Origin of the sequence: Nocardioides renjunii, from assembly GCF_034661175.1 — a bacterium.
In the GTDB taxonomy this organism is placed as follows: Bacteria; Actinomycetota; Actinomycetes; order Propionibacteriales; family Nocardioidaceae; genus Nocardioides; species Nocardioides renjunii.
Genome location: NZ_CP141058.1, coordinates 4,224,366 through 4,280,171 on the forward strand (window position 1 = coordinate 4,224,366; position 55,806 = coordinate 4,280,171).

The window sequence follows — 55,806 nt, forward strand, 5'->3', positions numbered from 1 at the left end:
GGGCGTCGTGGGTCCGCTCATCGAGGTTCCCGTGCTCGTCGCCCTCGTCTACGTCAGCCTTGCCCTGCGCGACCGCTTCCCCCACCCCGACACCGACCCCGTCCCGTCCGTCCAGGAGAGCGCCCGATGACCACGCCCACCGTCCTGTTCGTCTGCGTCCACAACGCCGGCCGCTCCCAGATGGCCGCCGGCTGGTTGCGCCACCTCGCCGGGGACCGGGTGGAGGTCCTCTCGGCGGGCTCGGCCCCGGCCGCGTCGATCAACCCCGTGGCGGTCGAGGCGATGGCCGAGGTCGGCATCGACATCGCCGGCCAGCAGCCCAAGGTGCTCACCCCCGAGGCGGTGCAGACCTCCGACGTGGTGGTCACGATGGGGTGCGGCGACGCCTGCCCCTTCTACCCCGGCACGCGCTACGAGGACTGGGCTCTCGACGACCCGGCCGGACAGGGCATCGAGGCCGTCCGACCGATCCGCGACGAGGTGCGGCGGCGTGTCGAGGAGCTCGTGGCGTCCCTCGCCTGAAGCTCAGGCGCTGGCGCGGCGCACGAGGGTCGGCGGGATGATCAGCCGCATCGGGTGGCTGGTGCCGACGTGGTCGACCCGCTCGAGCAGCAGCCGCGTCGCGCGCTCGGCCATCTCGACGACCGGTTGCCGCACCGTCGTCAGCGACGGGGACGTGCGCTCGGCGACCCCGAGGTCGTCGTAGCCGACGACCGCGATGTCGTCCGGCACCCGGCGGCCCAGCTCGGCCAGCACCCGCAGCGCGCCCGCGGCCATCAGGTCGGAGGCGACCACGAGGCCGTCGAGGTCGGGGAAGCGCTCCATCAGCTCCCGGGCGGCGAACACGCCGCTCTCCTCGGTGAAGTCGCCGTGGGCGACGGCGTCGACCGGCAGGCCGGCGGCCGTCATGGCCTGGCGCCACCCGGCGAGGCGGTCGGCGGCGGCGGTCATGTCGGAGGGACCCGCGATGGTGCCGATCCGCGTGCACCCGCGGCCGATCAGCACCTCGGTCGCCTCGCGCTCGCCGGCGGTGTTGTCGACGTCGACGTAGGCCACCTGGTCGCCGCCCGTCCACGGCCTCCCGCCGAAGACGCAGGGCAGGCCGATATCGGCGAGGTGCTCGGCGAGCCGGTCCTCGCGGTGGTGGGAGACGACGAGCGCGCCGTCGACGTGGCGGTTGGTGAGGTAGCGAAGCGTCCTGGCCGTCGAGGCGCCCGGACGGGCGAGCAGCAGCACCAGCTGGATGTCGCGCTCGCCGAGCACCCGGGTGACCCCGCGCAGGGTGCCGGCGAAGAACGGGTCGCTGAAGACGCGGTCGTCGGGCTCGGGCACCATCACCGCGATCGAGTCCGTGCGCCGGGTGACCAGGCTGCGGGCCGCCGGGTTGGGGACGTAGCCGAGCGTGCGCACCGCCGTGTCGACCGCGGACTGCGCCCGGGCACTGACCCGCTCGCCTCCGTTGATCGCCCGCGAGGCCGTGGCGCGCGAGACGCCGGCGACGCGCGCCACCTCGTCGAGCGTGGGCGAACCCTGGCCCGACGAGGTGCGCGGCGTGGTCACCCGCGCCACGCTAGCCGCCCAGCGACTCGGTCGCGGGCAGCATGCCGGTCCGCGAGAGCTCGGCGTACCAGTGGGCGCTCGACTTGGGGGTGCGCAGCTGCGTGTCGTAGTCGACGTGGACCAGGCCGAACCGCTTGGCGTAGCCGAAGGCCCACTCGAAGTTGTCGCAGAACGACCACTGGAAGAAGCCGCGGACGTCGACGCCCTCGTCCACGGCCAGGTGCACCGCGCGGAGGTAGGAGTCGAGGAACGCGATCCGGTCGGGGTCGTGGACCGCGCCGTGCTCGTCGGGGACGTCCGCGAAGGCGGCGCCGGTCTCGGTGAGGTAGATCGGCAGGCGCGGGTAGTCGTCGTGGAGGCGGCGCAGCAGGCGGTGGAGGCCCTCGGGCTGGATCTCCCAGCCCATGTCGGTGACCGGAAGCCCCCGGCTCGGGAAGGTCACGTGCTCGGAGCCGACGAACGGCGACACCGCGACCCGGTCGGGTCCGTCCGCGCCGACGCCGACGACGTCGGTGCGCAGGTGCCCCGAGACCTCGTTGCCGTGGTAGTAGTTCACGCCCAGCACGTCGATCGGCGCGGAGGTGATGGCCAGGTCGCCGTCGCGCACGACGTCGTACCAGGGCTTGCGCTGCCACGTCAGGTGGGAGGTGTCCTCGAGCAGGTCGGCGGGGTAGGAGCCGCGGAAGACCGGGTCGAGGAACAGCCGGTTGTGCAGCGCGTCGATGCGGCGGGCCGCGTCGACGTCCACCGGGTCGTCGGGGTCGCTCGGGTCCGGCACGGTGAGGTTGAGGCTGAGGCCGAGGCGGTCGGCGCCGCGGCTGCGCAGCTCGGTGGTGACCAGGCCGTGGCCCAGCAGCAGGTGGTGCGCCGCGACCAGCCCGGCCGCCCCCTCCTGCCGGCCCGGGGCGTGGTGGCCCGCGGTGTAGCCCAGCAGCGAGGAGCAGAACGGCTCGTTGAGCGTCGTCCACGTTGGCACGCGGTCGCCGAGCACGTCGTGCACGGCCAGCGCGTAGTCGACGAAGCGGTGGGCGGTGTCGCGGTTGGTCCACCCGCCCGCGTCCTCGAGTGCCTGCGGCAGGTCCCAGTGGTAGAGCGTCAGCCAGGGGGCGATGCCGTGGCGCAGGAGCTCGTCGACGAGCCGGTCGTAGAAGGCCAGTCCGGCCGGGTTGACCGGTCCCGCGTCCGGTCGCACGCGCGGCCAGCTCACGGAGAACCGGTAGGACGTGGCGCCGAGGTCGGCGAGCAGGGCCACGTCGGAGGGCATGCGGTGGTAGTGCTCGCACGCGACGTCGCCGGTGTCCCCTCCCATCACGGCGCCGGGGACGCGGGAGAAGGTGTCCCAGATGGAGGGCGTGCGTCCGTCCTCGGCGACGGCCCCCTCGATCTGGTAGGACGCGGTGGCCATGCCCCAGGTGAAGTCCGCCGGGAAGCGGACCTCCCCGGTGCTCACCGCGTCGTCGAGGGGCTTGCTCTGGACGGTCATCCCTTGACTGCTCCTTGCATGATGCCGGCGACCAGCTGGCGGCCGGTGAGGACGAACAGGATCAGCAGCGGCACGGTGGCCAACGTGGCTCCGGTGAGGACCAGGCTGTAGTCCTTGAAGAAGCCGCTCTGCAGCTGGTTGAGCGCGACCTGGACGGTGGGGTTGTCCGCCGGCAGGGCGATGAAGGGCCAGAAGAAGTCGGTCCAGGTGGCCATGAACGTGAAGAGCCACAGGATGGCCGCGGCCGGCCGGGCCGCCGGGCCCACGACGTGCCACACGACCCGGATCTGTGAGCACCCGTCCATCCGCGCGGCCTCGATGAGCTCGTCGGGCACGGCGTCGACGAGGTACTGGCGCATGAAGAACACCCCGAACGCCGTCACGAGCGTGGGCACGATGATTGACCACGTGGTGCCGGTCCAGCCGAGCTCGGACATCAGGATGAAGAGGGGTACGACGCCGAGCTGGGTGGGGACGGCCATGGTGGCCACCACCCCGGCCAGCAGCAGGGACCGGCCGCGGAACCGCAGCTTGGCGAAGGCGTAGCCGGCCAGGGTGCCGAAGATGACGGTCGAGGTGGCGCAGACCGAGGCGACCAGCACGCTGTTGCCGACGGCCTTCCAGAACGGGACGGTGTCGATGACCCGGCTCGCGTTGTCGAGGAAGTGGCCGCCGGGCAGCAGCGGGGGCACGCCCTGGGCGGCCACCTGCGCGGTGTGGGAGCCGAGCAGGAAGGACCAGTAGAACGGGGCCGCGGAGCCGATGACGAAGGCCGCGAGCAGGCCGTAGACGAGGAAGCCGGGACGTCTGGTCACTTGTCCGCCCCCAGGCTCCCGATGCGCTTGATGAGGACGAGGTTGACCAGGGCGATCAGGAGGATGAGCACGAAGAGCATCCAGGCGGTCGCCGAGGCGCGGCCGAGGTCGCGCAGCTGCCAGCCGAAGTCGTAGACCAGCATCGTGATCGTGCCGAACTGGCGGTCGCTGCCGCCGTTGCGCGCGGTCGTCTCGTCGAAGAGCCGCGGCTCGGCGAAGATCTGCAGGCCGCCGATCGTGGAGGTGATGATGACGAAGATCATCGTGGGGCGGATCATCGGCAGCGTGATGGAGAGGAACTGCCGCACGCGGCTGGCGCCGTCGAGCGAGGCCGACTCGTAGAGGTCGCGCGGCACCGCCTGCATCGCGGCGAGGAAGATCAGGGCGTTGAAGCCGGTCCAGCGCCAGTTGACCATCGTGGCGATGGCCACGTGGCTGGCGAACCGGTCGGTGTGCCAGGAGATGGGGCCGATCCCCACGGTGCCGAGCAGCTCGTTGAGCAGGCCGTAGCGGTCACCGAAGACGCTGCCGAAGATGATCGCCACCGCGACCGGGGAGACCACGAACGGGAGCAGGATGCTCATCCGCCACCAGGTCCGACCGCGCAGCTGGTTGTCGAGCAGGCCGGCGAGGACCACCGCGATGATGACCTGCGGTACGGACGAGAGCACGAAGATGCTCAGGGTGTTGACGACCTGCTTGGAGAAGTAGGGGTTGGCCCAGACGTCGCGGTAGTTCTGGAGTCCGACGAAGTCGCCCTGGCCACCCAGCAGGCTCCAGTCGTGGACGGACACGTAGGCGGTGTAGGCCAGCGGGAACGCCCCCACGATCGCGAACACGATGAAGAACGGGGAGATGTAGAGGTAGGGCGCGGAGCGCACGTCCCACGCCGCGCGGCGCTCGCGCCACGAGCGCCGGACGACCGGCTCCGTCCCGCCGGGCCGACCCGCCCGGGGCGGGGAGGTGGTGGCCTCCCCGCCCCGGGACCCGGTGGGGTCGAGTGTCTGCTGGGACAAGGGACTCAGCCCAGCGCTGCCACGTCGGCCTGGAACTGCTCCCACGACTCGTCGGGCTCCTGGGCGCCCTCGTCGACGCGGAGGACCGCCGCCTGGAACGCCGTCAGGATGTCGGAGTACTTCGGACCCTTGTAGGGCTGGACGGTGATGGCCTCCGCCCGGTTGGCGTAGATCTTGCCGATCTCGGCGTCGTTGAAGTACGGGTTGACCGCGTCGGTGATCTCAGGCGCGTCCTGGGCCTCGACCTGGCTCGGGAAGGGGCCCTTGGCGGCGAACGCCTTGGCCTGCTGCTCCGGCGCGGAGAGCCAGGCGGCGATCTCCTTGGCCTTCTCGATGTTGTCGCCCTGCGCCGGGACGGTCAGGTAGGACCCGCCCCAGTTGCCGCCGCCGCCGGGGAAGACGTCGGCGATGTCCCAGCCCTCGACGCCCTCGGCGTTGCCCTCGATGATGCCGAGCATCCAGCCGGGGCAGAAGGTCGTGGCGAAGCCGTCGTTCTGGAACGAGGCGGTCCAGTCGTCGCCCCACTGCGCGAGCTGCGTCGACAGGGTGTCGGAGTGGCCCGTGACGTCGTCCCAGACCTTCTTGAGGTCGGGGTTGTCGGTCTGGATGGTGTTGTCGTCGGCCTCGAACGGGTTCTCGACCTGGTTGAGCATCGCCTGGCCGAGGGCCCCGGAGGAGTCGTACCACGCGGTGTCGGGCACCTTCTCGACGAACTCCTCGCCCAGGGCGAAGTAGTCCTCCCAGGTGCCCATCAGCTTGGCCACCTCCTCGCGGTCGGTGGGCAGGCCGGCCTTCTCGAAGAGGTCGGCGCGGTAGCACACGCCCTCGGGGCCGACGTCGGTGCCGTAGCCGATCATCTGGCCCTCGGAGTTGGTGCCCTTCTCGGCGACGAAGTCGAGCCAGCGGCCCTCCAACTCCGGGTCGGTGAGGTCGGCGAAGGCGTCGCTCTCGGCCAGCACGGCGGCGATCGCGTCGCCCTCGATGGCCTCGATGTCGGAGAGTCCCGATCCGGCGGCGAGCTTGGTGTAGAGGTTGGCCTTGGCGTCGTCCCAGGTGCCGACCTTCACCTGCTCCAGGACGACCTCGTCCTGCATCTCGTTGTACTCCTCGATGAGGCCCTCGTAGCCGAACTCGTTGAACGTCGCGACGGTGATCTTGGTCTTGCCGTCCGACGTGGTCGCGTCGTCGTCGCTGCCGCCGCACGCAGCCAACGTCGACGCGAGGGTCAGCGCCAACAGCGCGCTGGTGGCGAGCCGAGCTCGCCGGTTCCTGGATGTCTGCACCACTGCACTCCTGCCGTCCTGCGGATCGCCGGGGCGAGGTGCCCGGCCGGGAAGGTGGACGGGAGCGGGTGTGTGAGAGCGCTTCCACTTTCGTCCGAGCGCCACTATGGCGTGCGTCACACGGCAGTGTCAACGGGGCGCTGGCAAGTCGTGACCCAATCGTGAGAGCGCTTCCATGATCGTGCGCATTCTAGTCCTCGTTGCGCGTGCATCCACGGCGCCCCGAGGGTCGTGGCGACCGCCCGCAAGACCGGTCAGGACCAGCGCAGCACGCCGTCGTCGAGCCGCGCGCTGCGCAGGGCGACGGCGTCGCGGACGTAGCTCTGCTTGAGCGTCCACGGCGCGACCGTGCCCTGGCGGGGCAGCGTGTGCACCACCCGCTGGACGTAGCCGGCGTCGAAGTCCATGAGCGGCACCTCACCGACCGACTCGTCGCGCACCGGCACCACCGAGCGCGTGCCGGTGGTCCGCATCCGCCGCAGCACCCGGACGACGTACTCGGCGACGAGGTCGGCCTTGAGCGTCCACGACGCGTTGGTGTAGCCGATGGTGAAGGCGAAGTTGGGCACGCCCGAGAGCATCATGGCGCGGTAGGCCATGGTCTCGTGCGGCTTGACGGTCTCGCCGTCCACGCTGAGCTCGGCGCCGCCGAAGACCTGCAGGTTAAGCCCGGTGGCGGTGACCACGACGTCGGCCTCGAGGTGCTCGCCCGAGACCAGCCGGATCCCGGTCTCGGTGAACGCCTCGATGCGGTCGGTCACCACCGATGCGGTGCCCTCGGAGATCGCGGTGAACAGGTCGCCGTCCGGCACCAGGCACATGCGCTGGTCCCAGGGGTCGTACGTCGGGCGGAAGTGGGTGTCGACGGCGTAGCCCGGCGGGAGCAGGGCGACGTTGGCCTTGCGAACCACGCTCCGCACGAGGTCGGGGCGCTGCCGGCTGAGCCGGTAGAGCGCCGACTGCACCACGATGTTCTTCCAGCGCGTGACGGAGTAGGACGCCCGCTCACCGACCAGCGAGGTGAGGCGCCGCTTCACGGCGTCCCTGGCGGGGACGGAGAGGACGTAGGTCGGTGAGCGCTGCAGCATGGTGACGTGGGCGGCGCCGCTCGCGGCGAGCGCCGGGACGAGGGTGACGGCCGTCGCTCCGGAGCCGATCACCACGACCCGCTTGCCGGTGTGGTCGAGGTCGTCGGGCCAGTGCTGGGGGTGCACCAGCCGGCCGCGGAAGCGCTCCTGTCCCTCGAAGCGCGGCGAGTAGCCCTGGTCGTAGTCGTAGTAGCCGCTGCACGCCCAGAGGAAGTCGGCCGTGAGCGTGCGGGTGATGCCGTCGACCTCCACGGTGACGGTCCAGCGGGCCGTGCCCGAGTCCCACGCGGCGCGCGTGACGCGGTGCCCGTAGCGGATGTGGCGGTCGACGCCGAACTCGCGGGCGGTGTCGCGGACGTAGTCGAGGATGGACGCCCCGTCGGCGAGCGCGGTGTCGCCGCGCCACGGGCGGAACCGGTAGCCGAGCGTGTGCATGTCGGAGTCCGACCGCACGCCGGGGTAGCGGAACAGGTCCCAGGTGCCGCCGCTGGTCTCGCGGCGCTCCAGCACGGCGTACGACGTCCCCGGCAGGTCTTTGGCGAGGTGGGCCGCGGCGCCGATGCCCGACAGGCCCGCCCCGATGACCAGCACGTCCACGTGCTCAGCGGTGCTCACACCTCCGAGCGTAGGCGATCGGACCCGCGAATCGTAACTGGGAGTTACACGCTGGCGTGGAGCTCGACGAAGCGGGCCAGCAGCCGCACCGGCTCGGTCACCAGCGCCTCCCGCGCCGCGGACTTGAGGAGCTCCTGCTCGTGCGGCTCGTAGTAGCCGTGGGCGCTGTAGGCGTCGATCCGGTCGCAGATGGCGACGGCGTCGAGCTCGGGGTGGAACTGGGTCGCGTAGACGTTGCGGCCGATCCGGAAGGCGTGCACGGGACACGTGGCGGTGCCGGCCAGGAGCACCGCCCCCTCCGGCAGGCGCGCGACCGCCTCCTTGTGGCCGAGGTAGGCGGTGAACTCCGCGGGCAGCCCGCCGAAGAGGTCGTCCTGCCGGCCGGCCTCGGTCAGCCGCACCGGCAGCGCCCCGATCGGCTCGCCCCACCTCCGGTCGACGAGACCGCCGCGCAGCCCGCCGAGCACCCCGATCCCGTAGCAGGCGCCGAGGAAGGGGAAGTCCGCCGCGACCACCCGCTCGGCGAGGTCGCGCAGGTCGGCCTCGGCCTGCCGCTGCGCCGGCGTCTTGAGGTCGTCGGGGTCGGACACGTTGAACGGCCCGCCGCCGAGGACGATGCCGGACCAGTCGTCGAGGTCGACCTCCCCGAGCGGCCCCTGCTCGAGCCGGACCCGCACGAGCTCGTCGGCGCGCAGGCCGCACCCGGCCAGCACGGCGTCGTACTCCTGCTGGGCGACGTCGTCCTCGGCGCGGGTGCCGAGGAAGAGGAAGGGCTTCAGGGCGAGTCCGTGCCCCTCACGCCTGGACGGCGGCGCCGCCGGCGATCAGCGCGTCGACGTCGCGGACCCCCCACGCGGCGAGCGCCTCGCGGGTGTGCTCGCCCGGTCGCGGCGGGGGTGCGCCGAGGCTCGCGGGGGTGCGGGAGAAGCGCGGCGCGGGGGCCGGCTGGGTGACGCCTCCCGGGGCGACGAAGGTGCCGCGCGCGGCGAGGTGCGGGTGGTCGGGCGCCTCGGCGAGAGGTACGACGGGTGCGACGCACGCGTCCGTGCCGTCGAAGACCTCGGCCCACTCGGCCTGCGTCCGCTCCCGGAAGCGCCGGGTCAGGGCGCCGCGGATCGTGGCGTGGTTGGCCGGGTCGTCGCGGTCCGGCAGCTCCACGCCGATGCGGGCGACCAGGTCCGCCCAGAACTGCGGCTCAAGCGCGCCGACGCTGACGTGCCGGCCGTCGGCGGTCTCGTAGACGTCGTACCAGGGCGTGCCGCCGTCGAGCAGCCCCGAGCGCCGCCGGCCGGTGTCGAGGCCGATCGCGGCGAAGGTGGAGGCGATGGCGTTGAGGTGCGCGGTGCCGTCGACGATCGCCGCGTCGACGACCTGGCCGCGGCCGCTGGTGCGCGCCTCGAGCAGCGCGGCGAGGACGCCGACGACGAGGTAGGTCGACCCGCCGCCGAAGTCGCCGAGCAGGTTGCCGGGGAAGTGCGGGCGGTCCCGGTCCTGGCCCAGCCCGTGGAGGGCGCCGGTGACGGCGACGTAGTTGAGGTCATGGCCGGCGGCCCGGCTCCACGGCCCGTCCTGGCCCCAGCCGGTCATCCGGCCGTAGACCAGTCGTGGGTTGCGCGCGTGGCACTCGGCGGGCCCGAGGCCGATGCGCTCGATCGCGCCGGGGCGCAGGCCCTCGACCAGCACGTCGGCGTGCTCGACCAGGTCGAGGACGGCCGCGACCGCCTCGGGGCGCTTGAGGTCCAGCGCGACGCTGGGCCTGCCGCGGTTGAGGAGGTCCTTGTCCCCCATCGCGAACATGCCGCCGCCGGGGCGGTCGACGCGGACCACGTCGGCGCCGAGGTCGGCCAGGAGCATGCACGCGTGCGGGCCGGGGCCGATCCCGGCGATCTCGACCACCCGCACGCCCCGTAGCGGACCGGTGCCCTGACCCAGCTCGTACGTCATGCGGCTGATCATGACACCGGGACTGTCGTCGGAGGACCGGGGTTTCACGGGGCGGTGGGGGGGAAGAACGCATCCATGGACCAGGTCAACCTGACGCACGCGGCGTTCTCGGAAGCCATCCGCGACGTCCAGGACGCTGCGGCGCGGCTGCACCGTGACCGCGACCGGATCGACGACCGCGTGTCGGGCTACCTCGGCAGCGGTTGGACCGGGATCGCTGCGGACTCCTTCGTCGAGGCGTGGGCGGAGTGGAAGTCCGGCGCGACCGACGTGCTCGAGGGCCTCGTCGTGATGGGCGAGCTGCTCGACGCCACCCAGAAGGACTTCATCCAGCAGGACGACGCCTCCGAGCAGGCCATGAACCAGGTTGCGGCCCGCATCGTCGATCGGCTGGGCTGAGCGATGACCGATGCCTTCGCCGTCGACCCCGACGAGCTCGACGCCGTGGTGGCCGACATCGCTCGCACCGAGCAGGCGCTGGAGACGTTGACCAACGACATCGAGCGGCAGATCGCCAAGCTGCACGAGACCTGGGAAGGGCTCGCGGCCGTCGCGCAGCGCGAGGCCCAGCAGGAGTGGGAGCAGGGGCTGCTGACCATGCGGCAGGCTCTCGCGGACCTGCGGGTCGCAGCGGCGCAGGCGAGCCGCAACTACGCCGAGGCCGCCGACACCAACCGCTCGATGTGGGAGGAGCTCGGATGAGGATCGACGTCGACTCGGGCGGCTACGACTCCGCGGCCGACGCGCTCGTGGGCGGCAACACCGTCCTGGCGAGCGGCTACACCTCGCTCACCGGCAAGCTCGGCGGCTACTCCGCGATGGCCGGCGACGACACCACGTCGGAGGACTTCGTCCGCACCTACGACTCCGCGGCCGCCGACACTGTCGCCGCGTTCGCCGAGCTGACCACCGCCTACGGCAACCTCGCCGTGCTCAGCAGCGCCAGCGGCGCCAACCACCGCGACGCCAACCGGAGCTCGGTCTACGCCCGCAACGCCCCCGCCGGCGACGAGCCCCCGGAGCCGCAGCCCGAGACCGTGTCGACGTACACCCCGCCCAGCTCGCTCGGCGGGGACAACGCCGACATGCCGGAGTTCTGGAACCTCATCGTCGACCACCTCCAGGGCTACGCCTGGCCCAGCGCCGACACCGGAAAGCTGCGCGAGGCGGCGTCGGCCTGGCGCGACGCCGCCGGCGTCATCGACCGGGCGCCGTCCTACGCCACCGTTGCCTCGACGCAGCTGGGCGCACAGCGCTCCCCCGAGGTCCCCTACGCCAAGGCGGCGCTGCGCGACGTCAGCACCCAGGCCGGCGACCTGGCCGACCAGTGCCGCGAGCTCGCGACCGCCTGCGACGACTATGCCGAGCAGGTCGACCAGACGCGCCAGACGATCAAGGACCTCGTCCGCGACCTCGCCATCGAGATCGGCGCGACCGCTGTCGTGAGCGGCGTGCTCAGCGTCGTGACGTTCGGCGGCGCCGCAGCCGTGGGCGCCGGTGTCGCGACGGCGCGGGCCATCTCGTGCGCGCGAAAGATCATCAGTGTCCTCGCCGCGTTGAAGGCATTCCGGGTCGTGGCCGTGATGGCCCGCACGCTGCCGAAGATCCGCGGGATCCGCACCGCGCTGAAGAAGTTCCAGAACATCCGGGCCGTGCGGCGTGCCGCGAAGAAGATCGACAAGCAGCTGTGGTCGCCGGGCAAGTGGAAGTCCAACCCCAAGAACGCCTACAAGCACTTCCAGAAGCACAAGGACGAGTTCCCCGGCGTCAACAACGCCAAGGAGTACGTCGATGCGGCGAAGAAGTTCATGACCGACCCTCCTGCGGGCACCTACACACGGGTCCGCGAGCCAGGCGGCGACATCCTGCGCTACGACCCGAAGTCGGGGACGCTCGGCATCATGACCAAGGACGGCGTCATGAAGACGATGTTCAAGCCTGACCCTGCAAAGCTGCCGAAGAAGTTCTCGGACGTCTGGGACTATTTCCTCCATGGGTAGCGCGAACAACTGCCGGGTCTGCGGCTACGACTGGGGCGAGCCCCCGTGGGGCGCTTCCGGGCAGGAACCGACGTTCTGGATCTGCCCGTGCTGCGAGGTCGAGGCGGGATACGAGGACGGAGACGTGGAGTCGTCGAAGGCCTACCGTGCCGCGTGGCTGGCCAAGGGTGCGCCGTGGTCCGACCCCGACGAACCGCACGACGGGCTGACCACCGAGGAGCGGCTCGCCCACGTGCCGCCTGGCTTCGAGTGACGTGAGCGTCACTCCTGACGATCCGTTCGTCGCTCACACCGGCAGCCCCGAGGCGGCGTCGCTGCTGCGCCGCAACCTCACGGCCATCGCGGACGAGAACCGTGGCACGGCCACGGGGCGCCTGGTGCGTGACGTGCTGGCCGGCCAGCGGGATCTCGGCGACCTCGAGCACGACGCCGACTTCATGGCGCTGGTGCGCGGCGGGGTCCGCCAGTACGAGGACCACCTCGCCTCCCTCTCGCCCGAGGAGAAGGAGCGGCTCTACGCCGACGCACGCGAGCTCGCCGAGGTGGACACGTCCGACGGCGGCCCGGCACCCACGCGTTGATGACAACCGGGCCCTCCTCCGCGAGACCTGAGACGTTGTACGCGCCTTCGCGGACGGTGAGGCCGATCTCGACGCGCTGCAGGCAAGACTCCAGTCCGTGATGGCCCGGCTCCAACGCACCGATGACGCCGTGGGCGTGGCTGCGGTGCTGCACGACGTCGAGGGCGACCTCGAGCTCATCCGGTTCACTGTGTTCGGAGACGACGTCCGGCCGGCCGCGCTCCGCGCGCTCCAGCCGCTCATCCCGCACATCACCGGGCCGGTGCTTCCCATCCCCGACGGCGACGTCGTCGCGTCGGTCGACACCGAGCACGGCATCCTCATCGACACCCCCGGCGGGTGGTCGATCCGGATTGAGGGCGATTGCACCTTGCACCGGCGTGAGTGTCGTGGGGGTAGTCCAGTGAGTTCCCGTTGCCTGTCGGGGTAGTCCAGTGGGTTCCTGCTGCCTGTCGTGGTAGTCCAGTGGGTTCCTGCTGCGCGGAGACGAGTTCCGGGACAGAAGCTCACTGGACTACCCCGCCCCGGCGGCGACGACCACAACCACCACCACGACAACCGCGACCACCACCACGGGCTTGCAACTCGTTGCATAGGTCGGCCACACTCCTCCCATGGCCCTCGAGCACGCCCTCCTCGTCGCGCTCAGCGAGCGCCCCGCGAGCGGGCTGGAGCTGACCCGGCGGTTCGAGCGGTCGCTGGGGTTCTTCTGGCACGCCACCCACCAGCAGGTCTACCGCGTGCTGGCGCGGATGGAGTCCGACGGCTGGGTGACGGTGGAGGTGGTCGAGCAGGATGGCCGCCCCGACAAGCGCGTGCACACGCCGTCGGCCGAGGGCCGGCGCGCCCTCGCCGAGTGGCTGGCGACCCCGATGCCGATGGAGACCTTCCGCAGCGAGCTGGCCGTCAAGCTCCGCGGGGCGTCGTACGGCGACCGCGCGACGCTGACCCGCCACCTGGTCGAGACACGCGCGGACCACGCCGCCCGGCTCGCGCACTACGAGCAGATGGAGCGCGACCAGTTCCCCGACCCGACCACGCTCGACGAGCCGGCGCTCGACCAGTTGCTGGTGCTGCGCGGCGGCATCCGGCTGGAGCGGTTCTGGATCGACTGGATCACCGAGTACCTGCAGGCCCACCACACCTCCCCGACCCGTGAGGCATCCGCATGACGCACCCCCGCTACCCCCACCTCCTCGAGCCGCTGACCCTCGGCACGGGACCCGACGCGCTCGTGCTGCGCAACCGCGTCGTGATGGGCTCGATGCACACCGGCCTCGAGGACCACCCGTGGGACATCGACAAGCTCAGCGCCTTCTTCGTCGAGCGGGCGCGCGGCGGCGTCGGGCTCATCATCACGGGCGGGTACGCCCCCACCAAGCGCGGCTGGCTCAAGCCGTTCGCCTCGGAGATGACCAACCGCCTCCACGCGATGCGGCACGAGCGGATCACCGGCGCGGTGCACGACGCGGGCGGTGCCATCGCGCTGCAGGTCCTGCACGCCGGCCGCTACGGCTACCACCCGCTCTCGCAGAGCGCCTCGGACAAGAAGTCGCCGATCACGCCGTTCAAGCCGAGCGCCATGTCGAGCAAGGAGGTCGACCACACCGCGACCGCCTTCGCGAGGAGCGTCGCGCTGGCCCGCAAGGCCGGCTACGACGCGGTCGAGATCATGGGCTCCGAGGGCTACCTCATCAACCAGTTCCTCGCCGCGCGCACCAACGACCGCGACGACCAGTGGGGCGGCTCCGCGGCCCGGCGCATGCACTTCGCCGTCGAGGTCGTCCGTCGCTCGCGCGAGCTGGTGGGCGACGACTTCCCGATCGTCTACCGGATCTCGCTGCTCGACCTGGTCGAGGGCGGCCAGACCTGGGAGGAGACCGCCGAGCTCGCCCTGCACCTGCAGGCGGCCGGCGTCACCGTGCTCAACACCGGCATCGGCTGGCACGAGGCCCGCGTGCCGACGATCATCACGCAGGTCCCCCGCGGCGCCTGGCGCTCGCACACCGCGCGGCTGAAGCAGCTCGTCGACGTCCCGGTCTGTGCCTCCAACCGGATCAACACCCCCGAGCTGGCCGAGGACATCCTCGCCACCGGGGACGCCGACCTCGTCTCCATGGCGCGACCGCTGCTCGCCGACCCGGCGTTCGTGGCCAAGGCGATGGACGAGCGCGCGGACGAGATCAACACCTGCATCGCCTGCAACCAGGCCTGCCTCGACCACGTGTTCTCCAACGACCGGGCGTCCTGCCTGGTCAACCCGCGTGCCTGCCACGAGACCGAGCTGGTCCTGGTGCCGACGCTGCGCAGGCGTACGGTGGCCGTCGTCGGGGCGGGCCCCGCCGGCCTCGCCGCGGCGACCAGCGCCGCCGAGCGCGGCTTCGCCGTGACCCTCTTCGAGCGGTCGTCCGAGCTCGGCGGCCAGTTCCGGCTGGCGATGGCCGTGCCCGGCAAGGAGGACTTCGCCGACACGCTGCGCTACTTCACCCGCCGGCTCGAGGTCCTCGGGGTCGACGTACGCCTCGGCGCGGAGGCCACGTCCGAGGACCTGGCCGGCTTCGACGAGGTGGTCGTGGCCACCGGCGTCCAGCCCCGGATGCCAGCCATCCCCGGCATCGACCACCCCAGCGTGGCGTCGTACGCCGACGTGCTGAGCGGCGCGGTCGTCCCGGGCCGCCGGGTCGCGGTGATCGGGGCCGGCGGCATCGGCGTCGACGTCAGCGTCTTCCTCGCCCACACCGAGGAGGACCTCGACGACTGGATGGCCCACTGGGGCGTCGGCGACCCGACCCTGCACGAGGGCGGACTGACCGAGCGCAAGCCCCGCACCCCGGCTCGCGAGGTGACGCTGGTGCAGCGCAAGACCACCCCGATCGGCATCGGCCTGGGCAGGACGTCCGGCTGGGCGCACCGCGCCGTCCTCAAGCAGTCGCAGGTCACCCAGGTCAGCGGGGCGACCTACGACCGCATCGACGACGCGGGCCTCCACGTGACCGTGGACGGCGTCGCCCGGGTCATCGAGGTGGACACGGTCGTGGTGTGCGCGGGCCAGGACTCGGTGCGCGGGCTCTACGACGGCCTCGACCGCGAGGCCCACCTCATCGGCGGCGCCGACGTCTCGGCCGAGCTCGACGCCAAGCGGGCGATCAAGCAGGGCACGGAGGTCGTCGCCGCCCTCTGAGCCGGGGCCGGTCAGGACCCCAGCGCGGCGACCTTCGCCACCAGCCTCCGCAGCCGGGTGTCGCGGTGGACGGTCAGGGTCCCGCCGTCGCTGTCCAGGCCGAACAGCGGCAGCAGGTCGGGCCGGCCCTCGTGCTCGGCCATGAGCAGCAGGGCGTCGCGGTCGTAGTCGCCGGCGAGCTCGGCGGCCAGCACGGGGTCGTCGGAGGAGATGGCGGTGTTGATGGCGTCGACGTAGTGCGCGTACAGGGCGTCGAGGTCGTCGGTGAGACGCGGCATGGCGGGTCCTTTCGCGGGTCGTGCCCCAGTGTGCCCTGTCAGAGCAGGCGGCCGCAGTGCGGCCACGGGGACCGCCCGCGGGACTTGTAGAGCAGCTTGGCGCGGTAGGTCTGCTCACCGGGCGACGCGTGGTGGGGCATGCCGGAGCCGCCGACGCTGCGCCAGGTCGCGACGTTGAACTGGTAGAGGCCGTAGTAGCCGGCCGGGTTCACCGCGCGCGGGTTGCCGCCGGACTCACAGCCGGCGAGTGCGCCCCAGTTGAGGCCGTCGGCGCCGTCGACCGAGAAGGGCTGGCGGCCGACGAGCACGCGGCGCGGCTGCGGCTTGCGGACCCACGTGCGCGACGCGACGCGGTAGCGCTCCGGCTCGCCGTTGTGGAGGGTGCGCACGACCTCGACCCGCTGGACGCCGGCGCGGCCGTCCCGGACCACCTTGCGGCGACCGGGGGCGAGCTTGGTCGTCGGGACCTCGACGACACCGGGGCGGACGCGGGTGCGCTTCGTCGTACGCCGCTTCTCCACGTCGACCAGGCGCACGGTGTCACCGTGGCGGACGCGCTTGGCGCTCCCGCGGACCTCGCGGCCGTCGCGCACGACCTCGACGAGGTCGTTGCCGTCGACGGGGACGCCCTGGGCCTGCACCAGGCGGCTGGGCCAGGTGCGCCGCGGGACGGCGACCCGGACGACCGGCTCGGTGGCGACCTTGAGCCGGACGGCGACCTGGGCGCGCTCGGGGGTGTCGGCAGCCTCGCTGCTCGCGACCTGGGCGGTGGCGCCGGGCGCCAGGCCGAGGGCCAGGGCGGCGACCGCGGTGCCGGCGACGAGTCCGCGGAGGCGGCTGGTCACCGGGGTCGAGGAGGAGGTGGAGGCGGTTCGGGGGGTGGGACGCACGTGGAGGTACCTCGCGGGGTGGGGGTGCACCGTCGGGGGCGCTCGGACGCGACGCCGTCGGGTCCGGCGTCGAGGCCACGGCGCGCGACACCTCACGAAGGGAGGCCCCCACTCACGGGTGGGACGCACAGCCGGCAGCCCCACCACGACAACACGAGGGCCCGCGGATGTCGAATCCGCGGGCCGCTGTCCCGCGCGTCCCCGCCTGGGTCGTGAGGCGGCTCACCCGCGCGGCTTGCACGCCCCGCCGCGTCGTACGGTCGTGACATGTTGCACGCCCTGCTCGCCACCGCCGGGGTGCGCTCGCGCGCCCGGTCCGCGACCGACGCCGACGACCTCGAACGACCGTCGGGACCACCCGCCACGTGGACGGCCCTCGGCGAGCTGGGCTCCGCGCTCGACGCGGTCCGCCTCGTCGGCGCGCTCCCCCGCCTCTCCGCGGCACCCCGCGGCGACGGCCACCTGGTGGTCGACATCCCGGGCTGGCAGGCACCCGAGCTGACTGGAGCGCCGCTGCGCCGCTTCCTCCGCCGGCTGGGGTACGACGCCCGCGGCTGGGGCTTCGGCACCAACATGGGCGACCCGCGGCGCGACGTGGAGCGGCTGGCCGAGCGCGTCCTCGAGCTCGTCGAGCAGACGGGCTCGCCGGCGTCGCTGGTCGGCTGGAGCCTCGGCGGCGTGATCGCCCGCGAGGTCGCGCGCCGGCACCCGGCTGCCGTGCGCCGGGTCATCACCTACGGCACGCCCGTCACCGGAGGCGCCGGCCACACCACGATCGCCCGCGTCTACGGCCGCGGCTCGGACGTCGACGCGGCCCGCGTGGCACAGCGCCTCGACGCCGAGTCGCCCATCCGGGTTCCGCTGACCGTGGTGTTCTCGCGCCGCGACGGCGTCGTGGCGTGGCAGGCGTGCATCGACCGCGCGTCCGCCGCGGTGGAGCACGTCGAGGTCTCCTCCACCCACCTCGGCATGGGCGTGGACCCCGACGTGTGGGCCGTGGTCGCCGACCGGCTCGCGGCGCCGGCGCCTGCGATGAGGCCGCCCGGCCCGGCCTGACGGTCGCGGCCCGGATGTCGAGGACGGACAGGCCGCTCCGTCCCTGGTGCAGGAACCACGACACCCACGGAGGATGGCAGTCATGACCCACATCAAGCGTTTCGACCACGTCGGCGTCACCGTCAGGGACCTCGACCGAGCGACCGACTTCTTCGTCAGCCTCGGGCTGGAGGTGCAGGGTCGGCAGCCGGTCGAGGGCGAGTTCATCGACACGGTGATCGCCATCCCCGACTCGCGCACGGAGATCGTGATGCTCGACTCCCCCGGCGGCGGGAGCTCGGTCGAGCTCTCCAGCTTCGTCCGGCCCGACGCCGTCGACGGGTCACCCGACGCGATGGCCAACGTGGTGGGCCTGCGCAGCCTGGGCTTCGAGGTCCACGACCTCCGGGCCGCGGTGGACGCCGTCGTGGCGGACGGCTACTCGCTGGTCGGCGGCATCGGCGAGTACGAGGACGTGTGGCGGATGGCGTACGTCCGCGGGCCCGAGGGCATTCTCGTCTCCCTGGCCGAGCGGATCGGCTAGGGCCGGAGCACCGCGACCGGCACGAGGACGCTCAGCCGAGCGGGGGCAGGGTGACGACCTGCCCGGCATAGCTGAGCCCCGCGCCGAAGGCGATGAGAAGCGCGGTGTCGCCGGCGGACGCCTCGTCCTGGCGCAGCATCGCCTCCATGGCGAGCGGGACGGAGGCGGCCGAGGTGTTGCCGGCGTCCACGACGTCGGTCGCGATCGCCACGGACTCGGGCAGCTTGATGTTCTTGGCCAGGGTCTGCGTGATGCGGAGGTTGGCCTGGTGCGGGATGAAGGCGTCGAGATCGTCGGGGGCGACGCCCGCCAGGCGCATCGCCTCGTGGGCGACCTCGGCCATCGCGAAGGGCGCCCAGCGGAAGACCGCCGTGCCCTCCATCTGGACCACCGGGTGGTCCTGGCCCGTCCCGTGCCCGCCGATGCAGCTGGGGGTCTGGGTGATCACGTGGGCCTGCGAGCCGTCGGAGCCCCAGGCGGCGGGCCCGATGCCGGGCTCGTCGGACGGTCCCACGACCACGGCCCCGGCTCCGTCGGCGAAGATGAAGGCGGTGCCGCGGTCGGTCGGGTCCATGAAGCGGCTCAGCTGCTCGACGCCGACCACGACGACGTGGGACTCCGCGCCCGAGCGCACCATCGACGACGCGAGGTTGAGGGCGTGGCAGAAGCCGGCGCAGCCTGCGGAGATGTCGAAGGCCGCGGTGCCGGTCATGCCGAGCGCGGTGGCGACCTGCGGAGCGGAAGCCGGGGTGTGCTCGGGGTGCGTGGAGGTGGCGACGATGAGGCACCCGACCTGCTCGGCGGTGACGCCGGCGGCCGCCATCGCGCGCTCCGCGGCGGCCGTGGACATGCCGATCAGCGTCTCGTCCTCACCGGCGAAGCGGCGGGTCTTGATGCCGGAGCGGGTCTGGATCCACTCGTCCGACGAGTCGAGGACCTCGCAGATCTCGTCGTTGGTGACGACCCGCTCGGGACGGTGCACGCCCAGGCCCAGCATGGCGGCGTGCGTCAGTTCGGTCGGCTGCTGGATCGTCATGTCGCGAGCATAGAGAGGGCGGGGCAGCGGTCAGCGGTCGCCGTCGGGACGGGTCTCGGGGATCGGCGAGTCGGGCACCTCGCCGGGGTCGATCGGGTTCACGTCCGGGTCGCCGGACGGCACGATGGTCGGCTCGGTCGAGGGCTCGTTCGGTGTGGTGGTCATCCCCCAGTCGTACGCCGGTGACCTGAGGGACGCAACGATCCCCCACCCCTTGTGATGGGCGGAACAGGAATCAGAGGACGTGCTGACCGACCAGCTGGCTGATCTGTCGAATGTTCACGTTGCCCTTGAACTCCAGGCGCACCCGCCCGAGGCCGCTGAACCACAGGTCCAGCTCGGAATCCAGGTCGAATGTGCCTGCCGTCTCCACGCTCCACGCCTGCACCCGATTCAACGGCAGCGAGGTGTAGTCGCGCTTCTTGCCAGTGAGCCCTTGCACGTTGATCGAGATCAGGCGCTTGTCGGTGAACACCACCGAGTCCCGCATCCCTTTGAAGGCGAGCAGGACCTGCTCACCCGCCACCAGCAGCGGCTCGAGCTCATGCGCCAGGCCCTGCGGGTCGATGGGGCCGAGCTTGACGAAGGTTCCGTTCTGGAAGTCGATCACCGGCACACCCTAGGCATCGCGAAAGCTGCGATGGACGAGAACGGAAAAGCTCAGTCGACCGAGCTGACGTCGCCGCCGAAGTCAGGGGCGCCTCATCACGTCAACAGCTCGATGGTCCGCTCGTCGGGCTCACCGTCGTGGAAGCGGTCCAGCACGTCGGTGAACAGCGGCTCCTCGGGCGCCGCCCGGGCGAAGAGCGTCATCGACGAGCGCAGCTTCATCGCGTCGACCGACCCGAGCACCCGCTCCGCCGACGTGTCCTCGAGGTCGAGGAGCGCTCGGCAGCACTCCCGCAGCCGGGCGCCCAGCACGTCGTGGACGAGGTAGGCCTCGGCCTCGGCGAGGCCGCTGATGGCGTACGCCTGCGCGGTCCCGCTCCGGCCGAGCCCCGCGACCTGTGGGAAGACGAACCACATCCAGTGGCTCGTCTTGCGACCGGCGCGCAGCTCGGCCATCGCGCGGTCGTACGTGCCACGGTCGTCCTGCGCCCTCACGAAGCGGTCGAGGTCCATGACCGCACGCTAGTCGTCCGCGGCCGCCGGGCGGGGGCTGGGCGGACGCCGTCGCTACGGTGGCCGCGTGCCCGACGCCCCGTCCCGCGCTGCCCGGCTCGGCGCGCTGCTCCTCCTGCTGCGACCGACCTACATCGCGACCGAGGTGGTCACCGCGGCGGCTACCACGGGCGGCTACAGCTTCGTGTCCGACTCGGTGAGCCGGCTCGGGGAGGTCGGCTGCACGGCCGCCTACTGCTCGCCGCGGCACGCGGTGATGAACGGGTCGTTCATGGTCTACGGCGTGCTGCTGGCGGGCGGCGCACTGCTGCTGGCCGGGCGGCTCGGACCCTGGGTGACCGGGCTGCTCGTCGTCTCGGGGGTGAGCTCCGTCGCCACCGGGCTGGCGCCGCTCGACCAGGACGCGACGCTGCACACGCTCGCGGCCGCACCGCTGTTCGTCGCGCAACCCGCGGCCCTGCTGCTGCTCGGGGCGCGGCTACGTGGGACGGAGCCCCGTCTCGCGACGGGGCTGCAGGCGGCGGGCGTCGTCACGGCGGCGGCAGCGGTCGGGTTCGTCGTCGCGGGGGAGGGTCGCGCCGCCGGCGCACTCGAGCGGCTGGCGCTGTGGCCGGTGCTGTTCGGGCTGGTCGCCGTGGGGTGGTCGTGGCGACCCCGCCGAGGGTCGGTCACGACGTCGGCGGCCGGTGGTTGACTGCCCGCATGAGCCTGGTGACCTGGCAGGACCTGTGCCTCGACGCCCTCGACGTCGACCGGATGTCGCGCTTCTGGGCCGCGGTCGGCGGCCTCGAGGTCGGCGACCCCGAGCCGCCGGCCAGCCTGCGCGGGGCCACGAGCGGGCACACCGTGTGGGTCAACCCCGTCGACCGGCCGCGGCGGGCCAAGAACCGCGTCCACCTCGACGTGGACTGCGGTGCGGTGGAGGACCTGGTGGCGCTCGGCGCCACGGTCACGGCGCGCGCCGAGGACACCGGGCTGGGCTGGACCCGGATGGCCGACCCGGAGGGCAACGACTTCTGCGCGTTCGTGCGACCCGCCGACCGACTGCCCGACTACCGCCTCCACGGCATCGGCGTCGACTGCCACGACCCGGAGGCCCAGGCGCGCTGGTGGGGCGAGCTCTTCGGGGCCGACCCGACCCGCGACGGCGAGCTTGGCACCTGGACGGTGACCGGGGTCGCCGTCGACGAGCGGATGACCCTCGACTTCAACGGCGTGCCGGAGCCGCGGACCGAGCCCAACCGCGTCCACTGGGACGTGCGGGGCGACGTGGGCGCGCTGCTCGTGCGCGGGGCGACCCACCTGTGGGACATGCCGCGGTGGACGGTGCTCGCCGACCCCGAGGGCAACGAGTTCTGTGTCTTCCCGCCCGGCTGATCCGGTGGCCGGCGCGGCTCAGTAGCGCTTGCCGCCGCTGCGGCGCTCCTGCACCTTGCGGACCGCCTCCTTGATCTTCGCCTGGTTGTGGGGCTTGCGCGCCTCGTCGTAGACCTTCTTCGCGATCCCGAGGGTCGCCAGCTTCTTCACCATTCCCATGGGTCCCACAGTGCCAGTGGAATCCAACTCCGACTTCACCCATCCGTGTGCTGCGTCACTCCGAACCCCTCCCGAGCCGCCGGACGGCGGCCTTGTCGACGAAGGGTCTTGTCCCATGCGCCTCCCCTCCATCCGCCGCCCGTCCCCGTCCATGGCCGTCGCCGTCATGGCCCTGGTCGTGGCCTCCACCGGTACGTCGTACGCCGCGGGCCTGATCGGCTCCGCGGACATCAAGAACAACTCCGTCTCGTCCACGGACATCAAGAACAAGACCATCAAGGCCGCGGACGTGAAGTCGGGCACGATCGGTGCCAAGCAGGTCAAGGACGGGTCGCTGCGCTCGCGCGACTTCAAGGCCGGACAGCTGCCGACCGGCGCGCAGGGCCCCGCCGGTCCCGCAGGTGTCGGTCGGTGGGCGCTGGTCGACGCGACCGGCGCGATCGTGGCACAGTCCGGCGGCTTCGCCGTGACCGCCGCCTACCCGACCCTCGCCCCCGCGGGCGCCGACGTCACCGGCCTGCGAGCCAACGGCAACGTCTACATCAACGCGGGCGAGAACCTGGCCAACAACGGCGTCCTCGCCGTCGTGGCGCTGCAGAACACCGTCGACCAGAACGGCGACGCGATCACCAACGGCCGCGCGCCCGGCGCGGACGCCAACCCGGAGTTCTCCGGCGAGATCAGCGCGGCGATGTGCCAGCCCGGCGTCGTCAACTGCGCGCCTCCCGGCACCGGCAACACCAACCACCTCGTGGTGAGCCCGCGCAACAGCGACGGCACCGTCACGACCGACGCCGACCGCAAGCGGTTCTACGTCGTGGTGACCGGCGACTCCAGCGACCGCGGCTGAGCCGAGCACCGTCCGGCGGCGGACCCTTGTGCGGGGTCCGTCGCCGGGGCACCCTTCCTGCGGACAGGGAGGGTTCCGATGAGGATCATCGACGAGGCGGTCGCGCGACTGAGGGACGTCCTGGCGTCCGTCGAGGACCTCGTCCTCCGGTCGCGGCGGGACGCCCGGCGCACCAGCGTCGGCTCCGTCGAGGCCCTGACCCGTGGGCAGCAACAGGTCCCCGACCGGCCGACCGACGGCTCGTACGTCCAGCCCGACCGGACCACCTGCGGCTCCTCGAGCCTGGTGATGTCACGGATCCTGCACGACGCGGCGTACGCCTCGTGGATCGCCACCGGCCACGACGCAGCGACCGGCCGCACCGACCCGCGCAGCCCTGGGCAGCGCTTCGCCGACGAGTCGCTGGCGATGCACGACCGCACCAACGGCGCGACGGGCCGCGACGGCCGCCTCCAGCTCCCCTGGCCCAAGGCCGTCGGCACGCAGCCGTGGGCCGTGGCGGCCGAGATGTCGGCCGCGGGCGGCAGCGGCGTCCCGGGCCGGGCCTACGAGGTGCGCACCGTCGCGCCCCGCGACCGTGGCACGACCTGGGACCACATCGCCGCCGCGGTGGACGGCGGCCACCACGTCCCGCTCTACGTCGGCAACGCCAGGAGGCCGGGACACGTCGTCCTGGTCATCGGCGGGACCGGCGACGACCTCACCCTCTACGACCCCGCCTCCGGCCGCGCCCGGACGGTGTCGCGTCAGGACTTCAGCCGTGGACGCCTCGGCGTCTCCGGGTGGGACGAGCCGTGGTTCGCCGTCACGCCGGTCGCCGGCTGACGCGTCCCGGCTACCCATGACGGGGGACGGTCACCTCGGCGACGCCCCGCCGCCACCGACGTGCGGCAGACTGCTCGCGTGACCACGAAGATCTCCGTCGCCGGACTCGGCTACGTCGGGCTGTCCATGGCGGTGCTCCTGGCCCGGCACAACACCGTCGTCGGGCTGGACCTCGACGCCGAGCGCATCGAGAGGCTGCGCCGCGGCGAGAGCCCGATCCACGACGAGGACATCTCGCGCTTCCTCGCCGAGGAGGACCTCGACCTCACCTTCACCACGGACGCCGAGGAGTCGCACGCCGGCGCTGACGTGGTCATCATCGCGACACCGACCAACTACGACCCGGTCACCAACTACTTCGACACCGGCTCGATCGAGGCCGTCATGCGCGACGTGCTGCGGATCAACCCGCACGCCCTGATGGTGGTGAAGTCGACGGTGCCGGTGGGCTACATCGAGGACGTACGCGCCCGGCTGGGCACCGCCGACGTCATCTTCTCACCCGAGTTCCTGCGCGAGGGGCGGGCGCTGCACGACAACCTCCACCCCGCCCGCATCGTCGTCGGCGAGGACTCCGAGCGGGCCCGCGGCTTCGCCGAGCTGCTGGTCAAGGGCGCCGACGCGGACGACGTACCCGTGCTCTTCACCGCGCCGACCGAGGCCGAGGCGATCAAGCTCTTCGCCAACACCTACCTCGCGATGCGGGTCGCCTACTTCAACGAGCTCGACTCCTTCGCGCTGTCCCGCGGCCTCGACTCGCGCTCGATCATCGACGGCGTCGGGCTCGACCCGCGGATCGGTACCCACTACAACAACCCGTCGTTCGGCTACGGCGGCTACTGCCTGCCCAAGGACACCAAGCAGCTGCTGGCCAACTACTCCGACGTCCCGCAGACGCTGATCTCGGCGATCGTCGATGCCAACACGACGCGCAAGGACTTCATCGCCTTCGACATCCTCGACCGCAGGCCCGCGGTCGTCGGCATCCACCGGCTCATCATGAAGTCGGGCTCGGACAACTTCCGCGAGTCCTCGGTGCAGGGGATCATGAAGCGGCTCAAGGCCAAGGGCGTCAAGGTCGTCATCTACGAGCCCGAGCTCGAGGACAAGCACTTCTTCGGCTCGAAGGTCTACCGCAAGCTCGAGAAGTTCAAGGAGAGGTCCGACCTCATCGTGGCCAACCGGATGGTCGACGAGCTGCGCGACGTGGCGGACAAGGTCTACACGCGGGACCTCTTCGGCGGAGATTGAACTTTCTGCGCCTCCGCTTCGCGCAGGAACACACGTCACCGGCGGCGGAACAACCCCCGCCGGGAGTCCTCCTGGCCGTTCGACCGCCCGGCGTCGGGGGCGCCAGGCGCCTCAGGCTCCCGCACCGCCACCGGGGCCGTCTCGAGGGCCCGCTCGAGGGCCTTGCGCAGCCGGTGCTCCGACTTGTCCGGGTCGACGGGGGGCCGGGCGCCGAGGGTGAACCGCTCGACGACGCGCTGGTCGACCGGCACCCAGCCGACGTCCGTCGCGGGGTAGGTCTTCACGCCGAACGACTCGTCGAGGAGCGCGTCGCGGTCGTCGCCGTCACCGGCGAGGCGGGCGACGCGGGCCAGCGCGGACGTCCGCTCCAGCCGCGCGACCGCGCCGGTGCCGTACGCCAGCAGGCGGGCGCCGTGGTGCGTGCGCTCGAGGTCGTCGAGGAGGGCCGACAGCGTCGCGGGCAGCGGCGCGAGGGAGGCGTCGGGCAGCGTCAGGACGAACTCGGCGTCGCTACCGGCCGGGACCGACTCCACCAGCCGCACCCGCGGCTCGTGGAGGTAGGACCGGTGCACCAGGCGGGTCTCCAGCACCGGGTCCTCGACCGGCTGGACGCGGTCCTCGTGCACCTCGGACCACGGTCCGACGACCGTGACCCGCAGGTCCGGGACGTCGCCGTCGAGCAGCGAGTCGACAACTCGGATCGTGTCGTCGGCGGGGCCCGCCGGGAGCACGACCTCGAGGTAGGGGACCTGGTAGGCCCGGCCGCGCCGGTTGCGCTTGGGCCGCATCGTCGGGACCAGGTCGGCCAGGTAGGGATCGTTGTAGCGGTTGACCTGCTCGGCGCGGCGCAGCACCTGCGAGCGCCCGAGGTGCCAGCTCCTGGCCTCGCGGTCCACGACGAAGACGCCGCCCGCCTGGGCGAGCGAGTGGCCCAGGTGCATGTCCTCGCCGAGCCGCAGCGTGCGGTCGAAGCCCGCGGAGTCGTCGTAGAGGGCTCGGGAGACCGAGCCGGTCATGCCGATGTGGAAGCGCTGGGCTCGCGGGCCGGCGAGGCGCAGGTCGTCGGTCTTGGCCCAGTAGTCCTCGACCCACTGGTGCGCCTCGTGCTCCTGGCCGGGGAACAGGTCGCCGGCAGCGCCCGCCGCCACCCGGTCGCGGACCTCCGCGGGGTCGAGCCCGAGGAGGGGCTCGGGGTCGACGAAGAGCTTGTGCCCGCCGGGGACGGCGTAGTCGACGAGGTGGTGCCAGCGGGCGTGCGCCTCCACCTCCTCGCGGAAGGCGAGCATGTCGGCGTCGTACCAGTGCAGCACGTCGCCCTCTGCCGCGAGCGCCCCGAGATGACAGGCGTTGGCGCGGCCCCAGCCCTCCTCGACACGGACCAGCCGGGTGTTGTCCGGGCGGACCTCCGGGAGCTGCTGCGCCGGCGAGCTCTGGTCGTCGACCACCACGACCTCGAGGAGGTGGGCGGGGTAGGACTGCGCGGCCAGGCCGGCGAGGACGTAGGGCAGCGTGTGCTGGTAGTTGAACGTCGGCACCACGACGCTCACCGAGAGCGTCGGCTCCCAGTCACCGAGGGTCGCCGGGGTGAGGCTCCCCCAGTCGTTGTGGCGCACCACCGGCTGCCGGGACATCCCTCACCCTCCCCCGTGCGTCGCGACGGCCCCGCGAGCGCCGGGCCGGTCGAGCGGGTCGACCTCCAGCGCCAGGCTCGGCTGGAAACCCTCCCACTCGGAGGCCACGATGTCAGGTCGGCGGAACTCCTCGTCGTCGCGCACCCACGTGTGTCCCTCGCCGGTCCGGCGCAGGACGTAGCCGAGGCCGTGCGTGCGGTAGATCCGGCCGCCGGCCGCCTCGACGCCGGACAGCAGCTGGGCGTCGACGAACCTGCGCACGCGCCGGAAGTCGCCGAGCGAGCGGAGCAGGCCGCGGTCGAGGAGCAGGGTGCCGCCGGCGACGAAGCGGGCGAAGAGCTCCGAGGGGTGGTTGCGGCGCACGGTGAGGTCGCCGCGGTGCTCGTTGGCGTGGAGGAAGACGAACTCCGACGGCATCCCGACCACGTCGGCGCCGGAGAACCGCCGCGCCATCAGCAGGTCGTGCACGGCGTCGGGGGCATACCAGTCGTCGTCGTCGATCTTCAGCAGCACCTCGCTCGACGCGGCCCGCGCCGCGGCGGTGAGGACGTCGCCGAAGAACGCCGTCTCGTCGAAGGACAGGACCTGGTGCGGGCGGTCGCCGAGGGCACGTCGTACGGCGTCGCGGTCGGGCTCGAAGCCGTGGGCGGCCAGCACCAGCTCGACCTCCGCGCCCCGCTGGCGCGCGACCTGCCGCAGCGCGAAGTCGAGCATCTCCGGCCGCTTCGTCGACAGCAGCGCACTGACCGGCGGCAGCGCGACGTGGCGCACCCCCGACCGCGCGGCCAACGCCGAGCGCCAGGCCAGCGTGGAGTGGTGGTCGAAGGCGGCACGGCGCACGGCGAGGCTGTGCTCCTCGCGGCGCAGCGCGTCGTCGAGGTCGACCTCCGCGTCCAGGGCGGCCGCGAGCGGCGGCGCGACGTCGAGGACGCCCTGGCTGACGACCGGCACGCCGGACATCGCCAGAGCAAGCAGGTCGGCGGTCGGGGTGTCGGCCGGGAGCCGGACACCCTGGAACGCCCGGGCCGCGGCGACCACGCCCTCGGTGACCGGGCCGCTGCCGATCCGCGCGAGGTCGACGACGGGGTGGTCCCAGTCCTTGCGGAAGCCGACGGGGTTGAAGATCCGCTCGTCGACCGGCTCGGGACCCGGGTCGGTGACCACGGTCGGGGCGCGGTCGATGACGTGGTGCGCGGCCGCCTCGACCTGGGCGGAGCCGGCGCGACGGGCGACGACGACGTCCGGCGGCACGTCCCGGTCGGGGTCGCCGGCGCCGGCCACGTCGGGCAGCAGCGGGGCCCGGGCATCGAGGCCCGGCGCGGCGGGGCGTCCGGCGTACGCCACGACGAGACCGCCGTGCGTGGTGTCGCCGGGGCCGGCGGCCTGGCGGGCCATCTCCATCACGACGAGCTGGGCGCGGGCGCCGGAGGCGAAGCGGGCCACGGTGAGCACGCCGCGGTCGCCGGCCTCGCGGGCGACCAGGTGCAGCAGCCGCGGCCACTCGGGGCGCGGCACCAGCACCCACGGCGTGGGGGCGTCGGTCAGCCAGCAGGCGACCGCCTTGCACTGCCCGAGGAGGGGTACGGCGCTCGCCATCCGCCGCAGCCGCGCCCGGTCGGCGGCGACCACGAGCACCGAGCCCCAGCCCTTGAGCGGGCCGTCGAGGGTGGAGACGGTGACGATGCGCGGCTCGATGCCGGGGACGTCCTCGATGCCGTGGAGGGCGTCGAGGGCCAGCGCGTCGGAGTCGTCGACGAGGACCAGGGTGGGGCCGGGGAGCCGGAGGTCGTGGAGGGGATGCATCACGGTCGCACGCGCTCCTTGGGCGCTCGGGGCTTGAGGGAGGCCGGCAGCGAGTGCTGCACGAGGGGGCGCGGCTGGCGCCAGAGCCAGTCGCGGCTGACGTGGTCGATGACGTGGACGCCCTCGGGGGCCGTCACCCGGACCAGGCCGCCGAGCGCCTCGGGGTCTCCGTGCCGGATCGCCTCGTCGACCTCGAACTCGCGCAGCTTGCGGTAGAGCCGGGTGTTGGTGAAGTCGACGCCGTCACGTCGCCAGTGGGCGTACTCGTCGGCGTCGAGCCACTTCACCTCGACGCACAGCCCCTGCTGGAGCACGATGCGCTCGACGCCGGGCGGGAACTCGCGCAGCTCCCAGTCGAAGGCCTTGACGAAGGTGAACTCCGGGCCCATCGGGTAGACCCACGGCTCGAGGAAGCGCAGGGACAGGTCGAGCCAGCCGGTCGAGTCGTCGACCACGGTGAGCGGGTGCCGCGGCATGGCGACGATCGCCCGTGTCGACTGCAGCTGCCACGAGAGGTCGCGCAGGATGCCGGTGCCCTCGGGGGTCAGGACCATGTCGCCGTCCCACTTCATCGAGTAGGTCGTGCGGACGTGCGAGAAGCACCAGTTGTAGAAGTGGGTGAGCGAGTGGACGCTCGTCGCGGGGGTGGCGAGGTGCTCGCCGCCGGCGCGCGCGACGCGGTGGGGGTAGTCCAGGACGGTCAGCCGGTCGGCGGCGCCGCACTCCTCGGCCACGCGACGCGCGACGTCGGCGGTGCCGTCGTCCGAGCCGTTGTCGACCAGCAGCACCTGCTGCACGGCGGCGAAGATCGGGGGCAGCACCCACGGCAGGTTGCGCGCCTCGTTGCGGACCCGGAAGACGCAGGTCAGCCCGGGGGTGAGCGGCTCGCCGGAAGTCCACGGCCAGGTGACGTCGTAGCCGGGCTCGCGCTCGAGGGAGGCGATGTCGGGCATCAGGCAGGTCCCTGGCCCGGACCTCGGGGGCGCTCGCGCCCGATCGCGCGCCGGAGCGTCCGGCGCGCCGCGGGCGGCACCATCGCGCGTACGGCGTGGGGCACCCGGTCGGCGCCGCTGCGGCGCGCCGGCTCCGGCGCCTGGCCCGCCGCCTCGCGCCGGGCCTGCGCGGCGGCGGTGCGCCGCTGGGCCACGACGGTCGAGTGCGCGAACGCCTCGGCCTCGGCGTACTGGGTGGCGTAGGCGGTGCGCAGCTGGTCGCACCACTCCTGGTGGGCGGTGGTGTCGTCGGCGGCGACCGCCTCGAGCGCCCGCCACGTCTCGTCGGCGAGCTCGCGCAGCCGGTCGGGCACGCCGATGTCGTCCCACGTCATCGTCACGCGGCGCAGGGACGGGTCGATGAAGCGGTGCACCTCGGCGATGTCGACGGCCATCGCCGTCCTCACCGCCGTCAGGTCGAAGGCCTCGCCGAGCGCGAAGACCGGCCGGGTCCAGTCGTCGAGCAGGTCGCCGTAGTGGACGAAGGCCCGCTGCTGGCCACGGGTGGCGCGCTCGGTGTGGAGCATCATGTTGACCCACGCGGCGGTGCGGGTGATCGCGCCCTGGTCGGAGCCGGCGCCCATCTGGCCGTAGTAGGTCTGCTTGGAGCCGACGACCTCGGTCACGGGTCGGAGCATGGTGACGTACGACGACGTGGCGCCGCAGCGGTCGGCCGCGGCCCGCCACAGGCCGAGGAACCACGACGCGCGGGGGTCCTTGACGACCAGCTCGTCGGCGGCCTCGAACTGTCCCTCGAGCCAGGTCGCCACCCGCTCGCGGGTGGCGTGGTCGCCGCTGGTGGTGCCGGTGTCGAGCCACGCCCGCGGGCGGGCGTCGGAGACCTGGACGTTGCTGCGGGCGAGCAGCTCGGTGTGGAGGTCGACGACCCACCGCGGCTCGCCGAACCCCTTGGGGTTCGTGGCGTCGGCGACGACCTCCGGCTGGGGCACGTGGAGGCCGAGCGTGCGCAGCGTTCCCGCCATCGTGCTCGTGCCGCTGCGGCCCGAGCCGACGACGTACACGACGCGACGGGTGCTCATGGCGGGGAGCCTATAGGTGGGGTCGTGCCTGTCATGCCGGCGCCGCTCACAGGTGCTGCGGCTGGGCCCGGATCAGGTCGGCGTACCACTGGAACGACTTCTTGGGGGTGCGCTCGAGCGTCTCGTAGTCGACGTGCACCAGGCCGAAGCGCTGGGTGTAGCCCTCGGCCCACTCGAAGTTGTCCATCAGCGACCAGCAGTAGTAGCCGCGGACGTCGACGCCGCGGACGATCGCCTCGGACACCGCGTTGAGGTGCGCACGGAGGTAGTCGATGCGGGGCTGGTCGTCGACGACGCCGTCCTCGTCGGGACCCATGTTGTAGCTGCACCCGGACTCGGTGATGACGATCGGCGGGAGGGCGGCGCGGAACCGGGCGCGGAACATCACCAGCCACTCCCGCAGCGCGTCGGGCACGATCGGCCAGCCAACGTCGGTCGTGGGGTAGCCGACCACCTGACGGAGGTCGAAGGGGATCTCGCTGTCCTCGTCGGCGGCCGCGACCTTCAGCGGGTTGTAGTAGTTGACGCCGTAGAAGTCGAGCGGCTGGCGGATCGTCGCGAGGTCGCCGTCCTGCATGACGTCCTCGAACAGCGGCATCAGGTCGGCGGGGTAGCGCCCGAGCAGCATCGGCTCGAGGAACGTGCCGTTCCACAGGGCGTCGAAGATCTTGCTCATCCCGACGTCCGCGTCGTCGTCGCTGGCGGGCCAGATGGGGGCGTGGTTGTTGGCGCATCCGATGGACGTGGCACCGGCGCGGCGCAGCTCGATCACGGCGCGGCCGTGGGCGAGGAGCAGGTGGTGGGCGGCGGGGAGGCAGTCGAAGAGCATCGCCTTGCCGGGGGCGTGGGTGCCCAGGCCGTAGCCGAGGATGGAGGCGACGTTGGGCTCGTTGACGGGGATCCAGTGCTCGACCCGGTCGGCGTACCTCTCCCCCACGATGGCGGCGTAGTCGGCGAAGCGGTCCACCGTGTCGCGGTTGAGCCAGCCGCCGTCGTCCTCGAGCGCCTGCGGCAGGTCCCAGTGGTAGAGCGTGACCATCGGCTGCTGGCCGTGGGCGAGGAGGGTGTCGATGAGCCGGTCGTAGAACTCCAGGCCCTTCGCGTTGGCGGGGCCGCGCCCGGTGGGCTGGATGCGTGGCCAGGCGATCGAGAACCGGTAGCCGCCCGTGCCGAGCTGCTGCATCAGGGCCACGTCCTCGTCGACGCGGTGGTAGTGGTCGCACGCGACCGCGCCGCTGCTGCCGTCGCTCACTCGTCCCGGCTCGGAGGAGAAGGTGTCCCAGATGCTCGGTCCGCGTCCGTCCTCCGCCGCGGCCCCCTCGATCTGGTAGCTCGCGGTGCTCGTGCCGAACCGGAATCCGGGCGGGAGCAGGGGGAAGTCATGCGGGGGAGCCACATCCGCGAAGATATCGGCATGAGCATGGCCCTGTACGCCGCTTCGCAGAGGTCGTCCTCGACCGAGGCGGGGCGGGTCACGCGCCACTCCTTCTCCTTCGGCCCGCACTACGACCCGGCCAACCTCGGCTTCGGGCCGCTCGTGTGCCACAACGACGACCTGCTCGACCCCAGCGGGTCTCGGCCGGCGGGCTATCCCGAGCACCCGCACTCGGAGCTGGAGATCGTCACGTGGGTGCTCGAGGGGGCGCTCGTCCACACCGACTCCGCCGGGGCGCGGCACGTCGTGGCGGCCGGCCACGCGCAGGTGCTGTCGGCCGGCGCCGGCGTCCGGCACAGCGAGGTCGCCGACCCGGCGTCGGGACGCTGCCGGTTCGTCCAAGCGTGGCTCGCCCCGTCCCAGCCGGGCGGGGCGCCGTCGTACGTCCTGGGCGACGCGCCGGCACCGGCCACCGACCTGGTCGAGGTCGTCGGGGGCGCCGGGCTGCCGATCGGCACCCGCGGCGCCCGGCTCCTCGTGGCGCGGCTGCGTCCCGGTCGGGCCGTCGCCCTCCCCGACGACCCGCGCCAGCACGTCTTCGCGGCCACCGGCGCCGCCGACCTCGAGGGCGTGGCGCTGCGCGCCGGGGACGCCGTACGCCTCGACGGCGAGGGGGGTCGGGTGGTCACGGCCTCCGAGGAGACCGAGCTGCTGGTCTGGTCGTTCGGCGACCGACGGCCGGGCCTGGGGTAGTCCAGTGGCCACCCGTCGTCCCGCGGGGTAGTCCAGTGGCCACCCGTCGTCCCGCGGGGTGCCTCACGACCGCTCGCCACTGGACTACCCCGACGACCCGCCCCTGGGTTCTACGGAATGAGGACTCCCGGGTTCAGCACCCCCACCGGGTCCAGCTCGGCCTTGACGGCGCGGAGGAGGCGGACGCCGACCTCCCCGATCTCGTGGGCCAGCCACGGCTTGTGGTCGGTGCCGACCGCGTGGTGGTGGGTGATGGTGGCGCCCGCGGCGACGATCGCGTCGCTCGCGGCGGCCTTGGCCGCCTGCCACTGTGCGAGGGGGTCGTCGCCCTGGCGGGCCGCGACGGTGAAGTAGAGCGAGCACCCCGTCTCGTAGACGTGCGAGACGTGGCACAGGACCAGCGCGCCGTCGCCGAGCGAGGCCTGCAGGGCGGCCCTCACGTCGGCGTGCAGGCGCGAGCGGTCGGACCAGAAGGTGGCGGTCTCCAGCGTCTCGACGAGGACGCCGTGGTCGAGGAGCGCGTCGCGCAGGTAGGGCGCCCCGTAGCGCCCGTGCACCCACCGCTCGCCCGGACCGGCGCCGAGCGGCGTGCCGCCGAGGCGTTCGAGCACCGTGGTGACCGCCGCGCGTCGCGCGTCCACCTGCTCGGCGGTGCCCTCGTAGCCGGTGATCATCAGGCACCCCGGGTCGTCGGTCCCGCCGATCGACGAGGGGTCGGCGAGGTTGATGGCCGTCTCGTTCTCGTCGGAGAGCCGCAGCACCGTCGGCAGCAGGCCGGACTGGGCGAGGGCGCGCATCGCGTCGGCGCCTGAGTCGAAGGACGGCCACCGCCATCCCTCGTACGTCGCCACGGCGGGCGCGCGGCGTACGCGCACGGTCACCGAGGTGATGACGCCGAAGGCGCCCTCCGAGCCGAGCAGCAGCTGGCGCAGGTCGGGGCCGGCGGCGTTGGCGGGCGACGAGCCGAGGTCGAGCGAGCCGGTCGGCGTGGCCGCGGTGAGGCCGACGACCATCGCGTCGAAGCGGCCGTAGCCGGCGCTCGACTGCCCACTGGAGCGGGTGGCCGCGAAGCCGCCGATCGAGGCGTGCTCGAAGGACTGCGGGTGGTGGCCGAGCGTCAGCCCGTGCGCGGCCAGCAGCGCCTCCGCCTCCGGGCCGCGCAGACCCGGCTGCAGGGTGGCGGTCATCGAGACGTCGTCGACGGCGAGCAGCCGCTTCATCCGCACGAGGTCGAGCGAGACCACGCCGGCGAAGCCGTCGCGGCGGGCCACGAGCCCGCCGGTCACGCACGTACCGCCCCCGAACGGGACGACCGCCACGCGGTGCTCGGCCGCCCAGGCCAGCACGGCCGCGACCTCGCCGTGCCCGTCGGGTCGCACGACCGCGTCCGGGGCGTCGCCGAGGTCGCCGGCGCGGGCGCGCAGCAGGTCGGGCGTCGACTTGCCCCGCGTGCGCACCGCGCGCGTCGCGTCGTCGACCAGCACGTGGTCGGCACCGACGACCGCCCGGAGCCCGTCGAGGAGACCGTCGTCCAGTCCGACCGGGGGCGGCGTCGCGCCGGTGACGGCCGGGCGCTCCTGCAGGCCGAAGGCGAGGTCGACCAGCCTGAGGGCGGAGTCGGGGAGGACGGTGGCCGCGGCCGGGTCGCCCCACCGCTGCGAATGCATCTCGGTGGCGTACGTCTCCGGAGTCATGCGTTACAGTGTGACACATGTCGTCACTTCGTCACATCACCGAGCCTCGGCTCGACGGCTACCTCGACGCCGCCCGGGACTGCATCCTGGACGTCGGCTGGCGGCGGACGACCCTCACCGAGGTGGCGAGGCGGGCCGGGGTGTCCCGGATGACGATCTACCGCGCCTGGGCCGACATGGGCTCCCTGCTCGGCGACCTGATGACCCGCGAGTGGGTCGGCATCGCGGCCGCGACCCGTGTCGCCGCGGCGGACACCACGACACCCACCGGCATCGCGGCGGCCGCGCTGAGCACCGTCCGCGCGCTGCGCGACAACGAGCTCTTCGTCCGCATCGTCGAGCTCGACCCCGACCTGATGCTGCCCTACCTCCTCTCCCGCCGGGGCCGCTCGCAGGAGGCCCTCATCGAGATCCTCGCCGCCGAGATCGCGAGCGGCCAGGCTTCCGGCGCCATCCGCAGCGGCGACCCGGTCCTGATGGCGCGCTCGCTCACCCTGGCCGGCCACGGCTTCGTGTTCTCCGCACTGACCATGACCGACGAGGAGATCGGCCTCGCCGACCTCGACGCCGAGTACGCCCGGTTGGTCACCGCCTCGCTCTCCGCCGAGTCCTGATGCCGGCCGCCCGACCGGTGACGCCGGGCCTGGCCGGCATCCCCGACGAGGTCGACGTCGTGGTGGTCGGGCTGGGCATCACCGGCGCCGGCGTCGCGCTCGACGCGGTGACCCGCGGCCTCAGCGTGCTGGCGGTCGACGCCCACGACCTCGCCTTCGGCACCTCGCGCTGGTCCTCCAAGCTGGTGCACGGCGGGCTGCGCTACCTCGCGCAGGGCCGGCTCGCCATCGCCCGCGAGAGCGCCGTCGAGCGCGGCATCCTCATGGACGTCACCGCGCCACACCTCGTCCACCCGCTGCCGATGCTCACCCCGGTCGACGACGCGATGTCCCGCAGCCGCGCGGCCCTGACGTGGAGCGGGCTCCACGCCGGCGACCTGCTGCGCCGCACCGCCCACACCAGCGCGCGGACGCTGCCCCGGCCCCGGCGCCTCAACGCCACCGAGACCCTCAGCCTGGCGCCCGCCCTGCGCGCCGACACCCTGCGCGGTGGCCTGCTCGGGTGGGACGGGCAGCTCGAGGACGACGCCCGGCTGGTGGTCACCGTCGCCCGCACCGCGGCGTCGTACGGCGCCGACGTCCGCACCCGCGCCCCGGTCACGAGCGCCACCGGGACCGGCGTCGAGCTGCGCGACGAGCTCACCGGGGCGACGTACGCCGTCCGCGCCCGGGCCGTGGTCAACGCGACCGGCGTGTGGGCCGGCGACCTCGACGACCGGGTGCGGCTGCGCCCCAGCCGCGGCACCCACCTCGTGCTCCGGGGCTCGGCGCTCCCGCACACCCGGGTCGCTGTCGTCGTGCCCCTCCCGGGCTCCGCCTCGCGCTTCGCGATGGTGCTGCCCCAGCCGGACGGCACCCTCCACCTCGGCCTCACCGACGTGCCCGCCGCGGGACCGGTCCCCGACGTGCCCACGCCGAGCGAGCAGGAGGTCGACTTCCTGCTCGACGCGGTGTCCTCAGCCTTCACGACGCCGCCGGTGCGGGCGGACGTCGTCGGTACGTACGCCGGGCTCCGGCCGCTGCTCGAGGTGGCGGGCACCGACGCGACGGCCGACCTCTCGCGCCGCCACGCCGTCCTCACCTCGCGGACGGGCGTGACGACCGTGGTGGGGGGCAAGCTGACGACCTACCGCCGGATGGCCGAGGACACGCTCGACGCGGTCGTGGCGTCGGCCCGGCTGGCGGCCGGTCCCTGCCGCACCGCCTCGCTCCCGCTGCTCGGCGCGGGCACGCCCGAGCAGCTGCGCGCGTGCACCGCACCTGCCCGGCTCGTACGCCGCTTCGGCACCGACGCCGACCTCGTGCTAGCCACCGCGCGCGAGGCCACCGGGCTGGACGACGCCGAGCTCCTGGCGCCCCCCTCCGAGGAGGTCCCGGTCACCCTGGCCGAGCTGGTCTTCGCCCTCACCCACGAGGGCGCGCACGACGTCGACGACCTGCTCGAGCGGCGTACGCGGGTGGGCCTGGTCGCCGCGGACCGCGCTGTCGCCGAGCCCCTCGCGCGCCGCGCCCTCGCCCTGCTCTCGCGGGCGACGCCAGCCGGCTGAGAGGGCCGCCCCGGCCGGGTCACAACCAACCGGCCGCCACTAGCGTCTCCCCCGCGAGCGCACCGTGCGCCCACCTGATCGGGGGATCACATGCTTCATCGACTGGCAGTCACCGCTCTCGGGCTCGCCCTGCTCGTGCCCACCCAGGCCGCATCGTCGTCCGCGGCACCGGCTCCGCGCGACGCGGCAGCCTCGTCGGCCACGGCGAAGAACCGCGACGTCGCGCTCGGCCACCGCTCGGTCGGGGCCTCGAGCCGCGCGCGGGTGCGCCTGACATTCGACGGCCGCGACGGCCAGCTCGTCAACCTCGCGCGCTGGGGCGAGGCACGGACGTGCGGCGCCAGGGTCCTCAGGACCCGCAGCGGCAGGGTCGTGCAGCCGTGGGCGCGGGGCTACTGGCGGCTGCCCCGCACCGCGACGTACACCGCACTGGCCAAGCCGTGCCGGCGGCTGCCGGAGCAGAAGGTGAGGGTGCAGGTCCGCCGGGTCGTCGAGCACCCGGTCGCCGTCCCGGGCGTCGCCGGCGTCGTCGGCCGTAGGACGCGGGTGACCCACCTCGTCCCCGTTCCGGTGGGCCAGGCGCAGAGCGTCGAGGCGACGACGAGCGCGCCGGTCACCGAGGTGGTCGGCCCGGACCGGACGGTGATGCACCCGCCCGCGACCGGACCCCTCGTGCTGACGACCCCCGGTGAGCACTGGGTCGCCCTCCCGCCGGAGACCGCCCTCGAGACCGTGCTGACCGTCCGGCACGCGGCGCAGGTCGACGGCCCGCGGATCCCGGTCCCGGCACTGGGCACGGCCGCCACGACCCACGAGGTCGCCTTCACCGGCCAGGCGGGGCAGTGGGTCTACGCCGAGCTGCTCGACGCGGCCACCGGTGCCGTCGCCTCCGACACCACGCGCGCCATCCGGGTCGTCCGCCCCGACGGCCGTGAGCTGCAGGACGCGATCCTCCACGACTGCAACCAGATGAACGCCAACGACGGGTGCACCGTCCGCGGCCCCTGGCTTCTCCCGGCGACCGGGGACTACACGATGACGATCGCCGCCGACCGGCCGGCGGCCGAACGACCCACCACCCTGCGGATCCGGGCCGCCGCGGTCGCCGACGACCTGGCCGTCAACGGCCCGTCGGTGACGTACGCCGCCACGTCCCCCGGCCAGTGGGTGGTGGGGCGCTACCCGGCGACGCCGCCCGTCCTGGTGCCTGCGCCCGGCGGCGGCCAGACCTCCCCGGGCACGCTGACCTACCTCGAGGCGTCCAACGTGTCACCCGCGCTTGGGGCGTGGGGCGTCACCGTGGCCACCAGCTTCCCTGTCTACGCACTGAACTGCCGGGACAAGGCCTGCGAGTACGTCTCCGACCACCTCGACCCGGGCCGGCTGCGGATCATGACCCCGCCGAGCTGGTGGGTCGGCACCCAGTCCTTCGCCCTCCTCGTGGTCCCGCCCGACGCCCAGGGATCGATGGACCTCACCCTCACGAAGCCGGCACAGGAGTCCTAGGAAACCCGCATCCCGACAGGCTTCCCGGAGCTGTGATCAAGCGGACAGCAAAATTCCCCCGGTGTTCGAGGGAACTCCGGACACGGGCCGCGCCGCTTTGGGAGGGTTCTCCACGGCGCGCCCCTTGCCGACCCCATGCGGCAAGGGGCGCCCAGTCCATGTCATGGGCTCGCGGTGTCCGCGGCGCCTGAGGCCCGGGACCTTTCCCCCACCTGTCACTCCACGGTGACGGACTTCGCCAGGTTGCGGGGCTTGTCGATGTCGTGGCCGAGGTGTTGCGCCGCGTGGTAGGCGAGCAGCTGGAGCGGGATGGTCAGCAGGATCGGGTCGAGCTCCGGCTCGTTGCGGGGGACGACCACCCGGCGGGCCCCGATCTCGCCGAGGTCCACCTCGTGGTGGGTGATGACGACCAGGGGCCCCTGCCGGGCGTCGATCTCGTGGAGCGCACCGACGTTGCGGTCGGTCAGCTCGTCGAGCGGCACCACCGCGACGGTGGGCACCTCGGGGTCGATGAGCGCGAGCGGACCGTGCTTGAGCTCGGAGGTCTGGTAGGCCTCGGCGTGGCGGTAGCTGATCTCCTTGAACTTCTGCGCGCCCTCGCGCGCGACCGGGAAGCCGCGCACCCGCCCGATGAAGAACAGGCTGCGCGCCTGCGCGAGCTCCTTGGCCACCTCCACGAGGTCCGCCTCGCCGGCCAGCACCTCCTCGATCTGCGCCGGCAGCCGCTCGAGGCCCGCGACGAGCCGCTTGCCGTCGGCGATGGACAGGTCGCGCACTCGGCCGAGCTGCAGGGCGAGGAGCGCGAAGCCGAGGAACATGTTGGTCAGCGCCTTCGTGCTCGCGACGGCGACCTCGGGGCCGGCGTGCAGGTAGATGCCGCCGTCGCACTCGCGGGCGATGGCCGAGCCGACCACGTTGACCAGCCCGACGCAGCGGCCGCCCTTGCGGCGTACCTCCTGCACGGCGAGCAGGGTGTCGATCGTCTCCCCGGACTGGCTGACCGCGACGTAGAGGGTGTCCGGCTCGATGACCGGGTCGCGGTAGCGGAACTCGCTGGCGGCCTCGGCGTCCGCCGGTATCCGGGCCAGCTCCTCGATGAGCGCGGCGCCCATCTGGCCGACGTAGTAGGCCGAGCCGCACCCGAGGATCTTCACCCGCCGCACGGCGCGCAGGTCGCGTGCGTCCATGTCGAGCCCGCCGAGGTGCGCGGTGCCGAAGCGCTCGTCGAGGCGACCCCGCAGGACCGCCTGGGCGGTGGTGGGCTGCTCGAGGATCTCCTTGCGCATGAAGGACTCGTGCTCGCCCGCCTCGTACGCCGCCGCGTCGATGTCGACCACCGTGGCGGTCTTGCCGGTGGAGGCCAGGTCGCTGTGCCGCATGGTGGTGAAGCCGTCGGCGGTCACGGTGGCCATCTCGCCGTCGTCGAGCATCGCCACCGTCGTGGTGTGCCGCACGATCGCGGCGAGGTCGGAGGCGACGTACATCTCCTTGTCCCCCACCCCCACCACCAGGGGGCTGCCGTTGCGGGCGGCGACGATGCGGTCGGGGAAGTCGGCGTGCAGCACCGCGAGGCCGTACGTCCCTACCACCGCCCCGAGCGCGTCGCGGACCTTGCCCTCGAGGGTGTCGGCCTCGCTGCGGGCCACGAGGTGGGCGAGCACCTCGGTGTCGGTGTCGCTGGCCAGGGTGACACCGTCGTCGGTGAGCTCGGCGCGCAGGGCCGCGGAGTTGTCGATGATGCCGTTGTGGACGACGGCCACCCGTCCCGACTCGTCGGCGTGCGGGTGCGCGTTGGCGTCGGTGGCCGGGCCGTGGGTGGCCCACCGCGTGTGCCCGATGCCGGTGCTGCCGGTGAAGCGCTTCGGCAGGGCGTCGCCGAGCTCGCGCACCCGGCCGGCCTGCTTGGCGATCCTGATCCCGCGTCCGCCGAGCACCGCGACGCCCGCCGAGTCGTAGCCGCGGTGCTCGAGGCGGGTGAGTCCCTCGAGGACGACGGGGGCCGCGTCCAGGCGTCCGATGTAGCCGACGATTCCGCACATGCTGTGTTCCTCCTGGGTTCAGCCGTAGACGATCCGGCGCAGCTGCCGCTCGGAGAGCCGTGGCGCCGCGACGACGCGGTGCTGCAGCTCCTCGGCGATGCGCGCGAAGATCTCGGGATTCCTGGCGCCGTACGTCTTGAGGCGCGCGTGCCGCTCGCGGACGTAGTCCTCCACCGGCTGGGAGTGGAAGGCGATTACGTCCTCGACCACGCGGGCCGCCTCGCCGGGGGTCAGCGAGGTGGTCGCCACCACGTGGGCGACGAGGTCGGGGTCGGGCACACCCGAAGACTGCGGGTTCTCGAGGTCGAAGCGCAACTTCCTGCCCGATTTCGGGCAGACAGGCCTCCAACGCATCGGCGACTGCCTCGCGGCGTGGATCACACGAGCCCCAAGTGGTGTGACAGCGGCGTCTTCACTCACCCAGAGGGGTACAGGTGGGGGGAAGCACCCGTTCACGAGCGAATACTGTGCGCGCCAGTGGGGATGTGCTACCTTGGGTGAACAGAAGGTGAACGGGAGGTGTCACATGAGCAAGCACACGATGACTGACGTACCGGTCTGCACCTGGGTTGCCGTCAGGGATGCGACGGGTCGCACCCACATGGAGGCACGCTGGTCGATCGCCACGACGGTCGCCACGAAGGCCGCCTGAGCGCAGGTCCCACGCACGCGAGCCACGCCCCACCGGGGGCGTGGCTCGCTGTCGTGTGCGGGTTCGGAGAACTCGCCACAGGTCATCGGGAATGAACTCGGGCACCCCGCCGTTCCTGTGGTTGAATATTCTACCAACCACCACCTTCGAGGAGCCCCTGCCATGACCACCGGATTCGACGCCCCCACCACCGCCATCGACGACCTCACCGGCGACTACACCATCGACGTCAGCCACAGCCGCCTCGGCTTCGTCGCCCGCCACGCGATGGTCACCAAGGTCCGCGGCCAGTTCGGCGCCTTCACCGGCACCGCCCGCATCGACGAGACCGACCCCGCCGCCTCCCAGGTCGACCTCTCCATCGACGTCACCTCGGTCGAGACCGGCAGCCCGGACCGCGACGGCCACCTCAAGTCCGGCGACTTCTTCGACACCGAGCAGTACCCCAGCATCACCTTCACCTCCACCGACGTGAAGCGCTCCGGCAGCGACTGGACCGTCACCGGTGACCTGACCATCAAGGACGTCACGAAGCCCGTCACGATCGAGTTCGAGCAGACCGGCTCGGCCCGTGACCCCTTCGGCAACCTCCGCGTCGGCTTCGAGGGCGAGACCACCATCAACCGCAAGGACTGGGGCCTCACCTGGAACGCCGCGCTCGAGACCGGCGGCGTCCTCGTCTCCGACAAGATCAAGCTCGAGTTCGACGTCTCCGCCATCCAGAACGCGTGACCTTCGCACCCGAGTTCCGTGCTTCGAGGTAGGGATCTCTACCCGTAGGCCCGGTGGTCACCGGATATCCGGTGACCGCCCCGGGACCGGCCCGGCACCGCCCGGGGCCGGCATGGACGAGCAAGGAGCCCCGCCCGCGATCATCGCGGCGGGGCTCCTGTGCGTCAGGAACGGTACGTCAGGACCGGGGGTTCTTGCCCTTGTAGCCGCCGCCCTTGGCGTGCCCGCCGCCGGTGCGACCGCGGAACGGCCCGTTGTCCGGCTTGATCTCGATGAGCTTGCCGGAGATCCGGGTGGCGGCGAGCCGGTCGAGGGTGCCCGGCGGCAGCTCGGCGGGGAGCTCGACGACGGAGAAGTCCGGCTTGATGGAGATGTAGCCGAAGTCGCCGCGCGACAGCCCGCCCTCGTTGGCCAGGGCGCCGACGATCTGGCGCGGCTCGACCTTGTGGCGCTTGCCGACCTCGATGCGGTACGCCGCCATCGGCTGGCCGCTGCGCGACTCCCGCGGGGGGCGGTCGGCCTTGCCGGCGTGGCTGGAGCGCTCCTCGAACGAGCGGGTGCGCTGCTCGGGCTCCGGCTCGAGCAGCAGCGGCTGCTCGCCGTGCATCACCGCCGCGAGGGCGGCGGCCACGTCGACCTCGGCCACGTCGTGCTCGCTGACGTAGTGCGAGACGACGTCGCGGAAGAAGTCGATGCGCTCGGGCTCGGACAGCGCCTGGGTGATCTGGTCGTCGAAGCGCGAGAGGCGGGTGGCGTTGACGTCGTCGACCGTCGGCAGCTGCATCTGGGTCAGCGGCTGGCGGGTGGCCTTCTCGATGGCCCGCAGCAGGTGGCGCTCGCGCGGGGTGACGAAGGCGATCGAGTCGCCCGTGCGGCCGGCGCGGCCGGTGCGACCGATGCGGTGGACGTAGGACTCGGTGTCGGTCGGGATGTCGTAGTTGACGACGTGGCTGATCCGCTCGACGTCGAGGCCGCGGGCCGCGACGTCGGTGGCCACGAGGATGTCGAGCTTGCCGGCCTTGAGCTGGTTGATGGTGCGCTCGCGCTGCACCTGCGCCACGTCGCCGTTGATCGCCATCGCGGAGTAGCCCCGGGCCCGGAGCTTCTCGGCCAGCGTCTCGGTCTCGTTCTTCGTGCGGACGAAGACGATCATCCCCTCGAAGTTCTCCACCTCGAGGATGCGCGTGAGGGCGTCGACCTTCTGCGGGTAGGACACGATGAGGTAGCGCTGGGTGATCGAGGAGACCGTCGAGGTCTTGTTCTTGACGGTGATCTCGACGGGGTCCTCCAGGTACTTCTTGGAGATCCGGCGGATCTGCGCCGGCATGGTGGCCGAGAACAGCGCCACGTGCTTGTCGGCGGGGGTGTCGGCGAGGATCGTCTCGACGTCCTCGGCGAAGCCCATCTTGAGCATCTCGTCGGCCTCGTCGAGGACGAGGAAGCGCAGCTCCGAGAGGTCGAGCGTGCCCTTCTCGAGGTGGTCCATGATGCGACCGGGGGTGCCGACGACGACGTGCACGCCGCGGCGCAGCGCGGACAGCTGGACGCCGTAGCCCTGGCCGCCGTAGATCGGCAGCACGCGGACGCCCTTCATGTGGGCGGCGTACTTCTCGAAGGCCTCGGAGACCTGCAGCGCGAGCTCGCGCGTCGGGGCCAGCACGAGCGCCTGCGGGGTCTTCTGCGACAGGTCGAGCTGCGACAGGATCGGCAGCGCGAAGGCCGCCGTCTTGCCGGTGCCGGTCTGCGCGAGGCCGACGACGTGGCGTCCCTCGAGCAGCGGCGGGATGGTCTGGGCCTGGATCTGGGAGGGCGTCTCGTAACCGACGTCGGCCAGCGCCTTCAGGACCTCGGGCGAGAGGCCGAGGTCGGAGAAGTTCTGCTCGGGCGCTGCGGGCTGGTCGTCACTCACGCTCAATACGGTAGGGCCTCACGGGGGATTAGGGGATTCCGCGGGACGCCGGATCCGCCCCGATAAGCGCGCGACAGCGGGGCGCGTGAGGCAGCACACTCCTGCCATGCCAGAGCAGTCCTCCTCCACCGACACGTCCACCCCGACCTCCACCCGGACCTCCACCCCGGCGTCCACCGCTCCGACCCCGTCCACCCCCGGCCTGCCCGCGGGCCTCACCACCCGCCCGCTCCGGACGTCCGACGCCCACGCCGTCTTCGTGCTGATGGCCGCGCAGGAGGCGGAGGACATCGGCCAGGTCGCCATCGAGGAGGCCGACATCGTCAGCGACTGGGCCAAGCCCAGCCACGACCTGGGTGCGCGCTCGGTCGGCGTCTTCGAGGGCGAGGCGCTCGTCGCGTACGCCGAGCTGATGGGTGCCGACCGCGCCGACACCGCCGTGCTCCCCTCCCACCGCGGTCGCGGCATCGGGACCTGGCTGGCCCACTGGCTCCAGGACCTCGGGCGAGCCGTCGGCTCGAGCGTCATCGGGATGCCGGTGCCGCAGGGGTCCCCGGGCGACCGGCTGCTGGAGTCGCTGGGCTACCACGTCCGCTGGACCAGCTGGGTGCTGAAGCTGCCGGAGGGGGCGACGATCCCCGAGCGCGACCTGCCGCCCGGCCACGTCGTACGCACGGCCGAGCCGGCCGAGCTGCGCGCGGCGCACGACGTGCTGGAGGACGCCTTCCTCGAGTGGTCGGTGCGCGAGCGCGAGAGCTTCGAGGACTTCGAGGCGGCCACCACCGGACGCCCCGGCTTCGAGCCGTGGAACCTCCGGGTCGTCGTCGACGCGGACGGCGCGGTCGTCGGGGTGTCGCTGGTGCTCGTCTCCGACAACGGCACGACCGGGTACGTCGACCGCCTCGCCGTACGGCGCGACCAGCGCAACCGCGGGCTCGCCCAGGCGCTGCTCGTGGACTCCTTCGCGCGGGCCCGCGAGCACGGCACGTCGACCTCCGAGCTCAGCACCGACTCGCGCACCGGCGCGCTCGGGCTGTACGAGCGTGTCGGGATGGTGGCGACCAGCACCTGGGTCAACCGGGGGATCCAGCTGGGCCCGTCCGGGGACGGCGCACTTTGATCGATCGGCGACAGAAGATTCCGGTGAAAAGCTCTGGTCTAGACACGGCTCACCCCTAGGGATCGCTTGCTGTCGCGGGCCCTTTCCAGCCCTTACCATTCGACCAACGCCGTTCGGGCGGCGACACGGCAGGGGCGTGGGGCTCCTGTCTTGACTGTTCTGTGGGGGTACTCGTGCAAGATCTGCATGCATTGGTCGTCGAAGACGATCCAGACATTTCCTCGGCGTTGGTGGAGACCCTCGAAGGGGCCGGCTTCCGCGTCACGACGGCGCGCGACGGACGCGCGGCGGTCGAGGTGGCCGCCGCGGATCCGCCCGACCTCGTGACGCTCGACCTGACGCTGCCGCACATGGACGGCATCGAGGTGTGCCGCCGCATCCGCGAGAGCAGCGACTGCTACATCGTGATCGTGTCCGCGCGCTCCGACGAGGTCGACAAGCTGATCGGGCTCGAGGTCGGCGCCGACGACTTCGTGCTCAAGCCGTTCTCGCCGCGCGAGCTGCGCGCCCGCGTGGCGGCGCTGTTCCGGCGCCCGCGCTCGGCCGCCGCGGCCGAGGAGGCCCCGGTCGCCCGGTCGCCGCACGTGCCGGCGCCGACGCAGCCGACCGACGAGCCTGCCACCATCGCGGCCGGCGCGGGCCTGGTCATCAACTCCGCGCGGCGCGAGGTGCAGGTCAACGGAGCGATCGTCGACCTCACCCGCATCGAGTACGACGTCCTGGAGTACCTCGCCACCCACCTCTCCCGGGTCTGCACCCGCGAGGAGATGGTGCTCGCGATCTGGAGCAGCGCGCTCACCCACGACCACCACCTGGTGGACGTGCACGTGGCCAACCTGCGCGGCAAGCTGCGCCGTCACTCCGACGCCACCTGGATCCACACGATCCGCGGCATCGGCTACCGGATGGACCGCGAGGGCAGCCCGCAGGAGCGGCGCGCCGGTGGCGGGCCCTACCTGGTGGCCCGCATCGACTCCGAGGACTGGGCCCGCGGCCTGGACTTCTGACGTCCGTGTGCCGGGCGCTCCTCGCCCGGATGATCCACTCAGGTTTACGACGCGTGCACCCGGGTAGATGATTCATCAACTTGGGAGCAATCAGATGATGAACGAACGCACCGCCGTGGTCGTCGAGGACGACCACGATGTCGGCGACGCCATTTCCGCACTGCTCGACCAGGCCGGCTTCGACGTCGTGGTCGCCCGCACGGGCGCCGAGGCGCTGACGATCATCAGCGAGGGTCGACCCGACCTCGTCACGCTGGACCTGTCGCTGCCCGACATCGACGGGGTGGAGGTCTGCCGCCAGATCCGGACGGTGAGCGACTGCTACGTCATCGTCATCAGCGCCCGGACCGCCGAGGTCGACCGGCTCATCGGCCTCGAGGTCGGCGCCGACGACTACCTCGTCAAGCCGTTCTCGATGCGCGAGCTCCAGGCCCGGGTGGCCGCGCTGTTCCGCCGGCCGCGCTCGTCGGAGGCGCTCGTGCCGGCCGGGGTCGACGCGGCGCACGCGGTCGTGGCCCACCGCCAGCAGGCGGCCCGGCCCACCACGACCCGCTCGACCACCGGCTGGCCCGCGCCCGCGCCGGACCCGTCGTCTCCCCACGAGCCCGCCCCGGGCTCCGTGGGCTGCGACGACCTGAGCCTCAACCAGGACGCCCGCGAGGTGCTCGTCCTGGGCGAGGAGGTCGACCTGACCCGCACCGAGTTCGACCTGCTCGCCCACCTCGTCACCAACCCCGGCGTCGTGGTCCCGCGTGAGGAGCTCATGCGCGCGGTCTGGGCCACCGACTTCGTCCCGGACAGCACCCACGTCGTCGACGTGCACCTGGCCAACCTGCGCCGCAAGCTGCGCGCGGCCGCTGCCGACAACCAGTGGATCCGCACCATCCGCGGCGTGGGCTTCCGCTTCGACCCCTGCTGCTCCTGAGCGGGGCCCGGCCTCAGCGGGCCGACTCGCGCAGCGTGGCGCCGCGGGCCCCGCGCACGGTCATCGAGGCGCTCGCCAGGGCGACGGCGCCGAGGACGGCCGCCGCCAGGATGGCGAGCACCACCAGCCGGAGCGGCGAGATGGCGGCCACGAGCGCGGGCGTCGTCGGGTCGTCGGCGTAGCCGAGCGTGATGGTGCGCAGCACCACCCACTGCGCGAGCGACCCGGCCAGGATCCCGGCCAGCGCGGCGCTGCCGAGCACGATGCCGAGCTCGCGGACCACCGCCGCCATCACCGCCCCGCGCGGCACCCCGACCACCCGCAAGGCCGCGGCGTCACGGCGGCGGGCGGGCAGCTGCACCGCCGCGCTGACGAAGAGGCCGGCCAGGGCCATGAGCAGCACCATCGCCGCGACCACGCCGTAGAGCCGCAGCGCGAGGGCGTACGCGCTCTGGTCGAGCACCTGCCGCTCCTGCGCGAGGGAGGTGCCGACGCTGAGGCCCGCCCGGGACAGCGCGTCGGTGATCGACGCGGGGGTGCCCTCGCGGGCGAGCACGTGCGTCGTGACGAGGTTGTCGAAGACGGGGCGGTCGGTGACGAAGGAGGAGTAGTCGACCAGCAGCCCGGACGGGCCGGTGAACGGCATGCCCTCGACGGCGCCGATGCCGCCGACCGGGTCGACGCGGATCAGGCCGTAGCCCTCGTCGAGCTTGTCGATCGCGCGCTGCTGCACGCCGGGGCCGGCCAGCGCCGGGCGCTCCTCGGTGATGCCGCCGGCGGTGAGGCGGGCCATGCCCACCGAGCCGCCGGTGTCCACGGTCATGTCGAGCCCGCCGCCGGACTCCTCCAGCTCGACGATGGAGCTGCGCACGGCCGGGTCCGGGGTCGGCGTCCACGCGGCGCCCTCGATCGCGCCGTCGAGAGGAGCACCGTCGACCTCGATCGCGTCCAGCCGCAGCATGCCGGTCATCCGGGTGTTGGTGCCGGCGCCGCCGCCGAGCGTCATCCCCTCGAGGGGACAGCCCTCCCGGCAGAACGGGACCCGCGCCGACCGCGTGTGCTCCCCGCGGGGGAACGGGCCGACGTACGCCTTGAGCGGGACGCCCGCGCGAGAGCCGAACCGGACCTCGACGGCGAGGTCGCGGTCCATGTCGGCCCGGTTGTCGATGGTGAGGGACAGGCGGGTGCCGGTCACGGTCGGGACCACGCCGCCCGGCGCGATCGCCTCCACGACCTGCGCCACGTCGCGGCCCGGGCTCCACGTCGGGGGCCAGGTGGCGACCCGCGCCAGCCGGCTGCTGTCGACGACGGAGAAGTTGGCGCCGGGGTTGGTGACGCTGGCGGCCGCCATGACCCACTCGCCCTCGGGGTCCACGCGGCGGGTGAGGTCGATCGCCTCGGAGAGGGTGAGGTTGGTCGACCACGTGGTGTGGGCCGGCGACTCCGTCGCGGCCACGCTGGTGCGCCAGGTGGCGGCGGAGTCGTAGACGCCGGCGCCGAACACGGCGACGGCGATCGCCGCGGTGATCGGCAGGATCACCAGCGTGCCCTCCTGCCGCCGCGAGATCGCCCGTGACGAGACGAAGCCGCTCAGCGAACGACCGCGCGATCGACCTGTCCACCAGGTCGCCAGCGCCGCGGTGAGCCGGGTCGCGGCCAGGCCGGCGACGACCGCCAGCAGGACCGGCAGGACGAGGTCGGTGGCGTCCGGCTCGCCGGGGCCGCTGGCGGACAGCTTGCTGGCGAGCGTGGCGACGGCGAGCGCGACGAGGACGAGCTGGGCGACGACCGACCAGCGGCGGGCGGCGACGGGGCGGCGTACGCCGGAGAGCTGGGAGGCCAGCGACTCGCGCACCACCAGCCCGACGGCGATGCAGGCCACGGCCACCGCCGCGAGCAGGACGAGTGTGGCCGCCACCCAGCTGGCGGGCGGCAGCGGCAACGGGAGCCCGGGCACCAGCCAGCTCCGCACCAGCACGACCGCGAGGCCCAGGCCGAAGGCGATGCCGAGCGGCGTGGCGAGCAAGAGCAGGGTCAGCGGCTCGGCGAGCCCGAGGCCCCACAGCTTGCGGGCGGTGACGCCGCGCAGCGACGCCAGGGCGAGCTCGGGGACGCGCAGCTCGCTCGCGGCGTTGAGCAGGCGCATGAGCAGGGCGAGCGCGACGAGCACCAGCGACAGCACGGCGGGGGCGATCGAGCTGCGCGCGGTGGACTGCTGGAACCGGACCTCCTCGACCACGGACGCGAGGGAGTTGGTGTCGTCGGCGACGAGCGTGCCGCCCTCGACCTCGACCGCGGTGTCCGTGGGCACCGCCGACGCGGAGTCGGCCGCCTCGTCGAGCTCGCGGGGCGTCAGGTCGGGCGGCACGTCGAGCCGGGTGTCGACCCGGACCGTCCAGCCGCCGACGGCGGTGACCGTGTCGTCGGTGGTGATGAGCGGCGCCGGGGCGTAGGGCTGGTAGCCGCCGCTGATGCTCTCCTGCTCGTTGGTGCTGGTGAGCCGGCCGGGGATCAGCCAGTCGTCCCCGGAGCGCGGGGTGTCGTAGGACCCGACCACGACCACCTCGGCGAGGCCGGGGCGGGGCAGGCCGAGGGCCTCCACCCCGCCCGTCTCGAAGATCGCGAGGGGCAGCATCTCGCCGATCTCGGCGCCGGTCTTCTCGACGTCGGCGGCGAGCATCAGCACCTCGCCCAGCCGCTCGGGGCACCGACCCTCGACCTCGAGGGCCTCGCAGCCGCCGTCGCGCGACCAGAACGTCACGACCCCGCGCAGGGCGCTGAACCGTTCGGACTGCGCGATCACCACCGGGTCCCGCCAGGGCCCGGCGGTCAGCTCCTCGGAGGCCGCCACAGCGTCGCGCTCGGCCTGCTCGAGGGTGGCCCCGGACTCGGGCGTGAAGACCCGGCTCAGGCCGGTGAGCCCGGGCGGGGTCTCCTGGAGGCGGGTCACCACGTAGGAGTTGGTGACGGCCTCCGAGAACACGGGGCCAAGCACCGCCGACCCGATCGCCAGCGCGGTGAGCAGCACGGAGCCGGCGGAGAGCAGGGCGCGCGAGCGGAGCCCGCGCACGATCGCGCCGAAGAGCTGGATCACCGGCCCTCCTCCTCGCGGAGCAGGCTCGGTCGCGTGGTGGTCGCGCGCACCGCGCGGGCCCGACCGCCCACCAGCACCATCGCGGCGGCGGCCACGACCGCCGGCACGGCCAGGGGCCAGAGGTGGGGCGCGGTGTCCAGCGCGAGGCCGGCCACGGGGACGGCGAGCAGGGGGAGGCCGTCGAGCAGCAGGGTGACCGCCAGCCAGCCGCCGGCGACGACGGCGACGAGCACGAGAACGGTCAGGCTGGCCAGCTCCGCGCGGCCCGCCCGGCGGGCCGTGCCGGTCGAGATGCCGAGCACCCGCAGCGAGGCGACGTCGCGACGGTAGTCACGCAGGTGCCGGGCCGCGCCGGCGCCCAGCGCGAGCAGCGCGACGAGGGCGCAGGCCAGAGCGGTGAGGGCGTACGCCACCGACTGGTCGCCGCCGAACCGGTCCCCGAGCGACTGCTGCACCGACTCGCGCGTGCGCCAGGTGGCGCCGGTGGCCTCCGCGACCTGGTCGAGCAACGCCTGCGGGGTCGAGTCCCCTGCGACGACCTGGACCTCGGCCGACGGCACGGTCGGCCCGGACCCGGCCGCCGCCGTGCGGATGTCGGCGAGCGACCCGGCCGTGCCGAGCAGCGGCAGCGAGCGGGCGACGCCGACGACCTCGGTGGCGCGGTCGTCCCCGGCGAGGTCGAGCGCCTGCGGCCCGCCGTCGCCGGCGTCGCCGGCGATCAGCAGCGGGACCGCGTCGCCGGCCATGTCGAGGCGCAGCTCGATCGCGGCATCGGGGAGCATCGCCACCTGGAGCCCGTCGGTGCGGTTCACCACGAGCGGGTCGGGTGCCTCGTAGCCAGGGATGAAGCGGTTGTCGAGCGATCCGGCGACCGAGGCGAGGTCGGGCACCCAGGCCCGGTCGAGGACGTCGGTGTCGCCGACCGCCACGCCCTCGAGCAGGACCACGAAGTCACGACGGTCGAAGAAGGACTGGTCGTCGCGGCCGACCTGCAGGCTGGTCACGGTGCACCCCTCGGCGCAGTCCGGCACCCGTACGCGGCGGCTCACGGAGGCCCCGTCCGCGGCGACCCGGAGCTGGACGGACGCCGACCCGGAGGTGTTCTGCTCGGTGACGAAGTTGAGCACCACCTCGGCGCGCCCGCCGCCCGAGCGGACCTCCTGCCCGCCCGGGCCGATGAACGCCTTGGCGGGCGGCACCTCGACGCCCGAGGCGGTGACGGTCAGCCGGTCGCCGGCGACCTGGAACGGCGCGGCCCCGCCGCCGAGGCGCCCCACGGCGTCGGAGGCGGCGCGGGCGGGGCTGCCGTCGTAGAAATCGCCCACGACGGCGTCCCACCGGCCGGCATCGACGTAGGCGCGGCGCTCGCCGAGCCGGGTCTCGTTGCGGACGATGGCGGTCGCGAGGAGGTGCGTCCCCTCCGGGTCGGCCTGTTCCGTGAGCTCGACGGCGCCCATCGCGCCCAGCTCGGTGGCGTCGATCGTGCGCTGTCCGGGCACCTCGACGGCCGCCTGGTCGCGGGTCCAGCCGGAGACGGCCACGGCGCCGCTCAGGGCCAGGGTGCCGACGACCGCGGCGGCGACGACGAGGCGTACGGGCGTCACGAGGTCGTCGGCGCGGGCCAGCCGCCGGGCGGCGAGGAAGGCGCCGAGGCCACGCCTCTCGGTGGCCGGGGTGAGGCCACGGGCTGCGATCCGGACCACCCAGATGGCGACCTGCCCGAGGGCGAGGCCGACGAGAGCGGGGCCGAGCAGGACGACCAGGTCGGGGTCGCCGTCGGCGGCGCGGCTGCGGTAGGCGGCGACGGCGGCGCCGACGATGACGAGGACGCTGAGGAACACCGCGAGGGTCGTCGCGCGCCGCGGCCGGCGGCGGGTCGACACCTGCACGGCCAGCGGCTCACGCAGCGCGGCCGCGGCGGAGAGGCCGACGATCGCCAGGCCGGCACCGGCGATGCCGACGGCGGCCAGCAGGGCCGGCCGCTCGAGCGCGGGAGCGGTCTCGGCGAGCCAGGTCCGGGTGGCCACGACGGTCCCGGCGGCGCCCACGGCGAGCCCGAGGAGGGTGCCGAGGACGATCGCCAGCAGGGGCTCGACGAGGAGGAACCGCCACAGGCGCGCACCGTGGATGCCGCGCAGCCGGGCCAGGCCGATCTCCTCGCGCCGAGCGACGGCCAGCTCGGCCCCGATGCTCGGCACGGCGACCGCGCCGAGGAGGAGCAGCGGCGCGGTGAGCCAACGCGAGGTCCCGGCCGCGTCGGCGAGCTGCAGCACGGTCACCGACCCGCCGACGACCACCAGCGTCATCAGCACCAGCGTCGTCAGGGCACCCCGACGGCTCCAGGCGCCCCGGAGGACTCGGCTCACCCGACGACCCGTCCCTCGTCGAGGGCGATGTGCAGGTCACACGCCTCGACGACGGCGGGGTCGTGCGTGGCGACGACGACGACGGCCCCGCGGGCGGCCTCCTCCCGCAGCTCGGCGAGCACGACGCCGCGGTTGCCCTCGTCGAGCTCGGAGGTCGGCTCGTCGGCCAGCAGCACCTCGGCGCCGACGACGAAGCCGCGGGCGCAGGCGACGCGCTGCATCTGCCCGCCGGACAGCTCCTCGACCTGGCGCTCGCCGAGGTCGGCGATGCCGAACCGGGCCAGCGCGGCCTCGGCCGCCTCGTCGGCGTCGGCGGGCGCGACGCCGCGGGCGCGCAGCGCGATCGAGACGTTCTCGCGGGCGGAGAGGATCGGCACCAGGCCGTAGACCTGGAGGACGAAGGCGACCTGGGGCAGCGGGTCGCCGGCACCGGTCCACATCTCCTGGCCGTCGAGCTCGGCGGTGCCCGACGTCGGCTGGAGCAGCCCGCCGGCGATGGACAGCAGTGTGGTCTTGCCGGAGCCGCTGGGGCCGGAGAGGGCGGTGACCTTGCCCGCCGGGAAGCTCACGCTGACGTCGTCGAGCAGCGTGCGGCCGTTGACGTACGTGATCGAGTCGAGGCGCAGCGCGGTCCCGGCCGACGACTGCGGCTCGAGGTGGTGCGCCGGCTGGGGGAAGCCCGTGCCGGAGAAGCTCATGCTGCGGGTCCTTCGGCGCTCGCGCGGGTCACCACGATGCGGCCCTGCTCGTCGTCCTCGAAGCGCACGAGCGTCCCGGGGGGCCACTCGGCGGCGATGTGGCCGGGCAGGTGGAGCACGCCGTCCTCGCCGACGACGGCGTACTCGGACCCGCCGTGGCCCTCCGCGCCGACCCGGCCGCCCTTCATCGTCACGGTGCGCGGGAACGTCGCGGCGACCTCGGGCTGGTGGGTGACGACCACGATGGTGGTGCCGAAGTCGTCGCCGAGGGAGTGGACCAGGTGCAGGACGTGGTCGCGGTCGGCGTGGCTCAGCTGGCTGGTGGGCTCGTCGGCGAGCAGCAGCCGCGGCGCGGTCGACACGGCGCAGGCGAGGGCCAGCCGCTGGCGCTGGCCGCCGGACATCGTGCTGACGACCTGGTCGGCCTGGTCGAGGAGCCCGACGCGGTCGAGCAGCTCGGTGTCGGCGAGGGCGTCCTCGCGCTCGCCGCCGGACAGGGACAGCCGGGCGAAGGCGATGTTCTGGCGGGCGGTGGCGTAGGGCAGCAGGTTGCGGGTCGCGCCCTGCAGCATCGTCGAGACCTGGCGCGAGCGGATCCGCGCGAGGTAGCGCTCCCCCATCCTGGAGATCTCCTCGTCGCCGAGGAAGATGCGGCCGGCGCTGGGCCGCTGGATGCCGCCCAGCAGCGCCAGGAGGGTGGACTTGCCGGACCCGCTGGGCCCGAGGAAGGCGACCCGCTCACCGGGGCGGATGGTGAGGTCGACGCCTCGCAGGGCCACGACGTCGTGACCGCCGAACGTCTTGTAGAGGTGGACCACCCCTTCGCACCGGACGCCGAGCCCTCCCGTGCGGGTCTCCTCGACCGCAGTCGCGCTCTCCCGCACGCCGCCCCCTTCTGTGAACAAGGGCTTCAACATACATAAATGCCAGTACCTTGAGCCCATGGTCATCCGAGTGGCGCTGGTCAACGACGACGAGGTCGTCGTGCGGGGCCTCGATGCCATGATGCGCAGCTATCCCCATCGCGTCGAGATCGTCGAGCTGGTGGCCGGCAGGCAGGTCAGCAGGCCGGTCGACGTCGCCCTCTACGACACCTTCGGCATGGGGCAGGGCAACGGTCCCGCGGTGGCCCGGCTCATCGCGAGCCCGCAGGTCCGCCAGGTCGCGGTCTACACGTGGAACTTCCAGCCGTGGCTGACCCGCGACACCCTCAACCAGGGCGTGCGCGGCTACCTCTCCAAGAGCCTGCCCGCCGCCCGGCTGGTCGACGCGCTCGGTGCGATCGCCTCGGGCCAGGTCGTCGTGTCCCCCGCCCGCAACCGGTCCTCGATCGTCGGCGGCGACTGGCCCGGTCGCGAGGAGGGCCTGACCGCCCGCGAGGCCGAGGTGCTCTCGCTCATCACGATGGGCCTGAGCAACCAGGACATCGCCGAGCGCACGCTGCTCTCGATCAACTCGATCAAGTCCTACATCCGCTCGGCCTACCGCAAGATCGACGTCGACTCGCGCTCCAAGGCCGTGCTCTGGGGCGTCGAGCACGGCATGCGCGCCGACCGGGTGCGCATCCACGGCTCCCCCGCCCGCGAGGGCTGAGCCGCGGCGGCCGCGGCGTTTCCGTCCAGCCCGGCGCCACGCCGTACCCTTCGCCGGTGACTGAGCAGAACGTCGTCGGTGCGCCCGGCATCGACCCCGACGACCTCGCGGCGACGCTGCGGGTGCTGGAGAGCCTCCACCACCTGCCGGGCGACCACCCCGACCACGTCACGGTCAAGCGCGCCGCCTCGCACATGTACAAGTCGATCAAGCTCGAGCGCAAGCACCAGAAGCGGGCCGCCGAGCTCGCCCACGACCGGGCCGTCACCGCACTCACGGCGACCGGCTCACCGGTCCGGATCGACGACGAGACCGCCGGCATCCCGCTCGTCTCCACCGCTCCCGGTGCCTTCGCCGGCGAGCTCCTCAACCCGCGCGGCTGCTACGTCTGCAAGCAGGACTTCACGCTGGTCGACGCGTTCTACCACTGGCTGTGCCCCTCGTGCGCCGCGACGAGCCACGCCAAGCGCGACCAGCGCACCGACCTCACCGGGCGGCGCGCGCTGCTCACCGGCGGCCGCGCCAAGATCGGGATGTACATCGCGCTGCGCCTGCTCCGCGACGGCGCGCACACCACCATCACGACGCGCTTCCCCAGGGACGCGGTGCGCCGGTTCTCCTCGCTGCCGGACGCCGCGGACTGGATCCACCGGCTCAAGGTGGTCGGCATCGACCTGCGCGACCCCACCCAGGTGATCTCGCTGGCCGACGACGTCGCGGCCGCGGGTCCGCTCGACATCCTGGTCAACAACGCCTGCCAGACGGTGCGCCGCACGCCGGGCGCGTACGCCCCCCTCGTGGAGGCCGAGCAGCTCCCGCTGCCGCAGGACTCCGTGCCGGAGCTGGTGACCTTCGACCACGTCTCCGAGGCCCACCCGGCCGCCATCGCCGGGGCGCTGGCGCCCACCCCGGTCGCCCACCACGAGGGCGAGTCGGTCGAGCACGCGACCCAGGTGCACACGGCCGCGACGCTGGCCGCCCTCGCCCTGCGGGCCGGGCACGCCTCGCTCGACGCCCACCTGGCCGGCACGGCCGTGGACGCCGGCGGCCTGCTGCCGGACGTGCAGACCACCAACTCGTGGACCCGGACCGTCGGCGAGGTCGACCCGCTGGAGCTCCTCGAGGTGCAGCTGTGCAACTCGATCGCGCCGTTCCTGCTCGTCTCGCGGCTGCGCCCGGCCCTGGCCGCGGCGGCCGCGACCGCCACGTCGGGCCGCGCGTACGTCGTCAACGTCTCGGCGATGGAGGGTCAGTTCTCCCGCCGCTACAAGGGCGCCGGGCACCCGCACACCAACATGGCCAAGGCCGCGCTCAACATGCTGACCCGCACCTCGTCGGGCGAGATGTTCGAGACCGACCGCATCCTCATGACCGCCGTCGACACCGGCTGGATCACCGACGAGCGCCCGCACCACGAGAAGCTGCGGATCGCCGCCGAGGGCTGGCACGCACCCCTGGACCTGGTCGACGGCGCGGCCCGGGTCTACGACCCGATCGTGCTGGGCGAGGCCGGCACGGACCTCTTCGGCTGCTTCGTGAAGGACTACAAGCCCTCGCCCTGGTGACCTGCCAGACTCGGCGCATGACGTCGCTGGAGACCGCCGAGGAGTTCCACGCCCGGGTGGCCGCCGCCACCGACGACGAGGGCCGCCTGCCCGTGGCCATCGAGCTGATGCCGGGGTGGGACATCTTCCCGTTCGAGCTCGACGGGCTGCGGATCAAGCCGCTCGAGCCGATGGTGGACGCGGAGCCGCCGCGCGTCGGCGACGACCCCGAGCAGTGC

57 protein-coding genes (2 of these 57 running past the window's edge) are annotated in these 55,806 nt (G+C 73.0%); 29 read left to right on the top strand and 28 right to left on the bottom strand.

What is annotated here, in order from left to right; genetic code table 11:
- Window positions 1-130, top strand: partial view of an ACR3 family arsenite efflux transporter gene (gene arsB / locus SHK17_RS20235; RefSeq protein WP_322423533.1) — the end only. The gene continues 962 nt to the left of window position 1, outside the view; the window shows 130 of its 1,092 coding nt (coding positions 963-1,092); its start codon lies off the left edge, out of view; the stop codon is at window positions 128-130.
- On the top strand, window positions 127-522 hold the full coding sequence (locus SHK17_RS20240) for an arsenate reductase ArsC (RefSeq protein WP_322920529.1): 396 nt from the start codon (window positions 127-129) through the stop codon (window positions 520-522). The genes arsB and SHK17_RS20240 overlap by 4 nt, the downstream gene beginning before the upstream one ends.
- Window positions 523-525: 3 nt before the next feature.
- On the opposite strand, the gene SHK17_RS20245 is transcribed toward SHK17_RS20240, so the two are convergent.
- From SHK17_RS20245 to SHK17_RS20280, 8 genes are all read right to left on the bottom strand, one after another.
- Window positions 526-1,560, bottom strand: a complete 1,035-nt coding sequence (locus SHK17_RS20245) for a substrate-binding domain-containing protein (protein ID WP_172267843.1) — start codon at window positions 1,558-1,560, stop codon at window positions 526-528.
- Window positions 1,561-1,570: 10 nt separating this feature from the next.
- Complete coding sequence (locus SHK17_RS20250; protein ID WP_322920530.1) at window positions 1,571-3,043, bottom strand: GH1 family beta-glucosidase; 1,473 nt, start codon at window positions 3,041-3,043, stop codon at window positions 1,571-1,573.
- Complete coding sequence (locus tag SHK17_RS20255; RefSeq protein WP_322423536.1) at window positions 3,040-3,858, bottom strand: carbohydrate ABC transporter permease; 819 nt, start codon at window positions 3,856-3,858, stop codon at window positions 3,040-3,042. The genes SHK17_RS20250 and SHK17_RS20255 overlap by 4 nt, the downstream gene beginning before the upstream one ends.
- Window positions 3,855-4,874, bottom strand: a complete 1,020-nt coding sequence (locus tag SHK17_RS20260) for a carbohydrate ABC transporter permease (protein ID WP_253943028.1) — start codon at window positions 4,872-4,874, stop codon at window positions 3,855-3,857. Before SHK17_RS20260 ends, SHK17_RS20255 begins: the two co-directional genes overlap by 4 nt.
- 5 nt (window positions 4,875-4,879) lie before the next feature.
- Window positions 4,880-6,157 (bottom strand): ABC transporter substrate-binding protein, encoded by a 1,278-nt coding sequence (locus tag SHK17_RS20265; RefSeq protein ID WP_322423537.1) that lies wholly within the window; start codon window positions 6,155-6,157, stop codon window positions 4,880-4,882.
- A gap of 254 nt (window positions 6,158-6,411) precedes the next feature.
- Window positions 6,412-7,860, bottom strand: coding sequence for a flavin-containing monooxygenase (locus SHK17_RS20270; protein ID WP_322920531.1), 1,449 nt, complete (start codon window positions 7,858-7,860; stop codon window positions 6,412-6,414).
- Window positions 7,861-7,904: 44 nt separating this feature from the next.
- Window positions 7,905-8,639: a glutamine amidotransferase gene (locus SHK17_RS20275; RefSeq protein WP_172267852.1), complete on the bottom strand. Its 735-nt coding sequence runs from the start codon at window positions 8,637-8,639 to the stop codon at window positions 7,905-7,907.
- Window positions 8,640-8,655: 16 nt separating this feature from the next.
- Window positions 8,656-9,804 carry a CaiB/BaiF CoA transferase family protein gene (locus tag SHK17_RS20280; protein ID WP_322920532.1) on the bottom strand — a complete coding sequence of 383 codons (1,149 nt, stop codon included), beginning with the start codon at window positions 9,802-9,804 and terminating at the stop codon, window positions 8,656-8,658.
- 75 nt (window positions 9,805-9,879) lie between these two features.
- On the opposite strand from SHK17_RS20280, the gene SHK17_RS20285 reads away from it, so the two are divergent.
- From SHK17_RS20285 to SHK17_RS20320, 8 genes are all read left to right on the top strand, one after another.
- Window positions 9,880-10,203: a WXG100 family type VII secretion target gene (locus SHK17_RS20285; RefSeq protein WP_322920533.1), complete on the top strand. Its 324-nt coding sequence runs from the start codon at window positions 9,880-9,882 to the stop codon at window positions 10,201-10,203.
- Window positions 10,204-10,206: 3 nt separating this feature from the next.
- Window positions 10,207-10,506: a WXG100 family type VII secretion target gene (locus SHK17_RS20290; RefSeq protein WP_322920534.1), complete on the top strand. Its 300-nt coding sequence runs from the start codon at window positions 10,207-10,209 to the stop codon at window positions 10,504-10,506.
- Window positions 10,503-11,804 (top strand): WXG100-like domain-containing protein, encoded by a 1,302-nt coding sequence (locus SHK17_RS20295; protein ID WP_322920535.1) that lies wholly within the window; start codon window positions 10,503-10,505, stop codon window positions 11,802-11,804. Before SHK17_RS20290 ends, SHK17_RS20295 begins: the two co-directional genes overlap by 4 nt.
- The gene (locus tag SHK17_RS20300) at window positions 11,797-12,057 is read left to right on the top strand and encodes a hypothetical protein (protein ID WP_322920536.1); all 261 of its coding nucleotides are present in this window, start codon (window positions 11,797-11,799) and stop codon (window positions 12,055-12,057) included. The genes SHK17_RS20295 and SHK17_RS20300 overlap by 8 nt, the downstream gene beginning before the upstream one ends.
- A 1-nt stretch (window position 12,058) precedes the next feature.
- Window positions 12,059-12,385 (top strand): hypothetical protein, encoded by a 327-nt coding sequence (locus SHK17_RS20305; RefSeq protein ID WP_172267867.1) that lies wholly within the window; start codon window positions 12,059-12,061, stop codon window positions 12,383-12,385.
- Between the two features lie 97 nt (window positions 12,386-12,482).
- A complete protein-coding gene (locus SHK17_RS20310; protein WP_322920537.1) occupies window positions 12,483-12,815 on the top strand; it encodes a hypothetical protein in 333 nt (110 codons plus the stop codon).
- Between the two features lie 184 nt (window positions 12,816-12,999).
- Window positions 13,000-13,557 (top strand): PadR family transcriptional regulator, encoded by a 558-nt coding sequence (locus SHK17_RS20315; RefSeq protein ID WP_322920538.1) that lies wholly within the window; start codon window positions 13,000-13,002, stop codon window positions 13,555-13,557.
- On the top strand, window positions 13,554-15,566 hold the full coding sequence (locus SHK17_RS20320; protein WP_322920539.1) for an NADPH-dependent 2,4-dienoyl-CoA reductase: 2,013 nt from the start codon (window positions 13,554-13,556) through the stop codon (window positions 15,564-15,566). The genes SHK17_RS20315 and SHK17_RS20320 overlap by 4 nt, the downstream gene beginning before the upstream one ends.
- Before the next feature lie 11 nt (window positions 15,567-15,577).
- Here the strand turns inward: SHK17_RS20320 and SHK17_RS20325 are convergent, their stop codons facing one another.
- Window positions 15,578-15,844, bottom strand: a complete 267-nt coding sequence (locus SHK17_RS20325) for a hypothetical protein (protein WP_172267876.1) — start codon at window positions 15,842-15,844, stop codon at window positions 15,578-15,580.
- Between the two features lie 38 nt (window positions 15,845-15,882).
- A complete protein-coding gene (locus SHK17_RS20330; RefSeq protein WP_322920540.1) occupies window positions 15,883-16,734 on the bottom strand; it encodes a resuscitation-promoting factor in 852 nt (283 codons plus the stop codon).
- 267 nt (window positions 16,735-17,001) lie between these two features.
- Between SHK17_RS20330 and SHK17_RS20335 the strand changes: the two genes are divergently transcribed.
- A complete protein-coding gene (locus SHK17_RS20335; protein WP_322920541.1) occupies window positions 17,002-17,790 on the top strand; it encodes an esterase/lipase family protein in 789 nt (262 codons plus the stop codon).
- A gap of 82 nt (window positions 17,791-17,872) precedes the next feature.
- Complete coding sequence (locus tag SHK17_RS20340) at window positions 17,873-18,313, top strand: VOC family protein (protein WP_322423549.1); 441 nt, start codon at window positions 17,873-17,875, stop codon at window positions 18,311-18,313.
- A gap of 31 nt (window positions 18,314-18,344) precedes the next feature.
- Here the strand turns inward: SHK17_RS20340 and SHK17_RS20345 are convergent, their stop codons facing one another.
- The 4 genes from SHK17_RS20345 to SHK17_RS20360 all read right to left on the bottom strand — a co-directional run bounded on the left by SHK17_RS20345 (window position 18,345) and on the right by SHK17_RS20360 (window position 20,471).
- On the bottom strand, window positions 18,345-19,349 hold the full coding sequence (locus SHK17_RS20345) for a beta-ketoacyl-ACP synthase III (protein ID WP_322423550.1): 1,005 nt from the start codon (window positions 19,347-19,349) through the stop codon (window positions 18,345-18,347).
- 30 nt (window positions 19,350-19,379) lie between these two features.
- Window positions 19,380-19,514 carry a hypothetical protein gene (locus SHK17_RS20350; protein WP_322920542.1) on the bottom strand — a complete coding sequence of 45 codons (135 nt, stop codon included), beginning with the start codon at window positions 19,512-19,514 and terminating at the stop codon, window positions 19,380-19,382.
- Between the two features lie 70 nt (window positions 19,515-19,584).
- Entirely contained in the window at window positions 19,585-19,959 is a 375-nt protein-coding gene (locus SHK17_RS20355; RefSeq protein WP_172267888.1) for a PH domain-containing protein, read from the bottom strand.
- A 95-nt stretch (window positions 19,960-20,054) separates the two neighbouring features.
- The gene (locus SHK17_RS20360; protein ID WP_322920543.1) at window positions 20,055-20,471 is read right to left on the bottom strand and encodes a DUF1810 domain-containing protein; all 417 of its coding nucleotides are present in this window, start codon (window positions 20,469-20,471) and stop codon (window positions 20,055-20,057) included.
- 67 nt (window positions 20,472-20,538) lie between these two features.
- Between SHK17_RS20360 and SHK17_RS20365 the strand changes: the two genes are divergently transcribed.
- Together SHK17_RS20365 and SHK17_RS20370 are read left to right on the top strand one after the other, a co-directional pair.
- Window positions 20,539-21,165: a DUF998 domain-containing protein gene (locus SHK17_RS20365; RefSeq protein ID WP_322920544.1), complete on the top strand. Its 627-nt coding sequence runs from the start codon at window positions 20,539-20,541 to the stop codon at window positions 21,163-21,165.
- A gap of 8 nt (window positions 21,166-21,173) precedes the next feature.
- Window positions 21,174-21,848 (top strand): VOC family protein, encoded by a 675-nt coding sequence (locus tag SHK17_RS20370; protein ID WP_322920545.1) that lies wholly within the window; start codon window positions 21,174-21,176, stop codon window positions 21,846-21,848.
- An 18-nt stretch (window positions 21,849-21,866) separates the two neighbouring features.
- Here the strand turns inward: SHK17_RS20370 and SHK17_RS20375 are convergent, their stop codons facing one another.
- Window positions 21,867-22,016: a hypothetical protein gene (locus SHK17_RS20375; RefSeq protein WP_322423555.1), complete on the bottom strand. Its 150-nt coding sequence runs from the start codon at window positions 22,014-22,016 to the stop codon at window positions 21,867-21,869.
- Between the two features lie 106 nt (window positions 22,017-22,122).
- On the opposite strand from SHK17_RS20375, the gene SHK17_RS20380 reads away from it, so the two are divergent.
- The 3 genes from SHK17_RS20380 to SHK17_RS20390 all read left to right on the top strand — a co-directional run bounded on the left by SHK17_RS20380 (window position 22,123) and on the right by SHK17_RS20390 (window position 24,933).
- On the top strand, window positions 22,123-22,857 hold the full coding sequence (locus SHK17_RS20380; protein WP_322423556.1) for a hypothetical protein: 735 nt from the start codon (window positions 22,123-22,125) through the stop codon (window positions 22,855-22,857).
- 78 nt (window positions 22,858-22,935) lie between these two features.
- A complete protein-coding gene (locus SHK17_RS20385) occupies window positions 22,936-23,682 on the top strand; it encodes a cysteine peptidase family C39 domain-containing protein (RefSeq protein ID WP_322920546.1) in 747 nt (248 codons plus the stop codon).
- A gap of 78 nt (window positions 23,683-23,760) precedes the next feature.
- A complete protein-coding gene (locus SHK17_RS20390; RefSeq protein WP_322920547.1) occupies window positions 23,761-24,933 on the top strand; it encodes a nucleotide sugar dehydrogenase in 1,173 nt (390 codons plus the stop codon).
- Between the two features lie 35 nt (window positions 24,934-24,968).
- On the opposite strand, the gene SHK17_RS20395 is transcribed toward SHK17_RS20390, so the two are convergent.
- The 5 genes from SHK17_RS20395 to SHK17_RS20415 are packed head-to-tail and all read right to left on the bottom strand — an operon-like array spanning window position 24,969 to window position 31,795.
- Window positions 24,969-26,564 (bottom strand): glycosyltransferase family A protein, encoded by a 1,596-nt coding sequence (locus SHK17_RS20395; protein ID WP_322920548.1) that lies wholly within the window; start codon window positions 26,562-26,564, stop codon window positions 24,969-24,971.
- A gap of 3 nt (window positions 26,565-26,567) precedes the next feature.
- Window positions 26,568-28,370, bottom strand: coding sequence for a glycosyltransferase family A protein (locus SHK17_RS20400; RefSeq protein WP_322920549.1), 1,803 nt, complete (start codon window positions 28,368-28,370; stop codon window positions 26,568-26,570).
- Window positions 28,367-29,320, bottom strand: coding sequence for a hypothetical protein (locus SHK17_RS20405; RefSeq protein WP_322920550.1), 954 nt, complete (start codon window positions 29,318-29,320; stop codon window positions 28,367-28,369). Before SHK17_RS20405 ends, SHK17_RS20400 begins: the two co-directional genes overlap by 4 nt.
- Entirely contained in the window at window positions 29,320-30,399 is a 1,080-nt protein-coding gene (locus tag SHK17_RS20410) for a sulfotransferase family protein (RefSeq protein WP_322920551.1), read from the bottom strand. Before SHK17_RS20410 ends, SHK17_RS20405 begins: the two co-directional genes overlap by 1 nt.
- A 46-nt stretch (window positions 30,400-30,445) precedes the next feature.
- Window positions 30,446-31,795: a GH1 family beta-glucosidase gene (locus SHK17_RS20415; RefSeq protein WP_322920552.1), complete on the bottom strand. Its 1,350-nt coding sequence runs from the start codon at window positions 31,793-31,795 to the stop codon at window positions 30,446-30,448.
- Window positions 31,796-31,813: 18 nt separating this feature from the next.
- Between SHK17_RS20415 and SHK17_RS20420 the strand changes: the two genes are divergently transcribed.
- Window positions 31,814-32,527 carry a pirin family protein gene (locus SHK17_RS20420; RefSeq protein WP_322920553.1) on the top strand — a complete coding sequence of 238 codons (714 nt, stop codon included), beginning with the start codon at window positions 31,814-31,816 and terminating at the stop codon, window positions 32,525-32,527.
- A gap of 110 nt (window positions 32,528-32,637) precedes the next feature.
- Here the strand turns inward: SHK17_RS20420 and SHK17_RS20425 are convergent, their stop codons facing one another.
- On the bottom strand, window positions 32,638-34,221 hold the full coding sequence (locus tag SHK17_RS20425) for an FAD-binding oxidoreductase (RefSeq protein WP_322920554.1): 1,584 nt from the start codon (window positions 34,219-34,221) through the stop codon (window positions 32,638-32,640).
- 17 nt (window positions 34,222-34,238) lie between these two features.
- Between SHK17_RS20425 and SHK17_RS20430 the strand changes: the two genes are divergently transcribed.
- The 3 genes from SHK17_RS20430 to SHK17_RS20440 all read left to right on the top strand — a co-directional run bounded on the left by SHK17_RS20430 (window position 34,239) and on the right by SHK17_RS20440 (window position 37,888).
- The gene (locus SHK17_RS20430) at window positions 34,239-34,835 is read left to right on the top strand and encodes a TetR/AcrR family transcriptional regulator (protein WP_322920555.1); all 597 of its coding nucleotides are present in this window, start codon (window positions 34,239-34,241) and stop codon (window positions 34,833-34,835) included.
- Window positions 34,835-36,382, top strand: a complete 1,548-nt coding sequence (locus SHK17_RS20435; RefSeq protein ID WP_322920556.1) for a glycerol-3-phosphate dehydrogenase/oxidase — start codon at window positions 34,835-34,837, stop codon at window positions 36,380-36,382. Before SHK17_RS20430 ends, SHK17_RS20435 begins: the two co-directional genes overlap by 1 nt.
- Before the next feature lie 90 nt (window positions 36,383-36,472).
- Window positions 36,473-37,888, top strand: a complete 1,416-nt coding sequence (locus tag SHK17_RS20440; RefSeq protein WP_322920557.1) for a hypothetical protein — start codon at window positions 36,473-36,475, stop codon at window positions 37,886-37,888.
- A 215-nt stretch (window positions 37,889-38,103) separates the two neighbouring features.
- Here the strand turns inward: SHK17_RS20440 and glmS are convergent, their stop codons facing one another.
- Together glmS and SHK17_RS20450 are read right to left on the bottom strand one after the other, a co-directional pair.
- On the bottom strand, window positions 38,104-39,927 hold the full coding sequence (gene glmS / locus SHK17_RS20445) for a glutamine--fructose-6-phosphate transaminase (isomerizing) (protein WP_322920558.1): 1,824 nt from the start codon (window positions 39,925-39,927) through the stop codon (window positions 38,104-38,106).
- Window positions 39,928-39,945: 18 nt separating this feature from the next.
- Complete coding sequence (locus tag SHK17_RS20450) at window positions 39,946-40,206, bottom strand: hypothetical protein (RefSeq protein WP_322920559.1); 261 nt, start codon at window positions 40,204-40,206, stop codon at window positions 39,946-39,948.
- A 247-nt stretch (window positions 40,207-40,453) separates the two neighbouring features.
- On the opposite strand from SHK17_RS20450, the gene SHK17_RS20455 reads away from it, so the two are divergent.
- Window positions 40,454-40,579: a hypothetical protein gene (locus SHK17_RS20455; protein ID WP_322423570.1), complete on the top strand. Its 126-nt coding sequence runs from the start codon at window positions 40,454-40,456 to the stop codon at window positions 40,577-40,579.
- Between the two features lie 162 nt (window positions 40,580-40,741).
- Complete coding sequence (locus SHK17_RS20460) at window positions 40,742-41,311, top strand: YceI family protein (protein ID WP_172267944.1); 570 nt, start codon at window positions 40,742-40,744, stop codon at window positions 41,309-41,311.
- Window positions 41,312-41,489: 178 nt separating this feature from the next.
- Here the strand turns inward: SHK17_RS20460 and SHK17_RS20465 are convergent, their stop codons facing one another.
- Window positions 41,490-43,220 (bottom strand): DEAD/DEAH box helicase, encoded by a 1,731-nt coding sequence (locus SHK17_RS20465; RefSeq protein WP_322920560.1) that lies wholly within the window; start codon window positions 43,218-43,220, stop codon window positions 41,490-41,492.
- A gap of 106 nt (window positions 43,221-43,326) precedes the next feature.
- Between SHK17_RS20465 and SHK17_RS20470 the strand changes: the two genes are divergently transcribed.
- From SHK17_RS20470 to SHK17_RS20480, 3 genes are all read left to right on the top strand, one after another.
- The gene (locus tag SHK17_RS20470; protein ID WP_322920561.1) at window positions 43,327-44,340 is read left to right on the top strand and encodes a GNAT family N-acetyltransferase; all 1,014 of its coding nucleotides are present in this window, start codon (window positions 43,327-43,329) and stop codon (window positions 44,338-44,340) included.
- Window positions 44,341-44,570: 230 nt separating this feature from the next.
- Window positions 44,571-45,347 (top strand): response regulator transcription factor, encoded by a 777-nt coding sequence (locus SHK17_RS20475; protein WP_449867027.1) that lies wholly within the window; start codon window positions 44,571-44,573, stop codon window positions 45,345-45,347.
- Between the two features lie 97 nt (window positions 45,348-45,444).
- On the top strand, window positions 45,445-46,272 hold the full coding sequence (locus SHK17_RS20480; protein WP_172267953.1) for a response regulator transcription factor: 828 nt from the start codon (window positions 45,445-45,447) through the stop codon (window positions 46,270-46,272).
- A gap of 13 nt (window positions 46,273-46,285) precedes the next feature.
- Here the strand turns inward: SHK17_RS20480 and SHK17_RS20485 are convergent, their stop codons facing one another.
- The 4 genes from SHK17_RS20485 to SHK17_RS20500 are packed head-to-tail and all read right to left on the bottom strand — an operon-like array spanning window position 46,286 to window position 53,314.
- Window positions 46,286-49,366, bottom strand: a complete 3,081-nt coding sequence (locus tag SHK17_RS20485) for an FtsX-like permease family protein (protein ID WP_322920563.1) — start codon at window positions 49,364-49,366, stop codon at window positions 46,286-46,288.
- Window positions 49,363-51,732: an ABC transporter permease family protein gene (locus SHK17_RS20490; protein ID WP_322920564.1), complete on the bottom strand. Its 2,370-nt coding sequence runs from the start codon at window positions 51,730-51,732 to the stop codon at window positions 49,363-49,365. The genes SHK17_RS20485 and SHK17_RS20490 overlap by 4 nt, the downstream gene beginning before the upstream one ends.
- Window positions 51,729-52,430 carry an ATP-binding cassette domain-containing protein gene (locus SHK17_RS20495; RefSeq protein WP_322920565.1) on the bottom strand — a complete coding sequence of 234 codons (702 nt, stop codon included), beginning with the start codon at window positions 52,428-52,430 and terminating at the stop codon, window positions 51,729-51,731. The genes SHK17_RS20490 and SHK17_RS20495 overlap by 4 nt, the downstream gene beginning before the upstream one ends.
- On the bottom strand, window positions 52,427-53,314 hold the full coding sequence (locus SHK17_RS20500) for an ABC transporter ATP-binding protein (protein WP_322920566.1): 888 nt from the start codon (window positions 53,312-53,314) through the stop codon (window positions 52,427-52,429). The genes SHK17_RS20495 and SHK17_RS20500 overlap by 4 nt, the downstream gene beginning before the upstream one ends.
- Before the next feature lie 58 nt (window positions 53,315-53,372).
- On the opposite strand from SHK17_RS20500, the gene SHK17_RS20505 reads away from it, so the two are divergent.
- The 3 genes in view from SHK17_RS20505 to SHK17_RS20515 are tightly spaced (at most 56 nt apart) and all read left to right on the top strand, a layout consistent with a single transcriptional unit that may run on beyond the window.
- A complete protein-coding gene (locus SHK17_RS20505) occupies window positions 53,373-54,023 on the top strand; it encodes a response regulator transcription factor (RefSeq protein ID WP_322423578.1) in 651 nt (216 codons plus the stop codon).
- Window positions 54,024-54,079: 56 nt separating this feature from the next.
- Window positions 54,080-55,588, top strand: a complete 1,509-nt coding sequence (locus SHK17_RS20510) for an SDR family NAD(P)-dependent oxidoreductase (protein WP_322920567.1) — start codon at window positions 54,080-54,082, stop codon at window positions 55,586-55,588.
- Between the two features lie 17 nt (window positions 55,589-55,605).
- Window positions 55,606-55,806: the beginning of a hypothetical protein gene (locus SHK17_RS20515; RefSeq protein WP_322423580.1), read on the top strand. The gene runs 432 nt beyond the window's last position; only the first 201 of its 633 coding nucleotides appear in the window; it begins with the start codon at window positions 55,606-55,608; its stop codon lies beyond the right edge, outside the window.

Coding starts and splice junctions, on each gene's coding strand:
- SHK17_RS20425 (WP_322920554.1), bottom strand. CDS start 34,221: ATGACTCCGGAGACGTACGCCACCGAGATGCATTCGCAGCGGTGGGGC.
- SHK17_RS20410 (WP_322920551.1), bottom strand. CDS start 30,399: ATGAGCACCCGTCGCGTCGTGTACGTCGTCGGCTCGGGCCGCAGCGGC.
- SHK17_RS20385 (WP_322920546.1), top strand. CDS start 22,936: ATGAGGATCATCGACGAGGCGGTCGCGCGACTGAGGGACGTCCTGGCG.
- SHK17_RS20470 (WP_322920561.1), top strand. CDS start 43,327: ATGCCAGAGCAGTCCTCCTCCACCGACACGTCCACCCCGACCTCCACC.
- SHK17_RS20430 (WP_322920555.1), top strand. CDS start 34,239: ATGTCGTCACTTCGTCACATCACCGAGCCTCGGCTCGACGGCTACCTC.
- SHK17_RS20435 (WP_322920556.1), top strand. CDS start 34,835: ATGCCGGCCGCCCGACCGGTGACGCCGGGCCTGGCCGGCATCCCCGAC.
- SHK17_RS20320 (WP_322920539.1), top strand. CDS start 13,554: ATGACGCACCCCCGCTACCCCCACCTCCTCGAGCCGCTGACCCTCGGC.
- SHK17_RS20380 (WP_322423556.1), top strand. CDS start 22,123: ATGCGCCTCCCCTCCATCCGCCGCCCGTCCCCGTCCATGGCCGTCGCC.
- SHK17_RS20335 (WP_322920541.1), top strand. CDS start 17,002: ATGTTGCACGCCCTGCTCGCCACCGCCGGGGTGCGCTCGCGCGCCCGG.
- SHK17_RS20315 (WP_322920538.1), top strand. CDS start 13,000: ATGGCCCTCGAGCACGCCCTCCTCGTCGCGCTCAGCGAGCGCCCCGCG.
- SHK17_RS20280 (WP_322920532.1), bottom strand. CDS start 9,804: ATGACGTACGAGCTGGGTCAGGGCACCGGTCCGCTACGGGGCGTGCGG.
- SHK17_RS20340 (WP_322423549.1), top strand. CDS start 17,873: ATGACCCACATCAAGCGTTTCGACCACGTCGGCGTCACCGTCAGGGAC.
- SHK17_RS20350 (WP_322920542.1), bottom strand. CDS start 19,514: ATGACCACCACACCGAACGAGCCCTCGACCGAGCCGACCATCGTGCCG.
- SHK17_RS20405 (WP_322920550.1), bottom strand. CDS start 29,320: ATGCCCGACATCGCCTCCCTCGAGCGCGAGCCCGGCTACGACGTCACC.
- SHK17_RS20240 (WP_322920529.1), top strand. CDS start 127: ATGACCACGCCCACCGTCCTGTTCGTCTGCGTCCACAACGCCGGCCGC.
- SHK17_RS20460 (WP_172267944.1), top strand. CDS start 40,742: ATGACCACCGGATTCGACGCCCCCACCACCGCCATCGACGACCTCACC.
- SHK17_RS20370 (WP_322920545.1), top strand. CDS start 21,174: ATGAGCCTGGTGACCTGGCAGGACCTGTGCCTCGACGCCCTCGACGTC.
- SHK17_RS20395 (WP_322920548.1), bottom strand. CDS start 26,564: ATGTCCCGGCAGCCGGTGGTGCGCCACAACGACTGGGGGAGCCTCACC.
- SHK17_RS20290 (WP_322920534.1), top strand. CDS start 10,207: ATGACCGATGCCTTCGCCGTCGACCCCGACGAGCTCGACGCCGTGGTG.
- SHK17_RS20495 (WP_322920565.1), bottom strand. CDS start 52,430: ATGAGCTTCTCCGGCACGGGCTTCCCCCAGCCGGCGCACCACCTCGAG.
- SHK17_RS20455 (WP_322423570.1), top strand. CDS start 40,454: ATGAGCAAGCACACGATGACTGACGTACCGGTCTGCACCTGGGTTGCC.
- SHK17_RS20285 (WP_322920533.1), top strand. CDS start 9,880: ATGGACCAGGTCAACCTGACGCACGCGGCGTTCTCGGAAGCCATCCGC.
- SHK17_RS20440 (WP_322920557.1), top strand. CDS start 36,473: ATGCTTCATCGACTGGCAGTCACCGCTCTCGGGCTCGCCCTGCTCGTG.
- SHK17_RS20300 (WP_322920536.1), top strand. CDS start 11,797: ATGGGTAGCGCGAACAACTGCCGGGTCTGCGGCTACGACTGGGGCGAG.
- SHK17_RS20480 (WP_172267953.1), top strand. CDS start 45,445: ATGAACGAACGCACCGCCGTGGTCGTCGAGGACGACCACGATGTCGGC.
- SHK17_RS20250 (WP_322920530.1), bottom strand. CDS start 3,043: ATGACCGTCCAGAGCAAGCCCCTCGACGACGCGGTGAGCACCGGGGAG.
- glmS (WP_322920558.1), bottom strand. CDS start 39,927: ATGTGCGGAATCGTCGGCTACATCGGACGCCTGGACGCGGCCCCCGTC.
- SHK17_RS20360 (WP_322920543.1), bottom strand. CDS start 20,471: ATGGACCTCGACCGCTTCGTGAGGGCGCAGGACGACCGTGGCACGTAC.
- SHK17_RS20420 (WP_322920553.1), top strand. CDS start 31,814: ATGAGCATGGCCCTGTACGCCGCTTCGCAGAGGTCGTCCTCGACCGAG.
- SHK17_RS20345 (WP_322423550.1), bottom strand. CDS start 19,349: ATGACGATCCAGCAGCCGACCGAACTGACGCACGCCGCCATGCTGGGC.
- SHK17_RS20325 (WP_172267876.1), bottom strand. CDS start 15,844: ATGCCGCGTCTCACCGACGACCTCGACGCCCTGTACGCGCACTACGTC.
- SHK17_RS20505 (WP_322423578.1), top strand. CDS start 53,373: ATGGTCATCCGAGTGGCGCTGGTCAACGACGACGAGGTCGTCGTGCGG.
- SHK17_RS20295 (WP_322920535.1), top strand. CDS start 10,503: ATGAGGATCGACGTCGACTCGGGCGGCTACGACTCCGCGGCCGACGCG.